Annotated in this window: 50 protein-coding genes (1 of these 50 running past the window's edge); 13 read left to right on the top strand and 37 right to left on the bottom strand. The window is 65.5% G+C overall.

Annotated elements, in window-relative coordinates:
• From dnaE to VFG49_RS13435, 3 genes are all read right to left on the bottom strand, one after another.
• Positions 1-2,687: the 5' portion of a DNA polymerase III subunit alpha gene (gene dnaE / locus VFG49_RS13445; RefSeq protein ID WP_324861302.1), read on the bottom strand. Its footprint begins 871 nt before the window's first position; the window shows 2,687 of its 3,558 coding nt (coding positions 1-2,687); the start codon lies at positions 2,685-2,687; its stop codon lies off the left edge, out of view.
• A gap of 82 nt (positions 2,688-2,769) precedes the next feature.
• A complete protein-coding gene (locus tag VFG49_RS13440) occupies positions 2,770-3,303 on the bottom strand; it encodes a TlpA disulfide reductase family protein (RefSeq protein ID WP_324861301.1) in 534 nt (177 codons plus the stop codon).
• A 40-nt stretch (positions 3,304-3,343) separates the two neighbouring features.
• Entirely contained in the window at positions 3,344-4,822 is a 1,479-nt protein-coding gene (locus VFG49_RS13435) for a GGDEF domain-containing protein (protein ID WP_324861299.1), read from the bottom strand.
• Positions 4,823-5,037: 215 nt separating this feature from the next.
• Between VFG49_RS13435 and VFG49_RS13430 the strand changes: the two genes are divergently transcribed.
• Positions 5,038-6,477 carry an amino acid permease gene (locus tag VFG49_RS13430; protein WP_324861297.1) on the top strand — a complete coding sequence of 480 codons (1,440 nt, stop codon included), beginning with the start codon at positions 5,038-5,040 and terminating at the stop codon, positions 6,475-6,477.
• 51 nt (positions 6,478-6,528) lie between these two features.
• Here VFG49_RS13430 and VFG49_RS13425 read toward each other — a convergent pair whose 3' ends face one another.
• The 13 genes from VFG49_RS13425 to pyrH form a co-directional block, all read right to left on the bottom strand.
• Positions 6,529-6,732 (bottom strand): hypothetical protein, encoded by a 204-nt coding sequence (locus VFG49_RS13425; RefSeq protein ID WP_324861295.1) that lies wholly within the window; start codon positions 6,730-6,732, stop codon positions 6,529-6,531.
• Positions 6,733-7,153: 421 nt separating this feature from the next.
• Positions 7,154-7,801 carry a ribonuclease HII gene (locus VFG49_RS13420; RefSeq protein ID WP_324861293.1) on the bottom strand — a complete coding sequence of 216 codons (648 nt, stop codon included), beginning with the start codon at positions 7,799-7,801 and terminating at the stop codon, positions 7,154-7,156.
• Positions 7,794-9,005, bottom strand: a complete 1,212-nt coding sequence (gene lpxB / locus VFG49_RS13415; RefSeq protein ID WP_324861291.1) for a lipid-A-disaccharide synthase — start codon at positions 9,003-9,005, stop codon at positions 7,794-7,796. Before lpxB ends, VFG49_RS13420 begins: the two co-directional genes overlap by 8 nt.
• A 70-nt stretch (positions 9,006-9,075) precedes the next feature.
• Positions 9,076-9,849: an acyl-ACP--UDP-N-acetylglucosamine O-acyltransferase gene (gene lpxA / locus VFG49_RS13410; RefSeq protein WP_324861289.1), complete on the bottom strand. Its 774-nt coding sequence runs from the start codon at positions 9,847-9,849 to the stop codon at positions 9,076-9,078.
• On the bottom strand, positions 9,846-10,319 hold the full coding sequence (fabZ, locus tag VFG49_RS13405; protein ID WP_324861287.1) for a 3-hydroxyacyl-ACP dehydratase FabZ: 474 nt from the start codon (positions 10,317-10,319) through the stop codon (positions 9,846-9,848). Before fabZ ends, lpxA begins: the two co-directional genes overlap by 4 nt.
• Positions 10,312-11,340 (bottom strand): UDP-3-O-(3-hydroxymyristoyl)glucosamine N-acyltransferase, encoded by a 1,029-nt coding sequence (gene lpxD, locus VFG49_RS13400; protein ID WP_324861286.1) that lies wholly within the window; start codon positions 11,338-11,340, stop codon positions 10,312-10,314. The genes fabZ and lpxD overlap by 8 nt, the downstream gene beginning before the upstream one ends.
• 113 nt (positions 11,341-11,453) lie before the next feature.
• Entirely contained in the window at positions 11,454-13,904 is a 2,451-nt protein-coding gene (bamA, locus tag VFG49_RS13395) for an outer membrane protein assembly factor BamA (protein ID WP_324861284.1), read from the bottom strand.
• Positions 13,905-14,106: 202 nt separating this feature from the next.
• The gene (gene rseP / locus VFG49_RS13390) at positions 14,107-15,453 is read right to left on the bottom strand and encodes an RIP metalloprotease RseP (protein WP_324861282.1); all 1,347 of its coding nucleotides are present in this window, start codon (positions 15,451-15,453) and stop codon (positions 14,107-14,109) included.
• Positions 15,454-15,475: 22 nt separating this feature from the next.
• Positions 15,476-16,672 (bottom strand): 1-deoxy-D-xylulose-5-phosphate reductoisomerase, encoded by a 1,197-nt coding sequence (locus VFG49_RS13385; protein WP_324861280.1) that lies wholly within the window; start codon positions 16,670-16,672, stop codon positions 15,476-15,478.
• On the bottom strand, positions 16,669-17,487 hold the full coding sequence (locus VFG49_RS13380; protein WP_324861278.1) for a phosphatidate cytidylyltransferase: 819 nt from the start codon (positions 17,485-17,487) through the stop codon (positions 16,669-16,671). Before VFG49_RS13380 ends, VFG49_RS13385 begins: the two co-directional genes overlap by 4 nt.
• Positions 17,488-17,498: 11 nt before the next feature.
• Complete coding sequence (gene uppS / locus VFG49_RS13375; RefSeq protein ID WP_324861276.1) at positions 17,499-18,236, bottom strand: polyprenyl diphosphate synthase; 738 nt, start codon at positions 18,234-18,236, stop codon at positions 17,499-17,501.
• Between the two features lie 26 nt (positions 18,237-18,262).
• Positions 18,263-18,820, bottom strand: a complete 558-nt coding sequence (frr, locus tag VFG49_RS13370; protein WP_324861274.1) for a ribosome recycling factor — start codon at positions 18,818-18,820, stop codon at positions 18,263-18,265.
• 249 nt (positions 18,821-19,069) lie between these two features.
• Positions 19,070-19,792, bottom strand: coding sequence for a UMP kinase (pyrH, locus tag VFG49_RS13365; RefSeq protein ID WP_324861272.1), 723 nt, complete (start codon positions 19,790-19,792; stop codon positions 19,070-19,072).
• 121 nt (positions 19,793-19,913) lie between these two features.
• Here pyrH and VFG49_RS13360 point away from each other — a divergent pair, with 121 nt between their 5' ends.
• Positions 19,914-20,510 carry a hypothetical protein gene (locus VFG49_RS13360; protein ID WP_324861270.1) on the top strand — a complete coding sequence of 199 codons (597 nt, stop codon included), beginning with the start codon at positions 19,914-19,916 and terminating at the stop codon, positions 20,508-20,510.
• A 61-nt stretch (positions 20,511-20,571) separates the two neighbouring features.
• On the opposite strand, the gene tsf is transcribed toward VFG49_RS13360, so the two are convergent.
• Positions 20,572-21,450, bottom strand: coding sequence for a translation elongation factor Ts (gene tsf, locus VFG49_RS13355; RefSeq protein WP_324861268.1), 879 nt, complete (start codon positions 21,448-21,450; stop codon positions 20,572-20,574).
• 60 nt (positions 21,451-21,510) lie between these two features.
• Positions 21,511-22,404, bottom strand: coding sequence for a 30S ribosomal protein S2 (rpsB, locus tag VFG49_RS13350; protein WP_324861266.1), 894 nt, complete (start codon positions 22,402-22,404; stop codon positions 21,511-21,513).
• A 333-nt stretch (positions 22,405-22,737) separates the two neighbouring features.
• Here rpsB and map point away from each other — a divergent pair, with 333 nt between their 5' ends.
• The 8 genes from map (at position 22,738) to VFG49_RS13310 (ending at position 32,564) form a co-directional block, all read left to right on the top strand.
• Positions 22,738-23,505 carry a type I methionyl aminopeptidase gene (gene map / locus VFG49_RS13345; protein ID WP_324861264.1) on the top strand — a complete coding sequence of 256 codons (768 nt, stop codon included), beginning with the start codon at positions 22,738-22,740 and terminating at the stop codon, positions 23,503-23,505.
• A gap of 606 nt (positions 23,506-24,111) precedes the next feature.
• Complete coding sequence (gene glnD / locus VFG49_RS13340) at positions 24,112-26,760, top strand: [protein-PII] uridylyltransferase (RefSeq protein WP_324861404.1); 2,649 nt, start codon at positions 24,112-24,114, stop codon at positions 26,758-26,760.
• A 131-nt stretch (positions 26,761-26,891) separates the two neighbouring features.
• Complete coding sequence (dapD, locus tag VFG49_RS13335) at positions 26,892-27,719, top strand: 2,3,4,5-tetrahydropyridine-2,6-dicarboxylate N-succinyltransferase (RefSeq protein WP_324861262.1); 828 nt, start codon at positions 26,892-26,894, stop codon at positions 27,717-27,719.
• Entirely contained in the window at positions 27,716-28,072 is a 357-nt protein-coding gene (locus VFG49_RS13330) for a Spx/MgsR family RNA polymerase-binding regulatory protein (RefSeq protein WP_324861260.1), read from the top strand. Before dapD ends, VFG49_RS13330 begins: the two co-directional genes overlap by 4 nt.
• 16 nt (positions 28,073-28,088) lie before the next feature.
• Complete coding sequence (locus VFG49_RS13325) at positions 28,089-28,583, top strand: DUF2165 domain-containing protein (protein ID WP_324861401.1); 495 nt, start codon at positions 28,089-28,091, stop codon at positions 28,581-28,583.
• A gap of 16 nt (positions 28,584-28,599) precedes the next feature.
• Complete coding sequence (locus tag VFG49_RS13320) at positions 28,600-29,661, top strand: VIT1/CCC1 transporter family protein (RefSeq protein WP_324861258.1); 1,062 nt, start codon at positions 28,600-28,602, stop codon at positions 29,659-29,661.
• Positions 29,662-29,709: 48 nt separating this feature from the next.
• Complete coding sequence (dapE, locus tag VFG49_RS13315; protein WP_324861256.1) at positions 29,710-30,843, top strand: succinyl-diaminopimelate desuccinylase; 1,134 nt, start codon at positions 29,710-29,712, stop codon at positions 30,841-30,843.
• Positions 30,844-30,926: 83 nt separating this feature from the next.
• Positions 30,927-32,564: a M20/M25/M40 family metallo-hydrolase gene (locus tag VFG49_RS13310; RefSeq protein WP_324861254.1), complete on the top strand. Its 1,638-nt coding sequence runs from the start codon at positions 30,927-30,929 to the stop codon at positions 32,562-32,564.
• Positions 32,565-32,643: 79 nt separating this feature from the next.
• On the opposite strand, the gene VFG49_RS13305 is transcribed toward VFG49_RS13310, so the two are convergent.
• The 3 genes from VFG49_RS13305 to VFG49_RS13295 all read right to left on the bottom strand — a co-directional run bounded on the left by VFG49_RS13305 (position 32,644) and on the right by VFG49_RS13295 (position 37,187).
• Positions 32,644-33,768: a hypothetical protein gene (locus tag VFG49_RS13305; RefSeq protein WP_324861252.1), complete on the bottom strand. Its 1,125-nt coding sequence runs from the start codon at positions 33,766-33,768 to the stop codon at positions 32,644-32,646.
• Positions 33,769-33,889: 121 nt separating this feature from the next.
• Positions 33,890-36,307 (bottom strand): penicillin acylase family protein, encoded by a 2,418-nt coding sequence (locus VFG49_RS13300; RefSeq protein ID WP_324861250.1) that lies wholly within the window; start codon positions 36,305-36,307, stop codon positions 33,890-33,892.
• 64 nt (positions 36,308-36,371) lie between these two features.
• Positions 36,372-37,187, bottom strand: a complete 816-nt coding sequence (locus VFG49_RS13295; protein WP_324861248.1) for a phosphodiester glycosidase family protein — start codon at positions 37,185-37,187, stop codon at positions 36,372-36,374.
• Positions 37,188-37,275: 88 nt separating this feature from the next.
• On the opposite strand from VFG49_RS13295, the gene VFG49_RS13290 reads away from it, so the two are divergent.
• The gene (locus VFG49_RS13290; RefSeq protein WP_324861246.1) at positions 37,276-37,764 is read left to right on the top strand and encodes an 8-oxo-dGTP diphosphatase; all 489 of its coding nucleotides are present in this window, start codon (positions 37,276-37,278) and stop codon (positions 37,762-37,764) included.
• Positions 37,761-38,162: an NUDIX domain-containing protein gene (locus VFG49_RS13285; protein WP_324861244.1), complete on the top strand. Its 402-nt coding sequence runs from the start codon at positions 37,761-37,763 to the stop codon at positions 38,160-38,162. Before VFG49_RS13290 ends, VFG49_RS13285 begins: the two co-directional genes overlap by 4 nt.
• A 600-nt stretch (positions 38,163-38,762) precedes the next feature.
• Here the strand turns inward: VFG49_RS13285 and VFG49_RS13280 are convergent.
• The 4 genes from VFG49_RS13280 to VFG49_RS13265 form a co-directional block, all read right to left on the bottom strand.
• A complete protein-coding gene (locus tag VFG49_RS13280; protein ID WP_324861242.1) occupies positions 38,763-40,847 on the bottom strand; it encodes an FUSC family protein in 2,085 nt (694 codons plus the stop codon).
• Between the two features lie 394 nt (positions 40,848-41,241).
• Complete coding sequence (locus VFG49_RS13275; RefSeq protein ID WP_324861240.1) at positions 41,242-41,997, bottom strand: N-acetylmuramoyl-L-alanine amidase; 756 nt, start codon at positions 41,995-41,997, stop codon at positions 41,242-41,244.
• A 118-nt stretch (positions 41,998-42,115) separates the two neighbouring features.
• Positions 42,116-42,679, bottom strand: coding sequence for an elongation factor P-like protein YeiP (gene yeiP, locus VFG49_RS13270; protein ID WP_324861238.1), 564 nt, complete (start codon positions 42,677-42,679; stop codon positions 42,116-42,118).
• 111 nt (positions 42,680-42,790) lie between these two features.
• A complete protein-coding gene (locus tag VFG49_RS13265) occupies positions 42,791-43,552 on the bottom strand; it encodes an SDR family oxidoreductase (protein WP_324861236.1) in 762 nt (253 codons plus the stop codon).
• 274 nt (positions 43,553-43,826) lie between these two features.
• On the opposite strand from VFG49_RS13265, the gene VFG49_RS13260 reads away from it, so the two are divergent.
• Entirely contained in the window at positions 43,827-47,078 is a 3,252-nt protein-coding gene (locus VFG49_RS13260; protein ID WP_324861234.1) for a hypothetical protein, read from the top strand.
• Between the two features lie 23 nt (positions 47,079-47,101).
• Here the strand turns inward: VFG49_RS13260 and VFG49_RS13255 are convergent, their stop codons facing one another.
• From VFG49_RS13255 to VFG49_RS13200, 12 genes are all read right to left on the bottom strand, one after another.
• On the bottom strand, positions 47,102-47,668 hold the full coding sequence (locus VFG49_RS13255; protein WP_324861232.1) for a GNAT family N-acetyltransferase: 567 nt from the start codon (positions 47,666-47,668) through the stop codon (positions 47,102-47,104).
• Positions 47,665-48,132 (bottom strand): GNAT family N-acetyltransferase, encoded by a 468-nt coding sequence (locus tag VFG49_RS13250; protein ID WP_324861230.1) that lies wholly within the window; start codon positions 48,130-48,132, stop codon positions 47,665-47,667. Before VFG49_RS13250 ends, VFG49_RS13255 begins: the two co-directional genes overlap by 4 nt.
• Positions 48,126-48,725, bottom strand: a complete 600-nt coding sequence (locus tag VFG49_RS13245; RefSeq protein ID WP_324861228.1) for a YdeI/OmpD-associated family protein — start codon at positions 48,723-48,725, stop codon at positions 48,126-48,128. Before VFG49_RS13245 ends, VFG49_RS13250 begins: the two co-directional genes overlap by 7 nt.
• A 17-nt stretch (positions 48,726-48,742) precedes the next feature.
• Complete coding sequence (locus tag VFG49_RS13240) at positions 48,743-49,228, bottom strand: GNAT family N-acetyltransferase (RefSeq protein WP_324861226.1); 486 nt, start codon at positions 49,226-49,228, stop codon at positions 48,743-48,745.
• Complete coding sequence (locus tag VFG49_RS13235) at positions 49,225-50,538, bottom strand: metal-dependent hydrolase family protein (RefSeq protein ID WP_324861224.1); 1,314 nt, start codon at positions 50,536-50,538, stop codon at positions 49,225-49,227. Before VFG49_RS13235 ends, VFG49_RS13240 begins: the two co-directional genes overlap by 4 nt.
• A 72-nt stretch (positions 50,539-50,610) precedes the next feature.
• On the bottom strand, positions 50,611-50,985 hold the full coding sequence (locus tag VFG49_RS13230; RefSeq protein WP_324861222.1) for a hypothetical protein: 375 nt from the start codon (positions 50,983-50,985) through the stop codon (positions 50,611-50,613).
• A gap of 43 nt (positions 50,986-51,028) precedes the next feature.
• On the bottom strand, positions 51,029-51,796 hold the full coding sequence (locus VFG49_RS13225; protein WP_324861399.1) for a LytTR family DNA-binding domain-containing protein: 768 nt from the start codon (positions 51,794-51,796) through the stop codon (positions 51,029-51,031).
• Entirely contained in the window at positions 51,787-53,088 is a 1,302-nt protein-coding gene (locus VFG49_RS13220; RefSeq protein ID WP_324861220.1) for a sensor histidine kinase, read from the bottom strand. Before VFG49_RS13220 ends, VFG49_RS13225 begins: the two co-directional genes overlap by 10 nt.
• Positions 53,089-53,187: 99 nt before the next feature.
• Entirely contained in the window at positions 53,188-53,817 is a 630-nt protein-coding gene (locus VFG49_RS13215; RefSeq protein WP_324861218.1) for a GIY-YIG nuclease family protein, read from the bottom strand.
• Positions 53,818-53,893: 76 nt separating this feature from the next.
• Positions 53,894-54,793: a hydroxymethylglutaryl-CoA lyase gene (locus VFG49_RS13210; RefSeq protein WP_324861216.1), complete on the bottom strand. Its 900-nt coding sequence runs from the start codon at positions 54,791-54,793 to the stop codon at positions 53,894-53,896.
• 78 nt (positions 54,794-54,871) lie between these two features.
• Positions 54,872-56,869 (bottom strand): acetyl/propionyl/methylcrotonyl-CoA carboxylase subunit alpha, encoded by a 1,998-nt coding sequence (locus VFG49_RS13205; protein ID WP_324861214.1) that lies wholly within the window; start codon positions 56,867-56,869, stop codon positions 54,872-54,874.
• A gap of 227 nt (positions 56,870-57,096) precedes the next feature.
• Positions 57,097-57,671 (bottom strand): cupin domain-containing protein (locus VFG49_RS13200; protein ID WP_324861212.1); only part of this gene is annotated, 575 nt, incomplete at its 5' end.

Raw genomic sequence — 57,671 nt, 5'->3', positions numbered from 1 at the left:
CGGTTGGGCGCCAGCGCATCGAGCGAACCGGACAGGATCAGCGCTTCCAGCACGCGGCGGTTGAGCTTGGTCGAATCGACGCGGCGGCAGAAATCGGCGAGGTCCTTGTAGTCGCCGCCGCGCGCGTGCTCGTCCGCAATCGCCTCGCACGCGCCCTGGCCCACGCCCTTGATCGCGCCGAGGCCGTAGCGGATGACCTTCGGTTCCACCGCGACGAACATGAACTGCGAGGCGTTCACGTCCGGCGGCAAGACCTTCAGGCCGATCGCCTTGGATTCCTCGATGAAGGTCACCGCCTTGTCGGTGTTGTCCATGTCCGACGAAATCGTCGCGGCCATGAACTCGGCCGGGTAGTGCGCCTTCAGCCATGCAGTCTGGTAGGACACCAATGCATAGGCAGCAGCGTGCGACTTGTTGAAGCCGTAGCCGGCGAATTTTTCCATCAGGTCGAAGATGGAGTCGGCCTTGTCGCCGGTGAGCCCGTCCTTGGCGGCGCCTTCGCGGAACTTGGCGCGTTCCTTCGCCATTTCCTCGAGTTTCTTCTTGCCCATCGCGCGGCGCAGCAGGTCGGCGCCGCCTAGCGAATAGCCGCCCACGATCTGCGCCATCTGCATCACCTGCTCCTGATAGACCATGATGCCGTAGGTCTCTTTCAGGATCGGCTCGACGCGGGGATCGGGATACTCCACCGTCTCGCGACCATGCTTGCGCGCCACGAAGCTGGGGATCAGGTCCATCGGGCCCGGGCGATACAGGGCCACCAGCGCGATGATGTCCTCGAAGCGGTCGGGCCTGGCGTCCTTGAGCATGCGCTGCATGCCAGAGGATTCCAGCTGGAACACCGCCACGGTCTGCGCTTTTTTCAGCAACTCGTATGGCGCCGGATCGTCCAGCGGCAGCGCCGAGATATCCAGCGCTTCCTCGCCGCTCGCCGCGCGGCGAGCGTTGATGGCCTTCACCGCCCAGTCGATGATGGTGAGCGTACGCAGGCCGAGGAAGTCGAACTTCACCAGGCCGACGGCTTCCACGTCGTCCTTGTCGTATTGCGTCACTACACCCGCGCCACCCGGTTCGCAGTAGAGCGGCGCGAATTCGGTGAGCGGCCTGGGACCGATGACGACACCGCCGGCATGCTTGCCGACGCCACGCGTGAGGCTTTCCAGGCTGAGCGCCAGGTCGATCAGCGTGCGCGCCTCCTCGTCCTGCTCATACAGCTCGCAGAATTCCTTGACGATGCGATCGGGCTCTTTCTTGGCCTTCTCCGAGCGGCCCAGCGCGCATTGCAGCGTGAGATCGAGCGGTCGCGCGGGAATGAGCTTGGCGATGCGGTCGACCTGGTTATAACCCATGCCGAGCACGCGACCGGAATCGCGCAGCACGGCCTTCGCCGCCATCGAGCCGTAAGTGATGATCTGGCTGACGTGGTCGCGACCGTATTTGCGTGCGACGTAGTCGATCACCTCGTCGCGGCGATCCATGCAGAAGTCGATGTCGAAGTCGGGCATCGACACGCGTTCGGGGTTGAGGAATCGCTCGAACAGCAAGTCGAACTGGATCGGGTCCAGGTCGGTGATCTTCAATACCCACGCGACCAACGAACCCGCACCCGAACCACGTCCCGGGCCGACCGGGATGCCGTTCTGCTTACCCCAGTTGATGAAGTCCGCCACGATCAGGAAGTAGCCGGGAAAGCCCATCTTGATGATGACGTCCAGCTCGCGTTCCAGGCGTGTTTCGTATTCCTCCTGCGTGCGGCCGGGCGCGACGCCGGCAAACGCCAGTCGCTCCTTCAGGCCTTCGCGGGAAAGCTCTCGGATATAGCTGGCCAGGTCGTGGCCTTCGGGTACCGGGAAATCGGGCAGGTAGTAGGTGCCGAAGTTCAGTTCCAGCGTGCAGCGCTTGGCCAGCTCGAGGGTGTTTTCCAGCGCTTCGGGAACGTCAGCGAACAATGCCACCATTTCCTCGGGCGACTTCAGGTACTGCTGGTTGCTGTAGTCGCGCGAGCGCTTGGGATCGGCCAGCACGCGGCCCTGGTTGATGCACACGCGCGCTTCATGAGACTCGAAGTCTCCCTGCTTGAGGAAGCGCACGTCGTTGCTGGCGATCACCGGCAGATCGAGTTCGGTGGCCAGCCCCAATGCAGCGGCGTTCCAGTTTTCCTCGCCTTCGCGACCGGTGCGGGTGAGTTCCAGGTAGAGCCGATCAGCCATCTGCTGCGCGAACGGGCGCAGCCGTGCCGCCGCCGCGTCGATGCCCTGGTTCACCGCGATGCGGCCGACCTCGCTCTCGCGTCCCATCATGGCGATCAGGCCATGCGTCGCCTGCGGCGTGAGCCACGCCATGTCGACCATCGCGCGACCGCTGTGCTGGCCGTCGCGCCAGGCGCGCGACACCAGGCGCGACAGGTTGAGGTAGCCCTCGTGGTTCTGGCAGAACACGGTGAGACGCCACGGACGCGGATCGTCCGGCGAGCTCACCCACAGGTCCGCGCCCCCGATCGGCTTGATGCCGGCCGCGCTGCAGGCCTTGTAGAACTTCACCAGCGCGAACATGTTGCTGTCGTCGGTCAGCGCCACTGCCGGAATGCCTGCGCGCACGCAGGCGTCGACCAGTCCCTTGATGCGGATGGTCGAGTCGACCAGCGAGTACTCGCTGTGCAGGTGGAGGTGTGCGAAGCGGACGGACATGGCGTGCGCGCAGGATGGAACGCCAGCCTACCGGCGTCGGTCCGACCGGACAAGAATTGACATCAGCCGCAATCCGTCCGGCTCAGGGCGCTGCGGCCGGCGTGGCTGGCGCTGGCTGGCTCAGCAGGCCGTCCACTTCGGCGAGGATCGCATCCAGCATGCTTTCGTCGTAACCCACATGGACCGCGGCGACGCGACCGTCGCGCCCGATCATCACCATGTGCGGAATGCCGTCGACGCCGTAGGGTTTGGCGATGTGCTGGTCCTTGGCGTCGAAGGTCAGGATCACGTCCAGGCTTTTCCAACTGCGGCGGATCTTTTTGAAAGTGTCCAGGTCGTCGTCGTGGCTGACGCCGACCACGGCCAGGTCGTTCGCGCCCTTCATCTTCTGCAGCGCGGCGAGTATCGGCATTTCCTTCATGCAGTAGCCGCACCACGACGCCCAGAAGGTGACGATCACGACCTTGCCGCGCAGGTCGGACACGTGCACGTCGTTGCCGTTGCGGTCACGGCCCAGGTAATCGGGCGGTACGTCGCCGGGGCCGGGGCGTGCCTGGCAAAGGGTGGCAGTCAACAACAGCATCAGGCACAGCGCCAGTCGTGCGTATCGGTGCATGGAAGTTCTCGTGTGGATGAATGAGTGCGCTGTCATTGCGTCAGGCCAGATCACGCGGCGCGGTATCGGCATCGTCGGCGACCTCATAGCGATTGCGGCCCAGGCTCTTGGCACGGTAGAGCGCGCGATCGGCCGCGTCGATCAGGTCGACGGCCTCGGTGCGCATGCCTTTCCGCTGGGTGGCGACGCCGATGCTCACGCTGAGGCGTCCCTGCGGGCTGCCTTCATGCGGAATATGCAGGCGCTCCACTGCCAGGATCAGCCGCTGCGCGATGGCATCGGCGGCATCGTGGCCCGTGTCGGCCAGCACCACGGCGAATTCCTCGCCGCCGTAGCGGGCCACCAAGTCGCCGCTGCGGAACAGGCTGGTGGTCAAGGCCCTTGCCACGCTCACCAGGCAGGCGTCGCCTGCGAGATGGCCATGGCGGTCGTTGAACTGCTTGAAATAATCGATATCGATCATCAGCAGCGAGCAGGGCAGGCGGCCTTCGCAGCTGGATTGCAGCGCCTCGCGCAGGCGCGCATCCATGGTGGTGCGATTGGCGATGCCGGTGAGTGGATCGCGTCCCACCTGGTGCTGCAACGATTCGTTGTCCAACTGCGCGGCGCGCTGCAGATCCAGATGCTGGTGCTGGATGAAGGCGACGCGCAGCCCGTAGAAGATCACCGACGCGGCCGCCACCGCCACGCCCGGCGCAAAGGCCACGCGCGAGACGTTGATGCCCAGCAGCAATACGCCGATGGAAAGCATGATGGGTGCGAAGAAGGCGATCGTTTGCGACGTGCGCATGCTGGGCCGCCAGCGACGCAGTAGCCGCGGCGGACGTCGGACCACCACGAGGGTGAGCGCGACGTACGGCAGGTCGACCATCAGCGTGATCCAGGTCGGCAGGCCCTGGAGTTCGATCCGGTTGTAGATGGCGGCCACCATGGCATTGACCAGCAGGTAGCTGGCCGACGCGAAGAACAGGAAGCGCAGGCGCAGGCCGCGCGCGCCCAGCATGCGCAGGATGGCCATGAAGGCCATCGAAAAATCGATGGCGTCCGCATGCCAGATGATCACGCTTATGTTCCCCGGGGAGTCGCCGGGAATGGCGCGGGTGATCAGCACATAGAGCATCACGCCGACCAGGCACGACATGACCAGGTCGAGCAGCCGAACCGGTGTGGGTTCGCTGCGTCCGTGCGCCCGGACGAGGAGCAGCATCGCCGGGATCATGTAGAGCGCCGAGCAGACCACGCCGATCGCGCTGAGGTAGCCACCCTGGTCCTTGAGCACGGTGGCGAGCACGTTGATGGCCGCCCAGGCCACCTGCAGGCTGGCCGCCACGGCGAGGAGCAACCATGGCATGTGCAAAGGCTTCGGGTCGCGGCCACGGCGCGCCATGACGGCGGCGATGGCCACGCATTGCACGCCCATGGAAGCCAGCGCGGGGCCGATGCCGGCCGCAAGCATCCCGTGGCTGACGAGCGCCACGTGGACAAGCACCATGACCAGCAGTACCCCTGTAAGGCGCACGTTGTCGCTTCCGTCGAGCGGCAATGGAACGGACTGCGTGGGCTTACGCCCCCCCTGTGATTCCATGGTAGCCCCCGTGCATGACCGCCAACAACATGCGGTGGCGTCAGCGGAGACCTGACACCTCTGGCGGTTGCGGGTGGCCGCCGTGGCTGGCATGGTTCAGGACTTTCATGCACGAATGGCGGCCCGACGGGCTTCCGAAGGTACTGTCGATGTCACTTCTTCGCTCGCTATTTGCCGTCAAGCCCGTCGAGGCCTCGCTGTCTTCCAGCGACAACCTGCGGCGCACGCTGGGCCTCAAGGATCTGGTCGTGCTGGGCGTGGGCGCGGTGATCGGCGCCGGCATCTTCGTGATCACGGGCCAGGCGGCAGCCGAGCATGCCGGGCCCGCGTTGACGCTGTCGTTCGTGCTGGCGGGCCTCGCCGCGGCCCTGGCGGCGCTCAGCTATGCGGAATTCGCCGCCATGCTGCCGGTTTCCGGTAGCGCCTATGTGTACGCCTACGCGACCTTCGGCGAGCTGCTGGCCTGGTTCATCGGCTGGAACGTGGTGGCCGAATACTTGCTGGCGGTGTCATCGGTGGCGGTGGGCTGGTCTGGCTATGGCGTGGGGCTGCTGCACAGCATGGGCATCGACGTCCCCTCGGTGCTGGCCAATGCCCCCGTGTCGTTCCGCGACGGCCATTTCGTGGCCACCGGCGCCTGGATCAACCTGCCGGCGCTGCTGGTGGTCGCTGCCATCACCACGCTGCTCTATGTGGGCACGCGCCAGTCGACGCTCTTCGCCAGCGTCGTGGTGGTGCTCAAGGTGTTGGTGGTGATTCTCTTCGTGGTTTTCGGCCTGCAACACGTCGATACGTCGCTGTGGCATCCCTACGTGCCGGCCAACCAGGGCGGCGACCACTACGGGTGGGCGGGCGTCTTCCGCGCCGCCACCAGCGTCTTCTACGCTTACATCGGTTTCGATGCCGTGGCGACGGCAGCGCAGGAAACGCGCAACCCGCAGCAGAACGTGCCGGCCGGCATCCTCATTTCGCTGGCCATCTGCACCGTGCTCTACATCATCGTCGCGGCCGTGCTCACCGGTCTGGTTCCGTACGCGCAGCTGGCGACCGCCGAACCCGTGGCGACGGCCCTCGCGGCGCATCCATCGCTCGCCTGGCTGAAACTGCTTACCCAGGTTGGCGCGGTGGCAGGACTCACCTCGGTCATCCTGGTGATGCACATGGGGCTGGCGCGCATCCTCTACTCGATGGCGGGTGATGGCCTGCTGCCACGCATGTTTGGCGCCGTGCACGACCGCTTCCGCACGCCACACCGCACCACGGTGCTGGTGGGCCTCGTGGGTGGCTTGCTGGCGGCAGTTTTCCCGCTCAGCCTGCTGGGCGACCTGTTGTCGATGGGTACGCTGTTGGCGTTTTCCACCGTGTGCATCGGCGTGCTGGTATTGCGGCGCACGCATCCGCACCTGGCGCGAGGTTTCCGCGTGCCGGCGGCGCCGTTCGTGTGCTCGCTCGGCGTAGTGGTGTGCCTGTTCCTGCTGGCTCAGATGAACGCGGGCAACTGGATGTTGCTGGCCTGCTGGACCACCCTGGGCATGCTGATCTACATCGGTTACGGCTATCGCCACAGCCTCCTGCGCGGCCGCGGCTGAGCCTGCACGACGGCACGCGCAGCTGCGTACCGTCGTCCTGCATGCGCTCACTTAGCCTGAGATGTGGAAACGTCCATCTCCGGCCGAATTGTCGATGTAGTGATCCAGCCACCGGACCGAAAACGGGTGGCGGTCGTAGTCGACGTGGGCGTCGGCTGCCGACATGGGTTCCGGTGCGGGGCGCGGCGGTGTTGCCTCTACGGGGCCAGTATCCGGCGATGTGATGACGTCGCGCGGGCGGTTGGGAAGCGTCATGACACGACTCCTGCGTTGCACGTTGCGTTTCAAGGCCGCATGGCGGTAAGGGAGGCCACGCGGGTAGACCCGGCGTCCCTGCCTCGATGACATCCACCTTGCCAACCGCGTGCGTCTCGGGCCGGCGTGGGCTCGCTTGCTGAAGCGAGCCCGGTGGTGGCTTCCTTCATCTATTCGGATGCGGCGGCGGGCGAAAAGGTTGCCTCGGCGAAAGCTTGCTGTCGCGCGAAGGGCGATACAGGCCATCGAATCCTGACTCCGCAGGCGCCGTATCGCAGGTCACGGCTCCAGCGAAGTCAAAGCTAGTCTAGTCCCGTTGCATGCGCATGACGTGGGCCATAGGACATGCTGTCAGCGCCCGCAGTTGGCCTTCTTGATGCTTGGGATGAAGCGCTTGAATGGACGTCCAAACGGCGTGCGGTCAGAACAGCACGCCCTGGTCCACCAGCAATTTCACCGGCGCAAAGCTGCGCCGATGCTGGGGGCACGGCCCCAGGCGCTTGAGCGCGTCCAGGTGCGCGGGCGTCGCATAGCCCTTGTGGACGGCGAATCCATAGCCGGGATGAAGGCGATCAAGTTCGACCATCCAGCGGTCGCGCGTGACCTTGGCGAGGATCGAGGCGGCGCTGATCGCCGGTTCCAGTGCATCGCCACCGACGATGGCGCGTCCCGCGCAGGGCAACTCGCGGGGCAGCGCGTTGCCGTCGATCCACGCCTCGTGCGCCGACGGCGTCAGGCCCGACAGCGCGCGGCACATGCCGGTCATGGTGGCCTGGAAAATGTTGATGCGGTCGATCTCGTCCGCCGTCACCAGCACCACGCAATGCGCAAGCGCCCGATCGACAATCTTTTCGTAGAGCGCTTCGCGCCTGGCGTGCGTGAGTTTCTTGGAGTCGTCCAGTCCGCGTATGCGCGGGCGGCTCGGGTCGAGAATGACGGCGGCGACTGCCACGGGACCGGCGAGCGGACCGCGCCCCGCCTCGTCCACGCCGGCGACGAGACGCACCAGCGTGGCCACCTCGGGTTCGGCGACGGTGCTGACGGCGGCAACGGACTTCACGCTAGGCATGCTGGCGTTCCATCAGCTCTGCGACCGCCTCGGCGGCGAGGTCACCCGCATGGCCTTCCAGGTCACCGCGCAGCGCGTGATGCAGTTGCTCGAACACCGAGACGATGGCGCCGCGGCGCTCGCTGTCCTGGAATAACGCAAGCGTGGCTGCGGCCAGCTTCTCCGGCGTGAAATCGTCCTGCATCAACTCGGGCACCAGTACCACGTCGTCGCCCATGCCGCCGGCTCGCGCCAGGATGTTGGGCAGCGAATAGACGTCCGTCTTGAGCATGTTGAGCGCACGGGCGATGCGATAGCTCACGGGGGATACGCGGTAACCCACCACCATTGGGCGCTTGGCCAGCATGGCCTCGAGCGCTGCCGTGCCTGAGGCAAGCAGTACCACGTCGGCTGCGAGCATGGCTTCGTGCGCGTGGCCGTCCAGCAGCAGTGGCGCGTCATCGCCTGCGTTGTCGCCGAGCATCAGTTTCAGAGTGGCGTGCACGCGCTCATTGGCGGCCGGGATGATGACGCGCAGGCCTGGCATGCTCGCCGCAACGCGCTTGGCGGCGTCAACAAAGCCACGTCCGAGCTGCTTGATTTCCGAGGGCCGGCTGCCGGGCAGCACGGCGAGCACCGGCACATTCTGCGCAAGCTGGAGGAAGTCGCGCGCGCCGGCGCGGTCGGACACCATGGCGAAGCGGTCCGCCAGCGGGTGGCCAACGAAGCGGGCATCGACGCCATGCCTTGCATAGATGGCAGGCTCCATCGGGAAGAGGCACAGCACGCGGTCGGCGCTGCGGCCGATCTTCTCCGCCCGCTTTTCGCGCCATGCCCACACCGACGGGCTGACGTAATGCGCCGTGCGGACGCCGGCGTCGCGCAGGCGTTGTTCCACACCGAGATTGAAGTCAGGCGCGTCGATGCCGACGACGACAGCAGGCTTCGCCTTGACCAGGCGAGCCACGAGCTCCTTGCGCAATCGCAGCAGGCGCGGCAGGTGCGAAACGACCTCGGCGAAGCCGAACAGCGAAAGCTCCTTGATGTCGTACCAGGATTCAAACCCCTGGGCCTGCATGCGCGTGCCCCCGATGCCCACGAAGCGGGCGTCGGGATAGCGGCGGCGCAGCGCCACGATGAGATCGGCGCCGAGCTGGTCGCCGGAATCTTCGCCGGCAATCAAGGCGATCAGAGGTGCGTGCGATGTCGCTCCGACGTTGGGCATGTCGTTACATCAGCCCCCGGAGCCAGAGACAGCGCGCGGGTTTGGTTGGTTGATATGTGCGCAGCGCATATCAACGCGCGAGCGAGCGCTCGCTGCGATCCAGGAAGTCGAGCATCGCGCGCACGTCCTCGCTGTCCGCTGCCTGCGTCACCAGTTGCTCGCGTGCATCGGACAGGGTGAGTCCGGCCATGTACAGCGTGCGATAGGCGCGCTTGATCGCCGAGATGCGCGTGGCATCGAAGCCGCGGCGCTTGAGGCCTTCGCTGTTGATGCCGCGCGGGCGCCCGCGTTGCTCGTTGGCCATCATCACGAACGGCGGCACGTCCGAACCCAGCAGGCAGCCCATGCCGATGAAGGCATGCGCGCCGACCTTGCAGAACTGGTGCGCACCGGAGAACCCGGCCATCACCACCCAGTCGCCCACTTCGACGTGGCCGGCGAGGGCGGAATAGTTGGAGAACACCGTGTTGTTGCCGATCTGGCAGTCGTGCGCGACGTGCACGTAGGCCAGCAGCCAGTTGTCATTGCCGATGCGCGTGACACCACCACCATCGCCGGTGCCGCGGTTGATGGTGACGAACTCGCGGATCTGGTTGCGGTCGCCGATGACCAATTCGGTGCGCTCGCCAGCGAACTTCTTGTCCTGCGGCGCGCCGCCGAGCGAGGCAAACTGGCTGATGCGATTGTCGCTGCCAATGCGCGTGGGACCCTCGATCACCACGTGCGGTCCGATCACCGTGCCTTCGCCGACATGCACGTCGGCGCCGATCACGCTGTAGGCGCCGATGCTGACGTTGTTGGCGATGACGGCGGAGGGATCGATCTGCGCAGTGGGATGGATCATTTCTCGGACCTCGCGGCGCACATCAGCTCGCAGCTCGCCACTTCCTTGTCGCCGACCATGGTGCGCGCCTCGAACAGGCCCATGCTGCGAAGCAGGCGCTTGAGCGTTACTTCCAGGCGCAGCTGGTCGCCCGGCACCACCGGCGCATTGAAGCGCGCGTTGTCCACCTTGGCGAGATAGAACAGCGGGCTGCCCGTGTTGCCTTTCAGGCGGCTGGAAATCTGCGTGAGCAGGCCGGCGGCCTGGGCCATGGCTTCCACGATCAGCACGCCCGGCATTACCGGATGGCCCGGAAAGTGGCCCTGGAAGAACGGCTCGTTGATGGTCACGTTCTTGATGGCCACCACGCTCTTGTCGGGCACCAGTTCGATCACGCGGTCGACCAGCAGGAACGGATAGCGGTGGGGCAGCAGCTGCTGGATATGTTCCACAGTCACGGGAAGGTGGAAGGGCACGGTGAGCTCACTCATTGTTGCGGTCCTTCTCAAGCGCCGAAAGTCGGCGCGCGTATTCATCAAGATGCTTGAAACGCGCCGCATTGCGGCGCCACAGTCGGTTTTCCTGCAAGGGAACGCCCGAGGAATATTCACCGGGTTCGCGTATGGAGTGCGTGACCAGGCTCTTGGCGGTAATGGTAACCCGGTCGGCGAGCTCCAGATGGCCCAGCACGCCCGCGTTGCCGCCGATCATGCAGTAGCGGCCGATCCTGGCGCTGCCGGCCACCGCGGCGCAGCCCGCAAGCGCGGTATGTGCGCCGATGAAGACGTTGTGGGCGATCTGGATCTGGTTGTCCAGGCGCACGTCCTCTTCCAGCACGGTGTCGTCCAGCGCGCCACGGTCGATCGTGGTGTTGGCGCCGATTTCGCAATCGTCGCCGATGCGCACACCGCCTAGCTGGGGCAGCTTGATCCAGTGATCGCGGTCGAAAGCGAGGCCAAAGCCGTCCGAACCGATCACGGCACCCGGATGCACCAGCACGCGCTTGCCCAGCGTCACGCGAATGACCAAGGTCACCCGGGCCACCAGGCGTGATTGCGCGCCCACCACGCATTCCGGACCGATGATGCAGTGCGGGCCCAGGATCGCGCCTTCCTCCACGACGGCGCAGTCCTCGATCACGCAACCCGGACCGATGCTGGCGGTTGCTGCCACGCGCGCACTCGCGGATACGACGGCGCTCGGATGGATGCCTGCCGGTGCTGCCGAAAGTCGCTCGAACAGCGCGGCGATCTTGGCGTAGGCGACGTAGGGATCGCGTGCCACCAGCGCAGGAACGGGACTGTCGGCGACGTTCTCTTCGCGCATCACCACGACGCCCGCGCGCGTGCCAGCCAGTTGCGAGGCGTACTTGCTGTTGGAAAGAAAGCTCAGCTGGCTGGGGCCAGCGCCCGCGAGCGTGCCCACGCCATCAATGATGCGACTGCCATCACCGTGAAAGGTGAGATCGAACCGTCCGGCCAGCTCGGAAACAGTGGTTTGGAAAACACTCATGCTTGGCTCCCTGCAGTCGGGGCATTGTAGAGGCAGGCGCCGCAGGGCGCATGAAAAAAGAAGGCGCGGACAGGCCGCGCCTTCTTTCCTGGACCTTCCGGGCGGCTATGCCGTTAGAACTGGCTGCCGAAGGTGAACTGGATGCGCTCCTCGTAGTGACCATCGTCCGCCTGGGTGCGCAGCGGCACCGCGAAGTTGATGATCAGCGGGCCGATCGGCGCCTGCCAGTGCAGCGAGACACCCGTCGAGACACGCAGCGTCTTGGCGCTGAAGCTCTGGTAGTCCTGATAGGCGTTGCCGACGTCCACGAACCACGACACGCGTGCCGTGTTGATGTCCTTGAGGAAGGGCAGCGGCAGGTACAGCTCGGCCGTGCCCAGCACCTTGAATGCACCACCGATCGGCTGTGCGTAGGAGTAGTAGCCGCCGGTACAGGTGCCGTTCTTGTTCGGCTGGATCGGCGAGCCGTCAGCGTTGGTGCCCGTACACACGCGAGGACCGAGCGTGTTGTCCTGGAAGCCACGGACGTCGCGCACACCACCGGAGTAGTAGTTTTCCCAGAACGGGAAGGTGACCGGGTCGCCCTTCTGGAAGCTGGTGCCGCCGTCATAGTCGAAGGTCTGGCCATAAGCCTTGCCGTAACCGACCTGGCCGTCCACGTACAACACGAAGCCCTTGCCGATCGGCCAGTAGTGGTTCGCCTCACCGAAGATCTTGTAGTACTGCACGGTGGAACCGGGCAGTGCGATATCGGTGGACAGCGACAGCAGGCCGCCGCGCGTGGGCGCCCAGTAACCGTTGCGGGTGTCGTGCGTCCAGCCCAGCGTGGCATCCCAGGTATGGATGGTCTGGTGGCCCAGCGCGTTCTGGTAGTCGATCATGATCTGCGGTGAGTAGCTCACCGTAGTGACCGCGTTGTTGTTGAGCGTATCGATGTACTGGTACGCGAGGTTGATCTTGTTGCTGCTCAGGCCCAGTCCGGTACGGACGGTGTCCGTTTCCGAGATCGGGAAGCTGAGGAAGGTCGAGAACGACTTCATCGAACTTTCATAGTTCACGAAGTCGCTGTTGGTGTCGCCGTAGTTGCTCTTGGTGTAACCGGCGTTGTAGCCGATACCCACGCCGCTATCCGTAAGGTACGGATTGAAGTAGCTGGCGTTGATGGAGGTGGAGTAGTCGCTGCGCGACGCGCCCACGGTGAAGCTGTCACCGGTGCCGAGGAAGTTGTTCTGCGACACCGACGCGGACAAGATGATGCCCGAGTACTGCGAGTAACCCACGCCGAACATCAGGCTGCCGGCGGACTGTTCTTCCACCTTCGCGGTCAGGTCGACCTGGTCCTCGGTGCCGGGCACCAGGGCCTTGTCGATGTTGACCGTCTTGAAGTAGCCCAGGCGCTGCAGGCGGATCTTGGAGCGGTCGATCGCCGGCTGCGAGAACCAGCTGCCTTCCAGCTGGCGCATTTCGCGGCGCATCACGTCGTCTTCCGTGCGGGTGTTGCCCTGGAAGATCACGCGGCGCACGTACACGCGCTTGCCCGGCTCCACGTAGAGCGTCAGGTCGACGGTGCGCTTGTCCTTGTCCAGCTTCGGCACAGGCGTCACCTTGGCGAACGCGTAGCCGATGCTGGCGAGGATGCTCTTGATCGAGTTGGTGCTGGCTTCGATCGCCTTGCGATTGAAGGTGTCGCCCTTGTGCACGTACACCAGCTGCTTGAGCGAGTCCTCCGGAAGGATCAGCTCACCAAGCAGGTGCACGTCGGAGACGGTGTAGATGTCGCCTTCCTTCACGCTGGCGGCGATGTACATCGTGCGCTTGTCGGGCGCGATGGTCACCTGCGAGGAGTCGACGCCGAAGTCGGCGTAGCCGCGGTCCATGTAGTAGGACTGCAGCTTCTCCAGGTCGCCCGAGAGCTTCTCGCGCGAGTACTGGTCGTCCTTGGAATACCAGGACATCCAGTTGGTCGTGTCCGACTCGAAACCCTTGCGGATTTCCTTGTCGGTAAACGCCTTATTGCCGACGATGTTGATTTCCTTGATCTTGGCAACCTTGCCTTCGCGGATTTCGATATCGATCGCGACGCGGTTGCGGTCAAGGTTGGTCACGTGCGGCTCGACCGACACGTTGTACTTGCCGCGGTTGTAGTACTGGCGCACCAGTTCCTGCTGCACGCGGTCAAGCGACAGGCGATCGAAGGTCTCGCCTTCCGACAGGCCGATTTCCTTGAGGCCCTTGCGCAGATCATCTTCCTTGATGTCCTTGTTGCCGCGCAGGGTCAGCTTGGCGATGGACGGACGCTCCACCACCTTGATGACCATGATGTTGCCTTCGCGCTCGACTTCGACGTCGCTGAAGAACTTGGTCTGGTAAAGGGCGCGGATCGCGCGTTGGGCGCCATCGTTGGTAAGGCGGTCACCCTTGTTGATCGGCAGGTAGTTGAGCACCGTGCCGGTGGAAATGCGGCTGAGCCCGTCGATACGGATATCGGAAACGACAAACGGCTCAAAGGCGAGTGCGTTGGCGGTCAGTGAGGCAAGCAAGATCAGGGCGGCGATACGCTTCATCGTCGATTCCGTTGTTTTTATTTCGATGAGGCGGCCTGGACCGCCCCGATCAATGCGTGAAGCCAGGACAAGCCCAGCCTTGAAAAGGTACTTGCATCATCCCCGGATGCGTCGGGTAAACCATCGCCATGTCCCCGCGGCCTGCGCCGCAAATACACCTCGACCCCGCACGTCGCGCGACTTCCTGCAAAGTCGGCGCGCGTCACGAGGGAAGGAAGCGATGGATGTCGTTGTAGAAAGCCAGGCCCATTAACGTGAACAGCAAGACCATGCCGACATACTGACCGGCCATCATCGTGCGTTCGCTGACGGGACTGCCCTTGACCAACTCAATAAGGTAATACAGCAGCCAACCTCCGTCCAAGACGGGGATGGGCATGAGGTTGAGCACGGCGAGGCTGAGCGACACCAGCGCCAGGAACTCGATGAACCAGGCAGGGCCCATGCTGGCCGAGGCATTCGCCACCTGGGCGATGCCGATCACGCCGGACAGGTTCTTGGTGGAGGCCTGGCCACTGATCATCTTGCCGATCATGTTGAAGATCGACGCGGTGCGTTCCCAACTGGTCGAAAACGAGGCCTGGATGGCCTTGAGCGGGCCGTAATGGACCAGCGCCTGTTCCGGCTGCGGAGGACGAATGCCGATCTGCCACTGCACCTGATGGCCTTCGATGGATTTCCGCACCGCTGTCACCGAAAGCGTGATCGGCTGGCCGGCGCGCTCGATGGCGATGGTCAGCGTGGGCGACTTGGCCGCCTCGTTCTTGACCAGTTCGGCGAAGGCGTCGAAATCGCTGACTGGCTTGCCGTTAACCCCGACCAGGCGGTCGCCGCCGCGCATGCCCGCGGCCTGCGCGGGATCGCCCGCGGTGACCGTGGCCGCAATCGGCGGTGGCGGGGCAAGCTTCAGGCCCAGCTTGTCGAGGTACTGATCGATGCCCTGGCCCGCGGGAAGCTCCTGCAGCGGCAGCACGACATGGCGTTCGGTGCCGTCGGTGCCGCGCACGTCCATCGGCAGCGGCTCGCGACCGAGCATGGCGTTGGCCACCGCGTCCAGCGAATCGCTCCAGGTGGCCACTGGCTTGCCGTCGATGCGCAGCACACGATCGCCCGGATGGATGCCGGCCTGGGCGGCCATGCTCTGCGGTGCGGCGGTGACCAGGGGGGCCACGTCCGGCTTGCCCAGCATGAACATCAGCCAGAACGCGAACAGGGTGAAGATGAGATTGAACGCCGGACCGGCCGCCACGATCGCGATGCGCTGCCAAACGGGCTTGCCGGTGAACTCCTGGCCCGCAAGCGCGGGATCGACCTCACCTTCGCGGGCGTCCAGCATTTTCACGTAGCCGCCCAGCGGGATCATCGCCACCTGGTATTCGGTGCCGTCCTTGCCGATGCGCTTCCAGACCGCCTTGCCAAAGCCGACGGAGAAACGCAGCACCTTGACGCCGCACTTTCGTGCGACCCAGTAGTGGCCAAATTCGTGAAAGGTCACCAGCACGCCAAGCGTGACGAGCAACCAAAACACTGAGCCGAGGAGAGAATTCATCTGTGAGAGCTTATCAGGCTTGTCAGCACGCGTTACGAAGAATACGGCGGGCGGCTTGGCGGGCTGCCCGGTCGCGTTCATTCAGGGTCTGCACATCGACCACGGCTTGCGCCGGCAGTTCCGTAAGCACGCTCTCGACGAGGTCCGCGATGCCCAGGAATGGCAGTCCTCCGGCCAGGAATGCCTCAACGGCTACCTCATTGGCAGCATTGAGGATGGCAGGCGCATCGCCACCTGCGCGCAGCGCCTGGAATGCCAGGGCCAGGCAGCGGAATGTGGCGAGATCGGGCTGTTCGAACGCCAGCGGCGCGCAAGCTGCGAGATCCAGCGGCGAGACGCCCGCTTCCACGCGCGCCGGCCACGCCAGGGCGTGGGCGATGGCCGTGCGCATGTCCGGGTTGCCCAGTTGCGCAAGCACTGAGCCGTCGACGTATTCCACCAGCGAATGCACGAGGCTCTGCGGATGAACGAGGACCTCGATGGCATCCGGGCTGGCGCCAAACAGGTGGTGCGCCTCGATCACCTCGAGACCTTTGTTCATCAACGTAGCCGAATCGACCGAAATCTTGCGGCCCATTATCCAGTTCGGGTGCTTGCATGCCTGTTCCGGCGTCACGCCCGCCAGCTCCGCGCGGCTGCGGCCCCGGAACGGACCGCCAGAGGCGGTGAGTATCAGCCGGCGCACGCCGCTGGAAGCCAGGTTGGGGCGGCCGCCCGGCAGGCACTGGAAGATCGCGTTGTGCTCTGAATCCACCGGGACCAGTTCGCCGCCGCCGGCCGCGAGGGCCTCCAGCAGCAACGGGCCGGCCATCACGATGGATTCCTTGTTGGCCAGCAGCAGGCGCTTGCCGGTCCGCGCAGCGGCCAGCGTGGAATCGAGCCCCGCCGCGCCAACGATGGCCGCCACCACGGTGTCGCACAGCGAGCCGGAGACGGCGTGGGTGATCGCCTCGTGGCCGCTGGCTATGTCACAACGAACGCCCGCGGCGAGCAGTCGACGGGCGAGTTCACCCTCGAGCGTCGGATCGGCGATCACCGCCAGGTCGGGACGATGGCGGATGCACAGATCCGCCAGCGCCGCCACATTGCTGTGCGCGGTAAGCACGCTGGCACGGAAGCGATCCGGATGCCTCGCGATGACGTCGAGCGTGCTGCCGCCAATGGACCCGGTAGCCCCGAGCACGGCGACGCGACGTGGCAATGCCGTACTGCTGTTCATAGGCCCAGCAGCAATTTGCCGACGGCGAAGACGGGGAGGGCGGCAAACACGCTGTCGAGACGATCAAGCAGGCCGCCGTGGCCCGGAAACAGGTTGCCCGAGTCCTTCACCGCGGCATGGCGCTTCATGAGGCTTTCCAGCAGGTCGCCCACGATGGAAGCCACCACGGTTAGCAGCGAGAGCACCAACAGGCCCACCAGGCGGCCACCTTCGATACCCAGCAGCAGGCCGCCAACCACGGCCACGAGTGCACCGGCCGCGAAGGCACCATAGACGCCCGCCCAGGTCTTGCCGGGGCTGATGGTGGGAGCGAGCTTGCGGCGGCCAAACTGGCGTCCGCTGAAATAGGCACCGATGTCGGCGGCCCAGACGATGAACAAGGCCAGCAGGGTCCACCAGTGGCCGTGTTCACCCGAGCCATGGATCGACACGGCCGCCACCCAGGCCGGCACGATGACCAGCAGGCCCGCGCCCAGCTTGAAGAAGAGGTTCTCCCGCGTGGGCGCGGCGGCAAACGCGAAATGGCGCAGCCATTGACCCGCCAGCACCCACCACACCACGCCGATCGCCATCACCGACGTCCACCAGGCAGTGCCGCGTGCGCACCAGCACAGGGCGAACAGCAGGGCGGTCAGCACCAGCAGCGCGATGCGCGGCGGCGTCGGCTTGAGGCCCGACAGGCGCGTCCATTCCCACATGGCCGCAAGAAACGCGACCACGACCACCGGCGCAAACACCCAGGTGGGGGCGAGCAGGATCAGCCCGATCACCAGGGGAGCCAGCACCAGGGCGGTGAGGGTGCGCTGTAGCAGCATGCGGTTCCTTGTTATCCCTTGCGGGCGACTTGGTCGCCGGTCTTGCCGAAACGGCGTTCCCGGCGGGCGTAGTCCTCGATCGCCTGTTTGAGGCAGGTTTCGTCGAAGTCGGGCCACAGGGTATCGGTGAAATGCAGTTCAGCGTAAGCCAGCTGCCACAGCAGGAAGTTACTTACCCGGCATTCGCCGCCGGTGCGGATGAACAGGTCGAGCGGCGGCAGCTCGGCAAGGCACATCCAGTGTCCCAGCAGCTTTTCGTCGATTTCCTCGGCGCGAAGCTCGCCGCGTGCCACGGATTCGGCTGCCTTGCGTGCGGCCTGCACGATGTCCCAGCGGCCGCCGTAGTTCACGGCGATGTTCAACTGGAGGGCTTCGTTGCCCGCCGTGCGGTTCATGGCGCCCAGCATGCGCTGGCGCAGGCCAACCTCGAAGGCGCTGAGGTCACCCACGAAACGCAGTCGCACGCCGTTGGAATGCAGTTCGTCCACTTCTCTGTCGAGAGCGCGGACGAACAGCTCCATCAGTGCACCGACTTCGTCTTCTGGGCGCTTCCAGTTCTCGCTGGAGAACGCGAAGAGAGTGAGCACCTTGACGCCTTGGCGCAGGCAGGCCTCGACCACGCTGCGTACGGCCTTGCGGCCTGCGTTGTGGCCGAACGTGCGTGGCCGGTGGCGGAGTTTTGCCCAGCGGCCATTGCCATCCATCACGATGGCAATGTGGCGCGGTATTCGCGCGGAATCGCTGGTCATAAGGACAGGCTCTCGACCGATGGCGCTCAGAGCGCCATCAGCTCCTCTTCCTTGTTCTTCACGACGGCATCGACGTCCTTCACGAAGCGATCGGTGAGCTTCTGGATCTCGTCTTCGGCCTTGCGCTCGTCGTCTTCGGTGATCAGCTTTTCCTTGAGCTGATCCTTCACCTGCTGCATGGCATCGCGGCGCACGTTGCGGATGGCGATCTTGGCTTCCTCGCCTTCATGCGCCACGTGCTTGGCCAGCTCGCGGCGACGCTCCTCGGTGAGCGGCGGCATGTTGAGGCGGATCACGGTGCCGGCGGTGGTCGGCGTGATGCCGACGTCGGAGGCCATGATGGCCTTTTCGATCGGAGCAACCAGGCTCTTCTCGAAGGGGGTGATCAGGATCGAGCGGGAATCGCCCAGCGCGACGGTGGCCACCTGGTTCAGCGGCATGTCGGAGCCGTAGTACGGCACCTTGATGCCATCGACCAGCGCGGTGCTGGCGCGGCCCGTACGCAGACGCGTCAGCGTGTGCTTGAGGGAGTCGATGCTCTTGCCCATGCGGGTCTGGGCATCGTTCTTGATGTCGTTGAGCATGGGTACACCCCTTGAACCGTGCAAGCCGTCGAGTATAGCAGGGGGCCGCAGGGCGTTGGGTTATCGAGGGAGAGGGGCGGGTAGCGGGGACGCTGAAACCCAGCCCAAAGGAACGACAGGAGCAGCAGCGGCGCTTCTTGCGCACCGCTCGACTAGCCGCGGCAGCCGGTTTTGGCGTTGACGCTACCCATCGCCCAATTCAGGACTAACCCACGAAGCGCCGCCATCGCTGGCGTTGCCCGCAAGCACTCAGTTGTCGCAGACGATGGTGCCGATCGATTCGCCCGCCATGATCCGCATGAGGTTGCCCGCCACGGTCATGTCGTAGATGCGCAGCGGCATGCCGTGGTCGCGGCACAGCGCAATGGCCGCAGTGTCCATCACGGCCAGCTTGCGTTCGATCACCTGGTCGTAGGTGAGCGTGTCGTAGCGGGTGGCATCGGCATGGCGGGCCGGATCGGCGGTATAGACGCCGTCGACCTTGGTGGCTTTCAGCAGCAGGTCGGCACCCACTTCCACCGCGCGCAGCGCCGCAGCGGAGTCGGTGGTGAAGAACGGGTTGCCGGTGCCGGCTGCGAACAGCACGATGCGGCCCTTTTCGATGTGCCGGATCGCGCGGCGACGGATGAAGTCCTCGGCCACGTCGTGGATCTGGATGGCGCTCATCACGCGGGCGTAGCCGCCACGGCGCTCGATGGCGTCCTGCATGGCCAGGGCGTTCATTACGGTGGCCAGCATGCCCATGTGGTCGCCAGTGACGCGATCCATGCCTGCAGCCGCAAGGCCGGCGCCGCGGAAGATGTTGCCGCCGCCGATGACCACGCCGATCTGGATGCCGGCCTTCTGTACTTCGATGATTTCGTCGGCGAGGCGGCCGATCACCTTGGGATCGATGCCGTAGTCGGCTTCGCCCATCAGTGCTTCACCGGAGAGTTTGAGCAGGATGCGACGAAACTTAAGAGGTGCGCTCATGGGGTCTCCGGATTGTGTGATGCAAACCGCCGCATTGTAGCGAGAGCGACGCATGCCTGTAAGACTTCCGCGGCCTTGCAGTTAGCATCGGGTGTATTTCCATGGGGCAGGGAGGCTGGGCATGGGCTGGCGCACGCATTACTTCGGCACCGAGAATCCGACGCGGGGGCACCGTATCGCGATCCACAGCATCATCGCGGTACTGACGCTGGTGGCCTATGGGTACTGGAACGACTTCATTCCGGAGGAGCGGTGGTCCTGGTGGGGCCTGTATGCGTCAGCCGTCGCCGCCGCCATGCTGACCGGATGGCTGATGTGGCTGGGCATCAGTCGACGCAACCCGGGATTTACGGGCAATGTGGTGGCGCTCGCGGCGCTCGCGGCGCTCTCGCCGCTGATGTTTGTAGCCTTGGGCGGCTTTCTGTGGATGGCGCTGGTGCACGGCGTGGCCGGTGCGTACACGAGATTGCTTGGGACGAGGGAGGTGGAGGTTGCCACGGTCCGTCTGGAGTACAGGTACGGACGCGAGTGCCATTACCAGGCCAGGGGGCGGCGGTTGGACTACGCGCTGCCCGGCCATCTATGCGTCCGTTCGTTGTACTACGATTCGCTTCCCGGGCATCTGGTCGACGTGGAGCTTCACGGCCAGCGCAGCGTGTTCGGATTCAACGTCTCGGGCGTGCGCCACCGCGCCGATCTCGGTGCGGGCAGCCGTTGAGCGGGCAACAAAAAAAGCCGCGGTTTCCCGCGGCTTTTTTGGCATTGCATGAAGCGGGTGCTTAGACCTGCATCGCCTTGGCGACTTCGGCCAGGTAGTCTTCCTGCACCTTCTCGATGCCTTCGCCAACAGCCAGGCGAACCACGGCCACGACGTCCGCGCCTTCCTTCTTCAGCGCGTCGCCGACGGTGACGTTGGTGTCCAGCACGTACGGCTGGCCGACCAGGGTCACTTCCGAGACGATCTTGTTGATCTTGCCGGAGATGATCTTTTCCAGGATGTCGGCCGGCTTGGCCTTGTCCTTCTCGGTCATCTGGCTAAGCGCGATTTCCTTTTCCTTCGCGATGAACTCGGCCGGGACGTGCTCCGGCTTGACGTGCGGCGGGTTCATGGCCGCCACGTGCATGGCGATGCCCTTGGCCAGCTCTTCCGAGCCGCCCTTGAGTGCCACGATCACGCCGATCTTGCCGCCGTGCGAGTAGGTGGCCAGCGGGCCATCATTCGCGATGCGGGCAACGCGGCGCACTTCGATCTTCTCGCCGATGGTGGCGGTCTGGGTCTTGGCGGCGGACTCGACGTTGTCGGCGCCCGGGAAAGCGGCGGCCTTGGCGGCGTCGATGTCGGCAGCGCCGGAAGCCAGCACGGCCTCGGCGACTTCGTTGGTGAACTGCACGAAGTTCGGCGCCTTGGCGACGAAGTCGGTCTCGCTGTTCACTTCGACCAGCACGGCCTGGCCGTTGGCCTGGGCGGTGGCGACGCGGCCTTCGGCGGCCACGCGGTCAGCCTTCTTGTCGGCCTTGGCCAGGCCGGTCTTGCGCAGGTATTCGATCGCGGCGTCGATGTCGCCGTTGTTCTCGACCAGCGCCTTCTTGCAATCCATCATGCCGGCGCCGGAGCGCTCGCGCAGTTCGCTAACCAGTTTTGCGGAAATAGCAGTCATCTGGGTTCCTCAAAAGCTTTGATGCGCCCCGACCCCCTTGCGGGCCGGGGCAAGTAAGGCTTACTCGCCGTCCGACGGGGTCTCGTCGTTGCGGCCGCCGCGGCCACCGCGACCACCGTCACGACGCGGCGCGCCAGCACCCTTCTTGGCCGGGCCGCGATTGTTGCGGTCGTCACGGCGCGGGGCAGCCTTGCGCTCTTCCCTGGCAACCGGGTTGCCTTCCTCGTCGAGCTCGACGAACTCGTTGGCGTCGCCCTGGGCAGCAGCCGGAGCGGCAGCCTTGCCTTCGAGGATGGCGTCAGCGGCGGCGCGGGCGTACAGCTGGATGGCGCGGATGGCGTCGTCGTTGCCCGGGATGGCGTAATCGACCAGTTCCGGGTTGTAGTTGGTGTCGACCACGGCGATGACCGGGATGCCGAGCTTCTTGGCTTCCTGCACGGCGATGTCTTCATGACCGATGTCGATGATGAAGAGGGCGTCCGGCAGGCGGTTCATGTCCTTGATGCCGCCCAGCGAGTTCACGAGCTTGTCGCGCTCACGGCGGCGGGCCAGCACTTCGTGCTTGACCAGCTTCTCGAAGCTGCCGTCGGTCTCGGCGGCTTCCAGCTCCTTGAGGCGGGCCACGGACTGCTTGACGGTGCGGAAGTTGGTCAGCATGCCACCGAGCCAGCGGGCGGTGACGAACGGCATGCCGGCGCGTGCGGCTTCTTCGGCCAGCGGCTCGCGGGCCGAGCGCTTGGTGCCGACGAACAGCACGGTGCCGCGCTTCTGCGCGATGCCCGACAGGAAGTTCATCGCGTCGGTGAAGAGCGGCAGGGTCTTCTCGAGGTTGATGATGTGGATCTTGCCGCGGGCGCCAAAGATGTACGGGGCCATCTTCGGATTCCAGTAACGGGTCTGGTGACCGAAATGGACGCCAGCTTCGAGCATCTGGCGCATGGTGACTTGAGCCATGGTGTAACTCCGATTTTCAAGGGTCGGTTGACGACCCGGGGGTTGGGACCTCCACGCATCCCCGACTTCGACCCCGGCAACCCGTATGATGTGGAGGGTTGGCCAAGGCACCCCGAAGGCGGTGCCGATGCGTGTGTGGCGTTTGAGTGTCCAATCAAGGACTTGTGGGGCTTGTACCGCAACGCGGTTACAATCTCCCTCGCTTTGCGACTACCGCTTGTGCGTGTGAAAACGGACAGGTCGGGTCAGCAAAACTTCGAAATTGTAGCCGGTACGCCGGCAGCGCGGCAAGTTGCTGGATTTTTAGGCAATTGCCGCCATGTGAGTAGAACTATGGCAGTCACCCTGAAAACCCCTGAAGACATCCAGTCCATGCGCGAGGCCGGCAAACTGGCCGCCGAAGTGCTGGCCATGCTCAAAGAGCACGTGAAGCCCGGCGTTACCACCGAGGACCTGGACCGGCTGGCCTACGAGCACATCACCAAGGTGCAGAAGGCCATTCCCGCCAATGTGGGCTACAACGGCTTCCCCAAGACGCTGTGTACATCGGTCAACCATGTCATCTGCCATGGCATTCCGACCCCGGCCAAAGTGCTCAAGGATGGCGACATCATCAACCTCGATGTCACCGTGATCCGCGACGGCTGGCATGGCGATACCAGTCGCATGTACTTCGTCGGCACCCCGTCGGTGCTGGCCAAGCGCCTGGTGGATACCACCTACGAGGCGATGATGCGCGGCATCGAGTCGGTGCGTCCTGGCGCCACCCTGGGCGATGTCGGCGCGGCGATCCAGAAGCACGCGGAAGCCGCCGGCTTCTCGGTGGTGCGCGAGTATTGCGGCCACGGCATCGGCAAGGTCTACCACGACGAGCCGCAGGTGCTTCACTACGGCCGCTCCGGCACGGGCCTGGAGCTGAAGAAGGGCATGACCTTCACGGTCGAGCCGATGATCAATGCCGGCAAGCCGCAGACCAAGCAATTGCCGGATGGCTGGACGGTGGTCACGAAGGACCATTCGTTGTCGGCGCAGTGGGAGCACACCATCGCAGTGACCGATGACGGGTTTGAGATTTTGACGCCTTGGCCGGACGCGGCGTGAGGTGGATGAGAAAGGGTCGCTTCGGCGGCCCTTTTTTTGGCCTGTCGCAGGGACTGATGTCGCGCCATTCCATTGTAGGAGCGCACCCTGTGCGCGATGGCCTTTCGCCTCAGTCCTTCCTACCGTCATTCCTGCATAGGCAGGACAAGCGCGAAGCGCGCAGAACGCCCGTAGGGCGGCCCCGAAGGGGCGAGCGTAGCGATCATCCAGTGACCTTGCTCTTAGTTCTTTGATTTTGCGCTACGGCCAGCGTGCCGCCTACGACCGAAGGAAGTCCCCGTGGGACGCAGCGGGCGTTTCGACGTCCTGCCGGCGACGCGCAAGTTAGTCCCGCGGGACCGCCGAGTTACTTTTCTCTTGCTGCTCCAAAGAACGTAACCACCGAGATGGCAATGTCACGGTGGAGAGGGTGAGGGGCTTGCGTGGCACCCACGGTCTTTTTGGCGGGCTCGCTGAAGCGCTGCCCGAAGGCCGTCGGTGAAAAAGTCTTGCGTGGACCACGAATGGAGCGCTCGCCACCCCATTCCAGCGAATTCGCAAATCCATGACTGCTTCTCCGCGCCATGCATGGCAGACTTGCTGCATTGCCACACGCGTCTGCTGACCATGCCTGTCGCCCCGATCGTGCTGCCTCCCTTGCCACGCCTGCCAACGGCGGTGCCGCGTTCGGGCGTGTCGAGTGATGCTCGTCGGGCATTGCGTCAATTGCTGGGCGATGTGGATCGCGCGCTTGCCACGGCGTTCCGTGATGGCGCGGATGCCAGCGCCCTGGCACATCGGCGCAGCGAGTCGGTGCAGCGCATCGTGGTCCATGTGTGGGTGGCTTGCCTGGGCGAAGTCAGCGATGCCGCACTGTTTGCCGTGGGTGGCTTTGGCCGCGGTCTGCTGTTTCCGCATTCCGATGTCGATCTGCTCGCGCTGGTCGGTCCTTCCGAGCCGGCGCGATTGCGCGCTTTGGAGCAATGCTTCGCCACGTTTTGGGACATCGGCCTGAAGGTCGGCCACGCGGTGCGCGATCTCCCGCAATGCCGGGCGCTCGCCGGGCAGGACGCCAGCGTGTTTACCAGTCTGCTCGATGCACGGCGGCTGGTCGGCGATGCCGCCATGGAGGAAGGACTTAACGCGATCGTCAACGATCCGGCATTGTGGCCTCCGGCGCAGTATCTGGCCGTGCGTTTGTCCGAGCGCGACGCGCGCCACGCGCGCTTCAACGACACGGCGTACAACCTGGAGCCCAACCTGAAGGATGGTCCGGGCGGATTGCGCACGCTCGATGCGCTGCGCTGGCTGGGCCGGCGGCTGGCGCATGCGGATGATTTCGACGACATGGTTGCCGAGGGGCTGCTCGATCCGGCGGAGAAGGACACGCTGGAACAGTCGGAAGTCACTCTGCGTCGCTATCGGTTCGCGCTGCATTTGGAAGCCGGGCGCGCGGAGGAGCGACTGCTGTTCGACTACCAGCGCGCGCTGGCGGCCAGCCTGGGTTTCCAGGACGAGCACGAAAAGAACCTCGGCGTCGAGCAATTCATGCAGGGCTACTACCGCGCGGCCAGCCAGGTGGAGCGCCTGGGCGTGCAGATTGTCGAACGCTTCGAGGAGATGCTGGAGCCGCCGACGGATCCGCAGCCCGTGGGTGAGGACTTCATTCGCTACGGCCGACGCATCGCCGTGCGCGATCCGGATCTCTTCATGCGCCGTCCCGCAGCCTTGGTCGAGGCATTCATCGCACGCTTGGGCGAGCCTGGCATCACCGGATTTACTGCGGAAACGATGCGTCGCATGCATCAGGCATCCGCCGTGCTTGAGCGTGCGCTTGCCGATGATCCGGAGGTGCTGGCGGCTTTCCTGCGCTTGCTCCGCCTCGGTGCGCCGGCCGTGGAGGCGATGTGGCGCATGAATCGCCACGGCCTGCTGGCGGCCATCTTGCCGGCCTTCGGCAAGGTCTTCGGGCGCATGCAGTACGACCTGTTCCATGTCTACACCGTGGACGAGCACACGCTGCGCGTGCTGCGCAACGTGGCGCGTTTTGCCGATCCTTCCGCCGCATCGGAATTTCCCATCGCCTGCGAGATCTGGCCGACGCTGCCCAAGCCCGAATTGTTGCTGCTTGCCGCGTTGTTCCACGATATCGCCAAGGGGCGTGGCGGCGATCATTCGGTGCTGGGCGAGGAGGAGGCCATCGCCTTCGGGAGCCGGCTGGGCCTGCCCGAGGAAGATACCCAGTTGGTGGCGTGGCTGGTGCGCTGGCACCTGTTGATGAGCACCACGGCGCAGCGCCAGGACATCACGGATCCCGATGTGGTCCAGCGTTTTTCCGAGGTCGTGGGCAGTGGCGAGCGCCTGGATCTTCTGTACCTGCTGACCATCGCCGACATCATCGGCACCAGCCCCAAGTTGTGGAACGGCTGGAAGGACCGACTGCTCGCGGACCTCTATACGTCCACGCGCTACGCCTTGCGCAGTGAGGAAGACCTGCCGTCGGATGCCGCGGCACGCGTGCAGGGTTGCAAGGAGCAGGCGCTGGCCAGGCTGGAGGCGGACGGCTATATGGCCGATGCGAGCGCGCGCGTGTGGCGTGCCTTTCCCGAGCAGAGTTTCCTGCGCCACCATCCCGAGCAGATCGCCTGGCAGACAGCTGCCATCCTGGACGCCAAAGGCGCGACGCCACTGGTGGCGGTGCATCCGCAATCCGTGCGCGGCACGACGGAATTGTTCGTCTACACACCTGATCGCGATGGCCTGTTCGCCGCCGTGGCCATCATGCTCGACCGCTTGCACTTCTCCGTGATGGAGGCGCGCATCCTCAGTTCCTCCACCGGCATGGCGCTGGATACCTTCCTGCTGCTGGAATCGGACTCGCAGCAGCCCGCATCGGCGGAGCGCGCCGAAGAACTGAAACAGCGCCTGCACCGTGCCTTGTCACAACCCGGGCACGTACACCAGCCGTCGCGACGCAGCATGTCGCGCCACCTCAAGCACTTCCAGGCCGCGCCAAAAATCGCCTTCAGCACGGTGGGTGGCCGCACGCGGCTTGCGCTGGTGTGCAGCGATCGGCCCGGACTGCTGGCCGCGGTGGCGCAGGTGATGTTCGAGTCGGGTGTGCGCGTCCACGATGCGCGTATCGCCACGTTCGGCGAGCGCGTGGAGGATTTCTTCCTGGTCACCGATCGCCACGATGCTCCGTTGAGCATCGATCAGCAGGACAGGTTGCTGCACGCGTTGCTGGACCGCCTGGGGACGAGCCGCGCCGCGTGATCGGTCACCCGCTGGATTCAGGCTAAGGCCGCGTGAAGTCGTGCCATTTCTCGCCTGGTGCAGCGCAGTGCGTTACGGCGACCCCGCCGCTGCGTTAGCATTCGCGGGTATTCATCCAGTCTGCGAAACCCATGCAAAGCATCGAGTCCCTCATCGAGGACGCCTTCGAGCGTCGCAACGAACTGACCCAAGCGGAAGTGGAGACGCATCTGCGTCCCGCAGTCGAGCAGGTCATCAATCTGCTGGAAACCGGCGAGCGTCGCGTAGCCGAGCCTGATGGCAACGGCGGCTGGACGGTGAACCAGTGGATCAAGAAAGCGGTGCTGCTGTATTTCCGCATCAACGGTAACCGCGTCGTCGACGGTGGCCCCGCACTGGCTTTCGACAAGGTGCCGCTGCGTTTCGCGCATGGCAACGATGCGGAGCTGGAAGGCCTGGGCGCACGCGTGGTGCCGGGTGCGCTGGTGCGCCGTGGCGCGCACGTGGCGAAAGACGCGGTGCTGATGCCGAGCTACGTGAACATCGGCGCATACGTGGGCGCGGGCACCATGGTCGACACCTGGGCCACGGTGGGCTCGTGCGCGCAGATCGGCGCAGGCGTGCATCTTTCCGGCGGCGTGGGCATTGGCGGCGTGCTGGAACCGTTGCAGGCCAACCCGACCATCATCGAAGACAACTGCTTCGTCGGCGCGCGTTCGGAAGTGGTCGAAGGCGTGATCGTGGAGAAAGGCAGCGTGATCGGCATGGGCGTGTTCCTGGGCCAGTCCACGCGCATCTACAACCGCGCCACCGGCGAGGTCAGTTACGGCCGCGTGCCTGCAGGCAGCGTGGTCGTCGCCGGTAGCCTGCCGTCGAAGGACGGCACGCACAGCCTGTACGCCGCGATCATCGTCAAGCAGGTGGACGAGAAGACGCGCAGCAAGACCGGCATCAACGAGCTGCTCCGGAGCGCTGAATGAGCGCCACTCTCTACGGGCTCACCACCTGCGATACCTGCCGCAAGGCGCGCAATTGGCTCGACCGTTTCGAGGTGCCGTACACCTTCGTCGATTACCGCGCCAATTCCGTACCGGCAGCCACGTTGAAGACGTGGGCGCAGCAACTCGGCGGTTGGGAGAAGCTGGTCAACAAGTCCTCGACCACGTGGCGCAGCCTGCTGCCGCAGCGCAAGAACCCGGGCAGCGACCCGGAGTGGACCCTGTTGCTGAAGGAATATCCGGCGCTGGTGCGCCGTCCGGTGGTGCTGCAGGACGATGGTTCGGTGAGCGTCGGCTTTACCGACAACGGCTTCAAGAAGTTGTTCGGGCGTTGAGGCTGCGCGCCCCGTGATGGTGCGTCTGTCCCGGATCCTGCTGATGGCGGCCATCGCGCTGTGGCTCGCGCTGGTCGCCTTCGGCAATCTCACCGATTACGACAGCAACTGGCCGTTCGTGCAGCATGTGCTGGCAATGGATACCATTTTTCCGGGCGCGGGCATCCATTACCGCGCCATCCACGCGCCTTGGCTGCAACGCACGGCGTACGCACTGATCATTGCCACCGAAATGTTGGCCGCGGTGCTGTGCGGGCTCGGCGCGTGGCGGCTGTGGAGCGAGAGGGCCGCCAGTGGCGCGGCATTCCACCGGGCCAAGCGCGTGAGCGTGCTTGGCCTTACCGTGGGCGTGGTGCTGTGGCTGGGCGGCTTCATCGCCGTCGGCGGCGAATGGTTCGGCATGTGGATGTCCACGCAATGGAACGGATTGGAAAGCGCATTCCGTTTCGTGGTGGTGTTGCTGTTTGCGCTGGTCTGCCTGGGGCAGCGCGACGGCGAGCTGGACGAATGAGTCACGTGGAGGCGGCATGACCACTCATCGCGCGCAGCGCTATCGCATCAACCTGCGCATCGAGCGCGACAACGCGGCGCTTTACGGCCGGCTGGCGGAAGTGACCGGCAACGAACGATTGGCGCGCGCTTACCGGCGCATTGCCGAGATCGAGCACACGAACGCCGGCTTCTGGGAGGCGCGCCTGCGCGAAGCAGGTCATGAGGTTCCGCCGCTGCGCGTGAGCTTGCGGGTCAAGGCGTTGGGTTGGCTGGCATCGCGCTTCGGCACCGAATTCGTGATGCCCACCGTGGTGCGCATGGAACATGCGGATCACGTGTCGACACCGGTGGATCGCCAGGGCCAGCGCAACCACTTCGCCGACGACACGCTGCCGATGCCGCACGGCCGGCACGGCGCGCAGAGCGGCAACACGCTGCGCGCCGCCGTGCTCGGTGCCAACGATGGCCTGGTCTCCAACAGCAGCCTGGTGATGGGCATGGCCGGCGCGGCCACCGGCGATCACGCCATTTTGCTGGCGGGTCTTGCCGGGCTCGTTGCCGGTGCCTGTTCGATGGCGCTGGGCGAATGGCTGTCGGTGAACAGTTCGCGCGAGTTCTACCAGGCGCAGATCACCGAGCGAGCCGAACGCCTGGCCGTGGCGCCCGAGGATGGCATGCAGTATCTCGCCCGGACGTATCGCGAAAAGGGGCTGGAGCCGCAGGCCGCCGACGCGCTGGCACGCCACCTGCTGACCACGCCGCGTGCTGCGCTGGACACCATGGTGCGCGAAGACCTTGGCGTGGACCCGGGCGATCTCGGCGGTTCGGCGTGGAGCGCATCGATTTCCTCGTTCTGCCTGTTCGCCTTCGGCGCGCTGTTTCCGGTGGCGCCGTACTTCGTGACGGGTGGCTCCCAGGCGATCGTCGCCAGCATCGGGTCCACCTTCATCGGCCTGACCCTGATTGCGCTGGGTACCTCGCTGTTCACCGGACGCAGCTTGTGGTTCTCCATCGCGCGCCAGGTAGGCATCACGCTGGCGGCCAGTGCCATCACCTATCTGGTCGGCCATTTGCTGGGCACCGCCATCGCAGGCTGACCGTGGCTGTGCTTGCTATGCTGACCGCCCCGTTCCTGTCCTGCCGCCATGTCCGACGTACTCGATCTCGCCATTGACCTGATCCGCCGCCGCTCGGTGACGCCCGACGATGCGGGATGCCAGTCCCACCTGGCGGAGCGCCTTTCGCGTGCGGGTTTCAAGTGCGCATCGTTGCGCTACGGCGAGGTAGACAACCTCTGGGCGACGCACGGCTCGGGCGGCCCGACCCTGATCTTCCTCGGCCATACCGACGTGGTGCCGACAGGACCTGTCGACGTATGGCAGAGCGATCCGTTCGAACCCACCCTTCGCGATGGACGTCTATACGGCCGTGGCGCCGCTGACATGAAAGGCTCGGTGGCAGCCATGGTGGTGGCGCTGGAGCAGTTTGTGGCCGAGCACCCCGATCATCGCGGACGCGTCGGCCTGTTGCTGACCAGCGACGAGGAAGGTCCGGACAATCTCGATGGCGTGCGTCGCGTGGCGCAGCATTTCCGCGACACGGGCGAGCGCATCGACTGGTGCGTGGTGGGCGAACCCTCCTCGAAGGAGCGCCTTGGCGACCTGATTCGCGTCGGGCGCCGTGGCTCGCTTTCCGGCACGTTGACGGTGCGTGGCGTGCAGGGGCACGTGGCGTATCCGGAAAAGGCGCTGAACCCGATCCATGCGTTTGCGCCGGCGCTGGCCGAACTGGCGGCGCAGCGATGGGACGAGGGCAACCAGGATTTTCCGCCCACCTCGTTCCAGGTCTCCAACCTCAACGCGGGGACCGGCGCCAACAATGTCATCCCGGGCACGCTCACCGCGCTGATCAATTTCCGCTACAGCACGGCCAGTCGCGCCGAAGACCTGCGCGCGCGCACGGAGGTCATCCTTGCCCGGCATGGCCTTGACTGGCACATCGACTGGTCGCTGTCGGGCGAGCCATTCCTTACGCCTCCGGGTGGCGCGGTGCGCGAGGCGGTCATCGCCGCGTGCCGCGAGCTGTGCGGCATCTCGCCGGAAGAAAGCACCGGTGGTGGCACATCCGATGGCCGCTTCATCGCGCCCCTGGGCGTGGAGGTCGTCGAGCTCGGTCCGGTCAATGCCACCATCCACAAGGTGGATGAGTGCGTGTCCGTGGACGATCTTGAGCAGTTGCCATCGCTGTATCAGGCCATCTGCAAAAAGCTACTGGCCTGACGGCAGGTTTGCCCCCGCGCGTGAAGGCGTGGCAACCTCGGGCGTGCACCAGACACCATGAAGTCCGCCCGACGGGAGCCCCCATGTCTCGTACGTTGCTCGCCACCGCGCTTGCCGCGGTTGTTTCCCTGAGTGCCTTCGCCGCGACGCCGTCACGTGAGCAGGCCGGCCTGGCGCAGATTCGCGAAGCGGACCTGCGCGCCGACATCGGTTTTCTCGCTTCCGATCCGCTCGAAGGGCGCTTGTCGCTGCAACCCGGCGATGACGTTGCCGTGCAATGGATCGCCTCGGAATTCGCCAAGGCGGGGCTCAAGCCGGCGGCCACCGATGCCCAGGGCAAGCCCACCTTCCTGCAGGCGGTGCCGCTGGTGGAATATCGCCCGGACGCAAAGGCCACGCGCTTGACGCTGAAGCTGCAGGGCAAGAGCGTGGAATGGAAGGATCCCGAAGTGGCCGGCTCGTTCTCGCAGGACGTCGATGTCGATGCGCCACTGGTGTTTGCGGGCTACGGCATCACCGCACCGGAGCTTGGCTATGACGACTATGCCGGCCTCGACGCCAAGGGCAAGGTCGTGGTGGTGTTCGACCACGAGCCGCAGGAAAAGATTGCAAACTCCACGTTCAATGGCACCGGCAATACGCGTTACGCCACCACCTACGTGAAGGTGCTCAACGCACAGGAGCACGGCGCCGTTGCCGTGCTGGTGGCGCCCGAACCGTCGCACAACCATCCATCGGCGCAGGAAATCCGCACGCGCATCGGCCACCACGCCGAGCATGCCGACAACCCCATTCCGGCCCAGGCGCTTGCCGACAACCCTCTGCATATTCCCAGCATGGTGATTTCCGCGGCGGTCTCCGCTCAGCTGCTGGCACCGACAAGCAACACGCCGGCCGCGCTGCAAAATGCCATCGATCAGGACTTGAAGCCGCGCTCGCAGGCGCTCGCCGAATCGAGCGTGAGCCTGCACCTGAAAAACAGCTCGCGGCGTGAAGCCACCACGTGGAACGTGGTGGGCATGGTGGAAGGCAGCGACCCGAAGCTATTGGCGGAAACCATCATCATCAGCGGGCATCACGATCATGACGGCGAAAGCGGCGGCAAGATCTGGCATGGCGCGGACGACAACGCCTCGGGCACGGTAGGCGTGGTGACGCTGGCACGCGCCTTCGCCGCCAATCCGGCCAAGCCCCGGCGTTCGGTGCTGTTTGCGGTATTCGCCGCCGAAGAGCGTGGGTTGCTCGGCGCGTATTACCTCGCGGCGCATCCGCTGCGTCCGCTCGACACCACGCGCGCCATGATCAACTTCGACATGATCGGCCGCGACGAGCAGCCCAGCCAGCAGACCGACGGCCTCATCGACGTGCCAGCCGATACCACCAATCGCCTCAATCTGATCGGCGCGGCCTACAGTCCCGATTACCAGCGCACGGTGGCGAAGCAGAACGAGCAGGTCGGCCTGGTGCTGGACGATCGCTTCGACCACGAGTACGCGCTGAACGTGTTCTTCCGCTCCGACCAGTTCCCGTTCGTGCTGCACAACGTGCCGGCTTTCTGGTGGTTCACCGGCTTCCATCCGGACTATCACCACCCCAGCGACACGGCGGACAAGATCGACTATCCGAAGATGGCGAAGATTCTGAAGCTCGCTTATCTCAGCGCCTGGCAGTTCGCCGACGAGGCAACACCGCCGCGGTTCGTGGCGCATCCGGGGCGCTAAGAATCTCCGAGTTGCTTGGGCGTTCCCGTGCAGGGGAACCATACGCATGGTTCTCCTGCACGAGCGGTTACGGCGCTGATCACGAGCCCGTGAGATAGGGACCGATCATTGGCTTGTCGTCACCCAGGACCGACATGACATCGCCATTGGGCTGGAGATAGTCCAGCCGCCGGGGTGTTTCGCTGGACGCCGTCGATGTGCCATCGGTGGACGCCACGCCGACATTGTCGTGCTGCCCGCTGAAAGTCAGCGCCAGCATCCTGCCGACCTCCAGGCCACCATCGCGCAAGGCCTGGCGAAGGGCGGCAGCGTCATGGTCGCCCCATCGCCTTGCATATTCGTAGCCCAGTTGGTTGCGGCTCCACTTCGCAGTCCTGGCTTCGGCCAGGTTCTTCTTGTGTTGTTCCTGCTTGGCGACCACGGCGCGACGCTGCTTGATCGCAACGGTGTCGTAGAGCCCCTGTTTGTTGAGCCGGTCGATTTCGGCGTTGATGGCAGCCTGGTCCCAGCGTGCATTTTCGTCGGCAATCATGCGCTCGGTGTCGGCGGGCACCTTGTCGGGGACATGCAACGCCGCGGATTGGAAGACCAGCACATTGTGGAAGGCTGGTTTGCGCCGCCAGCGGTCGGAGGTGTCGCCCGGGGCCTGCCGGAACAGTTCGACGTCGGCCACCACCACTACATGCGAGAAGTCCGTGCTCAATGCATAGCGGGCGTGCAATACCAGCCACGCCTTCATGTCCGGTGACGGCGCAAGTTCCTTGTCGTCAGACACGACGTGCGTGCTGCCTCCGCTGAGCCAGGCAACGTTTCCGCTCGACTCCAGTATCGCCTGCTGCAACTGCTGCTCCAGGCCCATGCTCCTGGTGGCTTCGCGCAAGCCCGCAATATGCGTTTCGGCGAAGTTGTGGCTGTCGGCTTTTGCCGTGGCGGAGACAATCGCCATGCCCAACGCATTGCCCACAGAGGTGACGCCGATCGCTTTCCAGCTCATGGGCTGGGTGGTTGTCGCGCTTGGAGGCAGCGGCCCTTCCACGCCCGCGTAGAGCGCTTCGATCGTGGGCTGGTTCATCGCGAGAAACAGCGGTGTCTGCTGAAGCTCAGCGACATACGTCGAATTGGCGACGTCGGCAGCGTGAGTGGGCGAGGACAGTGTGATGGCGCCAGCAGCGCACAGGCCTGCCAGCAATCTTCGGTGATGCATCTGGAATTCCCCCGATTATGGGAGGGGACGCAAACGCTCGCATTCGGCATGCAGGTCCGGCGCTGGCGACGTCCCCCCGGCGTCACCAGCGCTTGTTGCGAAAACCGTGATGCCTACGCTGTCATCGTTCCGGCAACAGCGTAAGCGTGTGCTGGTCCGGACCCGGCAGCAGCGGCGTCGGGCGGCCGTTGACCCAGTCTTCCTCGCCGGCGCCGTGATACGGCGACAGCGGATGGCCGCTCTGGCCGCCAGGCATGTGCAGGATGCTTTGGGCTTCGTGCCCGGGCATGGCGTCGATGCGCTCGGAAGAGCCGAAGCCGGGTGACACCACGCGCGGCATGTTGTGATCGCCGGCCACGGGTTCGTCGGGCATGTCGAGGAAGCGCCCGATGAAGGACGGCAGGGCACGCGACAGCGGATTGCGGATGGCAGTGCGGTTGTATTCGCCCCAGGTGCGCGCCGCCAGCCCGCCGGGCTGCTTGCCCAGCTCGTCGACCACCTGGTGCGCGGCTGCGTTGAGCAGGGCGTTCCAGTTGTCGTACTTCGGATCGAGCAGGTGATCGGGGCGATCGCGCAGCAAGGCCCACACGGCGGCTTCGGCGTCGATCATGCCGGGCCACGCGAAATCATCGTGCTTGGCCTTCACCTGTGCGACGAACGGCGCGAGCACGGCTTCCTTCACCTTGTCGCGGAATTCGCGCACCAGGCGATAGTCCACGCTTTCGGGCGCGGCGCGGCCTGTCCAGGTGGCGGTGAGCTGGCGCAGTTGTTCCAGTTCCGGATCGCTGGTGCCGGCCAGGGTGTCCTGTAGCAGGCGCTGCCAACGCGTGAGCAGCACGGCGCGATTGTCCAGTTGGACGTCCAGCATGTTGCCGGCCGTGAAGCTGTTGCGTGCGCGCAGGTCGTCGCGGATCTGCTGCGCACGCGCGCCGAGGTCGTGCCCACCGTTGCCAAGCAGTTCCAGCTCGGCGCCGTCCACCGTGCGGTTGTTGGCCGTCCACAGGCGGCCATCGGCCGGATCCTCGACACGCGGATACTGCGCGGCATCGGCACAGCCGAGCCAACCGGTGTCGGGCGTCGACCAATCCGCCGGCAGTTGCGGGTCGAAACCCTTGCGCAGCGGAATGCAGTTGCCGGTGACGGTCCAGCCGATGTGGCCGGCACTGTCGCCGGCCAGCAGGTTCTGCGGCGGCATGCCCATGGTGGCGGCGAGGTCCAGCGCGGCGTGCGCGCTGGTGGCATGTTCAAGCTGCATCACGCCGAGGTTGTAGCCGCGGGCGCGATCGCCGACCCAGGCCAGCGCCAGCGGCGTGCCGTCGATGTCCTTGCCCATGATCGGGCCCCAGCGCGTCACTTCCACCTTCAGCGTGTGGCTGGGTGCGTCCTTGATGCGGATGACTTCGTCGTGCATCTCGATGCTGGCCCAGCCCTCGGGCACCTTGTAGCGGCTGGCGTCGTTCGGATCGCGCTGCACGCGTACCCAGTCCAGCCAGTCGCCGTAGCTGTTGGTGAAGCCCCATGCCACCTGGCCGTTGGAGCCGACCACCAGCGCCGGCGTGCCCGGCAGGGTGACGCCGTTGGCGTCGCGCTGGCCGTTGGGCGCGGTGGGGTCGGCGTAGCGCAGGCGCGCGCGGAACCAGATGTTGGGTACGCGCAGACCCAGGTGCATGTCGTTGGAAACGATGGCCGCGCCGCTTTCGGTCAGGCTGCCGGCCACGGCGAAGTTGTTGCTGCCCGGACGCTCCGCATCGAGCGCGGGAAGCAGGGCGGCGGTGAGCGCGGTGTTGTCGGTGCTCGTCACCGGTTGCTGCTGGCGCAGGTTGTAGTCACCCGCCGCCGGAATCACTGGCGGACGCGAGAGGTCGCCCTTGAGCGGCGCCTCCCAGTCCGGATCGGGCGACAGCAGGAAGTTGGCCACCGAGGCGGGCAACGCGGAGCGCAGCTCGGCGATGTGCAGCTCGCGGTCGTTGCGGCCGTCGCCGTTGAGGTCCAGGTACATCGCGGCGATCACCAGGAAGCCATCTTCCGGACGCCATGCCTGGGGCTTGGTGCCGAGCAGCAGGTATTCCCAGGGCTTCACGTGCAGGTCGGCAAGGCCGGCGTTGACGCCCTTGGCGTACAGGTCCAGCGTGTGCTTCTGTTCCGGCGGCAGCGCGGCATAGGCCGCTTCGGCCACGCTGCGCAATCGATGGCGGCGATGGTTGAGGTCGGTATCCAGCGCCTTGGCGCCCACCAGTTCCGACAGTTCGCCCGCGGGCAGGCGGCGCATCAGGTCCATGGCGAAGAAGCGCTCCTGGCCGTGCTCATAGCCCAGGGCGTAGGTGACGTCATCACGGGTCTTGCCCGTGATGGTGGTGGTGCCCAGCGCATCGCGCGTGATGGACACGGCGTCGCTTAGCCCGGCCAGGCGTGCTTCGCCGTCGAGGCGCGCACGGCTGCCGGCCAGCAGGAACCAGCCTGCGGCGAACAGGACGACGATCAGCACGAGCAGGGTGCCCAGCAGATAACGAAGCCAGCGGAAGCGTCGGGGTTGAGTCATGGCGCGTGCAGTTCGGTCCGGATGATGGGTTGAAAGAAACGGGCCGGCACGCGGGTGCCGGCTTTCAGGGCGTCGGTTGGGCAAACACCGCGAAGATGCCGGCGTAAGGCTTGACCATGAACGTGGGGGCACCGGCGTAGCCTTCGCCGTCCACGTAGAACTGCGAGATGGTGCCGTCCAGGTACAGCGCATCGTGGCAGCCCAGCTGTTCCTTGAACAGACGGGCGAACGTATGGAAGTTGACCGGCGCTTCGCTTACGGCGAACACCACCTGGTGCGAGGTCCTTGCGCACACGCCGCTGCGCCACTTGAGGCTGTTGGAATCGTCGATGAACTGGTCGTTGAGCTTGCCGTCGATCACCAGCATCGGGCCGGACTGGCTGGCCCATTGCACGGGCCTGGCTTCGGCCTTGAAGGCCGCGCTGGTGCGCACCGCGGCGTGACCGTCCGGGTAGACCGCGAACACCCCGTTGGGCAGCAGCGAGAAATTGCCCGACGCGGGATTGCCATGGGCCAGGTTGAGCGGCACCACCGTGCGGCCGTTCTCCACGTAAAGGCCCAGCGGTGCGTACTGGCGGTCGTAGATGCCCGCGTTGGCGGCAAACAGCATCCGGCGCCCGTGCGACAGGCCCCACTGGCGCAGCGAATTGATGGTGCCGAACGGCTCGCCGCTTTCCGGTTCCTTCCAGTGCAGGCTAAGCGACTCGCGCTTGAGGTCGATGCTCACCACGCGGAAGTTCTGGTTTTCGAACACGATCTCCCGCCCGTCCACGGCGCGTGCCTGCTGGTCGCAGCCGGTCAGGCCAGCCAACAGCGCGAGCGTTGGCAGCAGGACCCAGGCGAAGTGGCGGGGCGGACGTCGTACGCGGGACGTAGGCATGCCCCCGATGGTCGCCGGGCAGACGCGATCGACGCAAGTCCGGGCACCGCATGTTTTAGACTTGACGTTTTCCCCGGTAGCGCCACCCATGCTCTACACACCCATCGTCGCCACGCTCGGTTACGTGCTTTCGCCCGATCGGAAACAGGTGCTGATGATCCATCGCAACGCCCGTCCTGATGACATGCACCTGGGCAAATACAACGGCCTGGGCGGCAAGATGGAGCCGGGCGAGGACATCGCCGCGTGCATGCGCCGCGAGATAGCCGAGGAAGCCGGCATCACCTGCGAGTCCATGTCGTTGCGCGGCACCCTCAACTGGCCCGGTTTCGGCAAGCACGGCGAAGACTGGCTGGGCTTCATCTTCGTGATCGACCGCTTCAGCGGCACGCCGCATGAGGGCAATCACGAAGGCACCCTGGAATGGGTGCCGCTGGATCGCCTGATGGACCTGCCGATGTGGGAAGGCGACCGCCACTTCCTGCCGCTGGTGTTCGACAACGATCCGCGTCCGTTCCACGGCGTCATGCCGTACAAGGACGGACGCATGCAGTCCTGGGCGTTTTCGCGGTTGTGAGCGGCTTGATCCGCATCGTCGCCGCCGTGATCCGCGACCCGCAGGGCCGGGTGCTGATGGTGCGCAAGCATGGCGCTGCGGTGCTGCAGCAGCCCGGAGGAAAACGCGATGCGGAAGACCGCGACGACCTGCACACACTCGAGCGCGAGCTGCGCGAAGAACTCGGTTGCGTGATGCATCGCGAGGGCGCGCGCTGGCTGGGACGCTTCAGCGCACCTGCCGCCAACGAGACGGGTTTCGTCGTGGAGGCGGAAGTCTACGAAGTGCACGCCGATGGGCCGTTCATGGCACAGGCGGAGATCGAGGAAGTGCGATGGGTTGATCCGGCGGCGCTGGATGGGCTGGCCATCGCGAGGTTGAGCAGGGAGCAGATTTTGCCGGTATTGGTGGGCGAATAGACGCTTGCCGTCTGGTGAAAGCGCTTGCCTCTTTTCCGCGAGATCATCTTTCGGTGCGTGGCCCCGAGCGTCACTTCAACTGTCGGCCGATAAGTCGACAGGTGAGGTCGCTCACAGGGTGCGCTCCCACAGAATTGCATTGAGTCGCGAGGGCTTCACACGACGATGAGCCGCGTAGCGGCTCGAGCATGTATCGGGCCCCTATGGCCCGAGCGGTCGGGAGGCGGAATAGCCCGAAGGGTGGCCGGCATGGATGCCGGCCAGTGGATCGTCAGGGCAGGACGCCCTGTCGATCCCCCCGTCTCCCGGCCGCGCCCCCGTAGGGGCGGGACATCGGGGGCGCTTTTCTCTTGGCATTGCCACCTTCACGGTGGTGACTTCTCTTTGGCGAGACAAAGAGAAGTTACCCGCTCGCCGGCAGGCGAGTGGAAGCCCGCGGCAGGCGAGCACGTTTACGAAATGATCAGATGAGCCGTGAAGGTCTTCGTCGACAGAATTGGCCTCATCACGGCTCGCACGAAGTTCACTGGTTGCGCACTCGCGACTCCAGCAACCGCTCCCTCGTACAGCGGCCGCACGCGCCAAGTAGCGAAGACCAAATCACGCCGTCGCCGCGGACCTGTTCCGATTGCGCCCGGTGATATGCGCCAGCGTATTCACGTTGTCCACCAACCGATCACTGATGCGCGCGAGCAAATCGGCCGCCTGGCGATCCTCGGCCATGTTGAGCAACGCGGCGTACGTGCGTTGCAGGCCGCGCAGGTCGGGCAGGGCTTCGGGTACGCGTTGCGTGCGCAAGGCGGAGGCTACTTCGTGCAGGGCGGTGGATGCATGGTCGACGAAGGCGCACATCTCGGCCGTTTCCGGCAGGCTGTCGTGATCGTCGATGAGTGCCTCCAGCGTCATCGCCGTGCGCGCCAGGCGGTTGCCGTTGGCGAACAACGCGGCAGCCAGTTCCAGCAGCGCGTGCGGCGTGCCCGGTTCGGCACGCATGCGATCGAGCGATGCCTGTGCGTTGCTGCGCGCGGTGCGTGCCGCGGTCCGTGTTTCGCGGCGCACGTCCGCACGTTCGGGGTGCGCGAGTGCATGCAGGTAGTCGGCGTAGGCATCCAGCATGTCCGACAGCGCGGCGCGGGCGCGACCGCGTTCCCATGTAGGCCACAGAAAATAGGCCAGCAGCGCCATGCCGCTGCCAAGCGCGGTGTTGATCACGCGATCCAGCACCGCGTCGCTGGAATTGACGCCCTCGAAGGAAAGCAGGATCACCACGGTGCCGGTGAGCGCTGCCACGGCAATGCCGTAATGCGCGGTGGCGAGATAGCGAAACGCCATGCAGAGCACCGCCATCAGCGCCAGGTGCGCCCACACTTCATGCGGCGCGAAATGCAGCAGCGCCGTGGTAAGCACGAGACCAAGCACGGTGCCGACCACGCGCAGCAGTCCGAAGTTGAAAGTGGCGGCAAAGTCGGGGCGCAGCACGATGGCGGCGGTCATCGGCAGCCAGTAGCCGTGGGGCAACGCCAGTTCGCGCGCGACGAACAGCGTGGCCGTAAGCGTGATCGCGCTGCGTACCGCGTGGCGGAAGGCCACCGAATGTGGCGTCAGGTTGGCGCGCAGCGTGGCGCGCGTGGAACTGCTGCGCAATGCGGCGGGCAGCGGCGTTTCGTCCGCTGCAGCCCGCAGTTCGCCGCGGCTGCCGGCCCAGTTGGCGTTGCGCACGGCAGCGGCCAGCTGGCCCGACAAGGCGTGGATGTGCGTGGCCAGCCCGTCGGCCTGGCCGCCGTCGCCGAGCAAGGCGTTTTCGCTGGCCTGCAGCGTCTGCAACGCGCGTTCGGCCTGTTGCGGTGGCTCGCCCGCTTCCAGTGCGTCGGCAATGGCGGCGAGCACGCGCGCGGCGTCGCCGCGGAACATGGCGTGGATGGATGCGTTGGCGCGCAGCTCGGCCATCGCGGTGAGTTCGAGGCGGATGCGCTCGGCCAGTTCCAGCAGCACACCGAAGGCTTCCATCGCGCGACCGCGCGCATGGTGACGGCCCAGCAGCGTGTGCTGCAGCGTGGTCATTGCATCCGTCAACGCGGGTACGTCGGCATCGTCGTGCGCCTGCTGCCGTGCCAGCGCGGAGAGACCGCGGTACACGTCGGCCAGGGCGTGGCGCTCGGGGCGATAGCGCTGCAGGGGCCATGCGGCGACCGAGAACATGGTCAGCAGCAGGCCGCCGGCGAAGATCAGGCTGGCCGCGCCGATGGCTTCCGGCAAGGGCCTTGGCGTGGCGGCCGTCACCACCAGCAGGATCATGCTGGTCATGCCCACGCGGGTCATGTCGGTGCCGAATACCACCAGCAGGCCGCCGCAAAAGCCGAACGCCGCCGTGGCGATCAGGATGGGAATGAGCTGGTCGCCGATGAGGAATCCCAGCAGCGAAGCGAGGCCGGCGGCGAGCGAGGCGAGCAGCAGCCGCGCCATGCGTTGCCGATACGGCCCCGGCTGATCGGAGAACATCGTGTCCAGCGCGCCGGCACCGATGCCGAGCCCGATGCCCGGATGGCCGCTGGCGACGCCGATGGCGAGCGGCAGGATTACCGCGGCGGTGTTGCGGAACACGACACGGGCGGGCACGTCGGGCCGCTTGGCGGTCAGCAGGCTGTCGACCACCGTGGCGCGCAGGGAGTAACCGCTGGAAGACATGACGCGTCGTTCGCTCCTAAACGAGGTGGTCATTCTGCCTCAGGGTGCCTGAAACGAATGCGACGACGGCGAGATGATTTGGCTTTTGGGTGGCGACCTTTGGGTAGCTACGACGTGGCCGGCTTCAGCACGTTGTAGGTGCGGTGCTCACAGGGTGCGCCCCCACAAGGAAAAGGTCGAAAGGGCGGCGCTTGTGTGCCCTGTGTGGGAGCCCACCCTGTGGGCGACCATGGCGTGGCGGCTTCACCGCGCTGTAGGCTTTTCGCGCACTGGGTGCGCCCCTGCAACGCACGAAAGGATGGGCGCTTGCGAGCTATGTAGGAGCCCACCCAGTGGGCGACCGCGGCGTGGCGGCGTCACTGCGCTGTAGGCTTTTCGCGCACTGGGTGCGCTCCTACAAGGGAGGCGTGGCCAGCTGGCGGGAGAGGGTGTACAGCACGCGCAGGTCCTGCGGGTCGAGGGTGTCGCCTTCCATGCCGCGGAAGTGATGGTGGAAGGAGTGCACGGTCGCGGTGCGATTGTCCAGCGAATAGCCGATCAGGCCCAGCGCCATCCACGGATCGAAGCCCGGCGGAGGATCGACCAGGTCTCCGCGTGGCCACAGGCCGAAGCCGGCTTCGGCCAGCTGTTGCCACGGGAAGAGCGGGCCCGGATCGTCCTTGCGCCCGGGTGCGAGGTCTTCATGACCAATGATCTGCGTGCGAGGAATATGCAGGCGATCGGTGAGATCCGTCAGCAGGCGCAGCAGGCTGGCGATCTGCGTCGGGGTGAACGGCGAGTGGCCGTCATTGTCCAGCTCGATGCCGATGGAGGCGGAGTTGACGTCGGTGATCGTGCCCCAGCGCCCCGCACCGGCGTGCCACGCGCGCTTGTCGTCGGCGACAAGCTGGTAGACGCGGCCGTCGTTGCCGACGAGGTAGTGCGAACTCACCGGGCCGCCGCTGTTGGCGGTGCGAAGCGTGTGCAAGGCCTGCTCCGCGGAGTTCTCGTCAGTGAAATGCACGACGATCAGTACCGGCCGTCGCGTATCGAAATTGGGCGAGGGTTCCCATTGGGCGATGGGGTTGCGTACCGGCGCGGGCGCGCACGCGCTCAGCAGGGCCAGCAGGAAGCAGGGCAGGAGCGTGCGCCGGGAGAGTTTCGTCAGCATGGCGGTCACATCGCGATGGGGTACAGCGAAGCTGCCGCAGCGTTGCGCCAAGGTCAAGCCGCAAACGAAAACGGCGCCCGGAATCCGGACGCCGTTTTCGTGCATGCAGCGGGGCAGGTCAGGCGCGGCCGGCGAACTCACCGGTCAGCGTATTTACCCACACCTTTTCTTCGTTGGTGATGTACTCGGGCACCTGGATCTCGATGCCGGTGTTGAGCTTGGCTGGCTTGGTGCGCTTGGTGGCGCTGGCGCCCTTCAGTTCCGGCGCGGTGTCCACCACGGTCAGCGTCACGCTGGTGGGAACCTGCAGGCCCACCGGCGCATCATCGATCAGCTGCACGTAATAGCCCTCGACATCTTCAACGATGTAGCCGGCGTTGTCGCCCACCAGTTCCGGCGAGAGCAGGTACTGGGTGTAGTCCTCCTTGTCCATGAACACGAAGACCTCTCCGTCCATGTACGAGAAGTTCGCCTCGCGGCGCACCAGGTCCATTTCCTTGAGATCGTCGTCGGCGCGCAGGCTCAGGTCGAACTTGCGGCCACCGGGGATCGAATACATGGTGAAGCGGAAGGTGACGTTGCCGCCACGCGCGGTGGGCGAGCTGCGCTCGATATCGCGCACCTGGTAGACGGTGCCTTCGTGTTCGACCACGTTGCCTTTCTTGACGTCGGAAGCTTTCATAAGAACCAGGAGTGAGTGAATAGACCAGGAGTGAGTGAAGAAGCGAGGAGTGAGAGAGCAAGGGGCGGGAAGTGCAACTCTCACTCCTCGCTCTTCGTCACTATTTTCTCGTTACTTGGGTTGCAACCGCACGGCGCCATCCAGGCGGATGGTTTCGCCGTTGATGTAGCGGTTGCCGAGAATGAAGGCTACGGTGCTGGCGAATTCGTCCGGCTTGCCCAGGCGCGACGGGAACGGAATCGAAGCCGACAACGACTCCTGCACCTGCGGCGGCATGCCGTCGACCATCGGGGTCCAGAAGATGCCCGGTGCGATGGTGGCCACGCGGATGCCGAAGCGCGACAGCTCGCGCGCCATCGGCAGCGTCATGCCGACCACGCCGCCCTTGGAGGCCGAATACGCGGCCTGGCCGATCTGGCCCTCGAAGGCTGCGACCGATGCGGTATTGATGATCACGCCGCGCTCGCCGTCTTCGCCTGCTTCGTTGTTCTGCATCAGCGCGGCAGCCGCCTTGGCGACGTTGAAGCTGCCCACCAGGTTCACCATCACGGTGGTGGCGAAGGTGTTGAGCGGCATCGGGCCGTCCTTGCCCAGCATGCGACCCGCGCCCAGGATGCCGGCGCAGTTCATCACCACGTTGAGGCCACCCATGGCTTCGCGCGCGGAGGCGACGTTGGCGCTCACGCCCTCTTCGGAGGTGACGTCGGTGCGGTAGAAATGGCCGCCCAGCGCCTTGGCCGCTTCCTGGCCCTTCTCTTCGTTCACATCGAACAACGCGACCTTGCCGCCGTTGGCGACGAGATGCTGCGCCACCGCGTGGCCGAGACCGGAGGCGCCGCCGGTGATGATCGCCTTGACCTGATTGAGCTGCATGGGGAAGTCCGTAAAGCGGTTGAAAACGCCAATGGTAGCCCAGCAGGCCCGACCCGGTTCGCCGGAAGGCGCCTGGGGACGGTTAAGCGCCGGGGCGGCCGTAATGGATAAGTCGGGCGGCGCAAGGGGCCCCGTCGGGCGGCCGGCCTATCACCGGTAGCCATACTTAGAGCTTTTGTCGGTGGCGTTTATATCGATTTTCAGGGCTCTTTCTGCGTCAACGGGTAGTACAACTCCAAGGGTTGGTCACGGGCGCCGCCCGAGGAAGGCTGCCATGGAGCTTGGGGACGATCAGCGGCGAGGCGGCGGGGCAGCGCGGGCCGGTGGCTCGCCTGCTTCGCCGCTGCTGCCGATGTGGTTCGCATGGGTAGTCGCATGCCTGTTGTCGTGCGTGGGCCAGGTCGCCGCGGCCGCTCCCGCTGCCGGTGCGGATAGCGCCTATTTCATGACGACGTCGCAGCTGGCCGATCCATTGAGGCCGTTCGCGCATTTGCCCAAGGGCGCGTCGGTGAAAGTGAAGGCAGCCGTCATCGCGCTGCCCGATCCGCTGGAGACGCGCCTGGGTCGCGCCTTCGATGTCGAGCTCAGTGCCGTGATCAGCGCGTTCCAGGCCAATGGCTATGCGCTGGACGGCTTTGCGCTGGCATGGGCGCCGCGCGATCCGGACAAGGATGGCGGCTATCCGGCGATCCAGGACCCCGCGCGCGAATGGCCGGGCGTGCTGCTGTTTCGCCGTGACAACTGGCGCAACTGCCATGCAACCTCCGGCGCGCAGGCATTCTGCGGTTCGACCTACTACGCCTTGTTCGTGGTCGGCGAAACGCCCACCTCGGGCGTGCATCCGGATGCGTTCCGCGTGGCCGCGCGCTGCGCCATGCTGGTGGACGGCATGCGAAGCACGGCCTCGACGACGGCGGATATCGCTTCGGTCGACTGCCACGACGAAGAAACCAGGACGAGCGAGGCGGCCAATCCGGGCGCACCGGACGACATGGATGCACGGCTGGCCGGGATCGGATGCGATCGCCAGCTGGACATCATCGGCCCGTCCTTCTCCGGTTCCATGGAATCGATGGCTGCCGCGTTGGGCAACGTAGCGAAGGCGGCGGCCACGTCACCGTGTATCGGGTCCGGGCCGAAACAACTGCGGATACGGCTCGTATCGCCTTCCGCCAGCGTAAGCAACAACGAAGAGATCAAGTACCACGACTATCTCGCCGCGGCCGACTCGCCCACGTTCAAGGTGGCATTCCTATACCGCCCGCTGGCGTACAGCGTTTCCGACCAGATGGATACCGTGATGGCGTATCTCGAGCCGCGCCTGGGTGCCGACGGCACCGTGGTCGTGCTCAGCGAGGAATCGAGTTTCGGCGAGGGTGCCCGCGACGACCTCACCAGCAATCGCCTCGGTGAACAGAACGCCATCTGCACGCGCCGCAACGAAGCGGCCCAGGGCGAACCGCATTGCTGGGGCCATCTGGTCAGCGTGCAGTTTCCGCCGAACATCGCCGCGATTCGCGCCGAGCACGTGAAGCTCAAGCAAGGCGAGGACGCACAGCGCAAGCAGTTCCTGCCCGAGCGCCTGCTGGAACTGGACCTCACCGGCGTGGACAAGGGCACCGACCAGCCGCCCACTTACCAGCCCAGCCTCAGCTCGCGCTCGGACGAACTCATGCTGTACCAGACGTTCGATGCGCTGAAGAAATACGTGCGTCCCGCCGCAGTGATCGTCATTGCCACTGATGTGCGCGACCGCCTGTTTTTGCTCAGCGAAATCCGCGACCTGTTGCCGGGCTCGCTGCCCATCGTGCTGGAGCAGGACAACCTGCTTGCGCATCCCGACTATCGCGACATCAGCCGCGGCAGCATCACCATGCCCGCCGGCCAGAGCCTGGTTTGCCTCAACACGTACAACGATCCGATTCCTTGTCCGCAGGGCGAGGGCACGAAAGGATTTGCAGCGGCCGGCAAGGACACGTGGGAATGCCCGCTGATGCCGCGGCATTTTGCGTTCGCCACCGATTACGCGGCCAATACCTTCCGTGCCGCGACGCGCCTGGCCAAGCTGCAGGACCTGCCCGCCGACCAGCAGCATGCCTTCACCGATCCGGACAGTGCCTGGATGGCACCACCGATGCTGGTGGCGACGCTCGCCGGGTTCCAGTACGCGGACATCCAGAGCAAACGCCCCGTGTCCGCCACGGCGCCGAACGCATGCAAGGTGACGCCGGCGCAGGGCAAGCAGGACATCCTGATCGTCGCGGACACGCGCATCCAGCTGCAGGAGCCTGTCTATCTGGGGATGATGCTGTTCTTCACCGTGATGCTGGCCGTGGCTTGCTGGCTGACCTGGAACGGGCGCGACATTTCGCTGGTGTCGTTCCCCGTATGTCGCCATGCGCTGCGCTGGATGCGCGTGACGCCCAGCACCACCGGATCGGCCCGCCACACCTCGTCGGGGTGGCTGTTCGCTTGGCTGCTATTCGCGCTGGCGGGGCTGGCGATCGCGGGTGGCAAAGTCATCACGATGTTGCCGCCGCCGTCCTATGGCGACACCAACCTTGCGCACGGTCGGGACCTGTGGGCGTTGATCGCCCTGTGCCTGGGCTATGCCTGCTTCGTGGCGTTCGCAGCGTTGCGCGTGCTCGACTGGAACGCACACTGCCTCATGCTGGCCCAGGCCTTGGAAGAAAATTCGCGCTTTGGCACGCGACTGCGCCAGCTGGGGCATTGGCATGCCGCGGCGGGCGCACTGATCCTGTTGATCTGCTTGCCGCTGAGCGTCAACGACATGAGTCCGACCAGCACGGAACACCCGTGGATCTCCGAGCTCAGCGGCGTCCTTGCGCTGTGTGGCAGCGCGTTCTTCCTCGTGTTGCTGGCCGAAACCTTCGACCGTTGGCGTCGCACGACCCTGGAACTGGCGAAGGTGATACCGCTCGTGCGCGAGAAGACCGGCCTTGCCGACTGGCCCACGCCGTGCCTCCTCGACGAGAGGCCGCGCAGTCCGTTCAATATCGTCATGCGCAGCGACAACTACGACGCGTGGCGCCGGCAGCCACTGTCGGCATGGACGGCACAGACGCGAAGCCTGCTCGACCGTACCTGGCCCTTCGGTGCCGAAGGCCCGCCGTTCGATACATGGCAGGCCCAACTGGTGGCCGAGATGAAGCTGGCGGCTGCAGCCGTGCGCACATGTGCATGGTGCGCCGTGCTTGGCGCTACTTTGGCGCTGATGCTGATGCAGGTGTATCCGCCGGTTTATCCGCGGCTGCAGACCACCGCCGCCACCATCCTGCTGGCCCTGTCCTTCGCGGCGATCGTTTACGCCGTACTGCAGCTGGAAAAGGATGCCTTGCTGGGCCGGATGTTCACCGACGACAAGGATCACCTCACGCTTGGCGGTGCACTGACCGCGCTATGGCCCAAACTGCTCGCGTTCGGCTCGATCCTCGTGATGGTGTTCCTGCCCAGCGCGTGGGATTGGCTGGGCGGGATGGTGAAGGCCGTCAACACGCTGCACTGAGCCGTCGCGGGTGGCGACGTGTGCTACTGCGCGAGCAGCTCGCGGAAGGCGTGCGAGTTGGCGAGCGCAGGGAAGGTCATCACGGGGCGCGGCGGATTTTCGGGCGGCTGCAGCTCCTTCTGCCACACGCCCACGTCCCACCATTGGCCCAGCTTGTAACCACTGCTGCGCCACACGCCGGCAGTCGTGAAGCCCATGGATTCATGCATCGCCACGCTGCCTTCGCCGGGCATGGTGATGACGCCCACGGCCTGGTTGATGCCCTGCAGCCGCATCGCATCGAGCAGCACGCCGTACAGGCGGCGCGCGATGCCGCGTCGGCGTGCGTCGGAGTGGACATAGATCGAGGTCTCGGCGATCCAATCATAGGCGGCGCGCTCGCGGAAGCGGCTCGCATAGGCATAGGCCAGCAAGCGGCCGTCATCCTCCCAGACCAGCCACGGATAGTGCTGCAGTCGCGTGGTGATGCGCTGGCGCATCGCCTCCGTGCCGGGTAGTTCGGTCTCGAAGGTTTCCACGCCGGAAAGCACGGATGGCGTGTAGATGTCATGGACGGCCGCTGCGTCGTCGGCGCGGGCAATGCGGATCATGCGAGGCACTTCTCCATGCAGATGCTGCGAGGGTTGGCGCGGTGTTCGCCGAAGGGCGCGCAGCGGCGATAACCGGCACGTTCGTAAAGTTCCACGGCTTCGGTCTGCGCGGTGCCGGTTTCGAGTCGTATGGTGGTGCGCCCGCTGCGCGCGATTTCCTTTTCGAGTGCCTCCAGCAGCTGCTTGCCCAAGCCCAGTCCGCGGCACGCAGGCAGCACGTACATGCGCTTCACTTCCACGTAGTCCGCATGCCGCACGCAGGCGCCGCAGGCGACGGGCGTGCCATCGACGCGTGCGGTGAGAAAGGTGACGTTCGGTTGGCGCAGCTCTTCCACCGACAGCGGCTGGATATTCCCTGTGGGGTAAAGCTCCGCGAGATAGCCGTCCAGTTGCAACAGCAGGGGAGCGACATCGGCGGCAGCAGGATCATCCACCTCGAAATGCAGCACGGGTGGCGTCAGCATGATTCGTACTTCCAGTTGCGCCGCTTGCCTTCCGCCAGCCACTCCAGTGTGGAGGCCAGGCGCTTCTGTCGCGTGGTTTCGGTCTTGGCCTCGGTGATCCATTCGACGTACTCGCGCTGTGCGCTGGGCGGGAAGCCCTCGAAAATCTTGCGCGCGGCGGCATGCTTGCGCTGGGTAAGTGCTGCGGCGAGATCATCCGGCACGCTGAGCGGAGTCTTGGGCTTGGCGACGCGCCTGGGCTTGGCGCCGCCGTCGGACAGCGACATGCCCTTGCGCACGAGCGCTATCAGGGTCTTTTTCGGCGGCAGCTCTTTCAGCGAGGTGATTTTGCCGAACTGGCCCATGCCACCGGCGCGTTCTTCGCCGACCACTTCCTTGTGCAGCCAGAAGCCGAAGCTACAGTGCTGCTTGAATGCCGCCATGTTGCACAGGAGCGCGCCCTGGTAGCTGAAGAACGGCATGCTCCATTTGATGCCTTCCTCCACCTCGGGGCAGGCTTCGTGGATCACCCCGCGCAGGTGCTCGAGGATGGGCTGGGCGAAGGGCGCCGCCTTGGCGATATAGACGTCGATACGCGGATCATGGCTGCCCATGGCGTGGGTTCTCTCGATTACAACTCGCGGATGAAGAACTGGTCGCAGCTGAAATGGCCGGTGCCGCCCATCGGCGCGGACAAGGTGGTGAAGCCATGCCGACGATACAACGATTGCGCCGCATCCATGCCCGTCAGCGTCTCCAGGTAGCAGCGACGGAAGCCGTAGGTCCGCGCAGCATCCAGGCAACGCAGCATCATGGCGCTGCCCGCACCGATGCCGCGGGCTTCGGGCAGGAAATACATCTTGCGCAGCTCGCAGACCTCCGGGTCGCCGCCTTCCAGCGGCGCCACGCCGCCACCGCCCAGCACCACGCCGTTGCGCTCCACCACGAAGTAGGCACTGCGCGGGCGCGCATACGCTTCGCACATGCCGTCCACTTCCGCATCGTGGATGGCAAAGCCCGGACCGTCGGCGCCGAATTCCGGCATCACGGTGCGGATGACGTGCGCGATGGCGGCGTTGTCGCGTGGTTCGATGGGGCGGATCAGGAAGTCGGTCATGGCGTTGCCTGCGGTGCGCGATAGACGACGCCGTCCTTCATCACGAAAACGGTGTGCTGGAGGTCGTCGATATGCGCGCTGGGGTCGCCCGTGAAGGCGGCAAGATCAGCGCGCAGGCCGGGCGCAATGCGGCCGAACTTCTGTTGTTGGCGAAGGATGCGCGCGGCGACATCGGTGGCCGCGTGCAGCGCCTGCGGTGCGCTCATGCCATCGCGCACCATGTTGGCCGGCTCGCGCCAGTTGTCGCCATGGGTAAACACGCCCACGTCGCTACCGTTGCCGATGGTCACGCCTACCTTCATCGCCGTGCGGAAGGCACGCTCCGCCTCGCGCATGCGCGCGGTGGGCTCGCTCTGGCCGGGTACATAGTGTTCGAAATACTGCGCCGTTGCTTCAACCGCGGTCAGCGTGGGCTCGTAGGCGACGCCATGCTGCTTGAGCAGCTTGAATGTCGATTCGCTGGCGCCATAGCCGTGCTCGATGCTGTCCACGCCCGCTTCCACCGCCAGGCGCACGCCCTCATCGCTGGACGCATGCGCCGCCACCGGGCGGCCGGAGAGGTGCGCCGTATCGACGATCGCCTTCATCTCTGCCAGCGACAGCGTCGGCTGCGTGCTGCCGTCGACGCCGACGCGATAGTCCGCATAAAGCTTGATCCAGTCCGCGCCGCGGCCGGCCTGTTCACGCGTCGCGCGGATGGCTTCGTCCACGCCACTGACCTCCTGCGCACCGCTGGGCAGGTCCATGTCGGGGCGGAATCCCCGGGGCCCGGGCCCGTAGCTGGCAGTGGCGACGATGGCGCGCGTGGCGACGAACAGGCGCGGCCCCGGAATGATGCCTTCATCGATGGCGCGCTTGATCGACACGTCCGCAAAACCGGCGCCTTCAGTGCCCAGGTCGCGCAGCGTGGTGAAACCGGCCATGAGCGTGGCGCGCGCATGCGCGGCAGCTTCCAGCGTGCGGTAATCCTGCGGTTCCTTCAGCACCTGGTCGTTCCACAACGTTTCGTTGTACGGGTGCAGCAGCACGTGGGAGTGCAGGTCGATGAGGCCGGGCATGAGCGTCGCACCGGGCAGCGCGATGCGCTGGGCACCTGCAGGGGCGTTGATGCTGTCGAGCGGACCGACCGCCGCAATGGCGCCATCGTGCACCAGCACGGCCCAGCCGGCGTGTGCCGCATCGCCATCAGCCGTCCAGACGCGATCGGGAACCAGCAGGCTGTCGCCATGCGGTGCCGCCGCTGCGGATGCCACCGCCACCAGCAGGGCGGACAACGCGCCCAGCCAACCTTTCCAACGAAACCGCCGCATCATCCGCCTCCCCACGCATCGAAGGCTCGATTCTAGCCAGGGACGGCAGGCGTGGGCGAGGCGACTTCCTTCCTATCGCGCGGCGTACGTGATGGCTGCCGCCAGTTGCGCGCAGTCGCCGTCAGGCTTGGTGGTGGGCGTGACGCAACTCTGGAAGCCCTGCGGCAGCGACGTGAAGCTCATGGTGTCGCCTTCGTGCACGGCGAACATCTTGGGCGGCATGGCGCACGCGGCACTGGCCGGCGCGCAGTCATTGGCGAGCACCGTGTAGTGGCAATCGCCGCTCTGGCTGCTGATGCAGCGGAACGTGGCGAGCTGGCCCACGGCGTGCACCTTGCTGAAGATGACGTCCTGGCCGTTGACGATGGTGTGCACGACGACGGTGCGACCCTGCTCGCATCCGGCGAGACAGGGCAACAGGAAAAGTAATGCGACAAACTTGTTCATGATCACCTCTTGCACGTGCGTGGCGCGGCATGTCCGCAGGGGTTTACATGTTCCGGAACAGCGCCATGAAGGGTTGGCTTACCACGAGGGTCTCGGGGCGCTGCTTCAACCGCAGCGTTCCCTTGCCGGTGTCGTCGCGGACGATGGAGGCGACCGCGCGGAGATTGACGATGGTCGAACGGTGGATCTGCTTGAACGTACCCGGATCGAGCATGGCGGCCAGTTCGCGGATCGGCGTGCGCAGCAGCGTCTCGCCGTCGGCGGTCATCGCCACGGTGTACTTGTTGTCGGCGCGGAAATAGGCCACGTCGTCCACCATGATCAACCGCGTTTCGCGGCCGTTGCTGGCCGTGATCCAGGTGAGGGGCGGCTTGCCCGCGCCACCGCCGACAGTGAGGTCGCGCAGCAATGCGGCCAGTGCCGCCGCATCCGGTGGCGTCGTGGCGTGTGCCTTGATGCGTTGCACCGTGGCCGCCAGCCGCTCGGAGGTGATCGGCTTGAGCAGGTAATCGATCGCGCCGCGTTCGAAGGCATCCACCGCGTACTGGTCGTAGGCCGTGGTGAACACCACCTGCGTGCCGGGGCTCGCTTCCGCTGCCGCGGCCGCCACTTCCAGTCCGCTCAGGCCCGGCATGCGAATATCGAGGAAGGCGATGTCCGGCCGATGCTGGTCGATGGCTTCCAGCGCGCTGGCGCCGTCCTCGCATTCGGCAACGATCTCCAGCTCCGGCCAGGCCGTGGCCAGCGATTCGCGCAGCGCGGTGCGCAGCAGCACTTCGTCTTCGGCGATGATGGCGGTGGTCACGGCGATGTCTCCGCGTTGTCCTTGGCGACGCGCACCGGCACGACGATGGTGCTGGCCACGCCCTCCGGCGCATTGCTCACCACCGACAGCGACGCTTCGGGGCCGTAGATCAGGCGTAGCCGTTCGCGCACGTTCTTCAGACCGATGCCCGTGCCGCCGCTGGCGCCGGTGAAACCCAGGCCGTCATCGGCCACGGTGATCGCGACGGTGCCATCATCGCGGCGGGCTCGGATCCACACCGTGCCGCCGCCGGGCTTGCGCTCCAGGCCATGCTTGATGGCGTTCTCCACCAGGGTCTGCAGCATCATCGGCGGCAGGGTGATGGGACGCAGCGCATCGGCCACGTCGATCTCCAGCGACAGGCGCGGACCCATGCGCAGCTTCATGATCTCCAGGTAAGCGCGCGTGCGTTCGAGCTCGTCGCCCACGGTCGACAGTGCGTCCTCGGTGAGCGGCAGCGAGTGGCGCAGGTAGTGGATGAGGTGGCCCAGCATATGGTCGGCCTGCGCCGGATCGGTGCGCGTGAGGTACTGCGCGCTGGCCAGCGTGTTGTAGAGAAAGTGCGGCTCCACCTGGGCGTGCAGCAGGTTCAGGCGGGCGACGGTGCGCTCCTTCTCGCTTTCCGACTGAGCAGCGCGGGCCTTTTCGTGCCGGCGCTTTTCGGCCACGCGACGGGTGATGGCGCGGGTGATCGCCTCGGCGTTTTCCAGGTTGGTGCCGTCATCCACGCGGAACCAGTCGCTCCACGCGCCAGCCTCCGGCTCGCAGATCAGCGTGACGCTGCTGCTGCCGTCGCCCGGCGTCACCGTGGCGAAGATCTGGTTGCGCAGATGGCCGAACCAGGTGCCGGGATCCAGACGTCCAAACGAACGGTGGCCATAAGTGACCGGTCGCTGCACCTTGGCGCGGACCTGCAGGCTGTCACGGGCGCTTTCCACTTCTTCGCTGCGTGGAAGTTCGCGGATGGCCGCGTCGAGCAGATCGAACGATTCGTCGGCATCGAAGGGGATTTCCACGCGGCGCCGCTGGCGGTTGCCCAGCGTGTCTTCATCGATGCGGCCTGCCACCAGCCGCACGCGGCGCAGGTGCGATACCGCGCCGGTGATCACCATCAACAGGGCGATGAAGATCAGCAGTACGACGGTGCCGGCCACGTCGTGATGACGAAACGGCGGGCTGTCCGCGAGCACGAGAGCCACGAACAGCAGCACGAGGAACCAGGCTACGACCAGTCGTGCGACGAACATCAGGCTCTTGAACACGGCGCGATCCTGCGGAGTGGGAACGGAGCGGAGCATACCCAGCCTTTTCGTTGGCGGGAGCGCCCCGGCGATGAAACGGGGATACAGGCGACGAAAGGAGGAAACGCCGGGACGAAATCCGGCCCGGCGGCGGCGCTAGCGGCTGTAAAGCCCGCGGTGGGCGCCATACCGATACCACTGGGCGACGGATTCGGGCAGCAGGTCCGCCAGGGGCAGACCCATGCTTTCGCACAGCGCCAGCGTGTCCAGCAACGCCTGTTCCATCGGACCGGGACCTACCAGGCCGGCGTGTTCGCGTTCCAGCATGGCCTCGGCCAGCATCCGCTCGCTCCAGCTGTAAAGCGCGTCGGCCCGGCGGGACAGCTCGGCGGCGAGCCAGGGACGCAAGGGTTCGTGCAACAACAGGCCTTCGTCCTGTGCGAGTTGCCGGGCTAGCGGGATAGCTTCGGCACCGACGCCGCGATACCACTCGGTGTGGCCGGCCGCCGACGCGGGCACCACCAGCGGCGCCGGTGCGCGATGTTCGGGCCAGTGCGTGAGCAGCAGGCGCTCGATGCGACGTGCCTGCGCGACGCGATCCACTTCCACCAGCAAGCCGCGCCCGAGATCGAATAATTCGAAGAAGCGCCGGTTCAGCGTGCGGAAGCGTTCCATGGGCTCGCGTGTAAAACCGATCTTCAACAGGTCCTCGTCGCGGCAGGGCAGCACGTACACATAGGCGCGGCCACGCGACGCGAATCGAGGTTCGACGAAGTCTTCATCCATGGCGATGCACGAGGCCAGCAGGCGCGGCGAAAAAGCAGAGGTTGTGCCTCGTTCGTCTCATCGCCGGGGACGCAAACTAGGCGGCCGTGCGGGCGCGGGTCACGCGGCTCGCGGTTTCCTTGTGCAGCTGCGCAGCGAGCCAGGCGCCGGTGGCGACGAGGATGTCCAGGTCGATGCCGGTCTGCATTCCCATGCCGTGCAGCATGTAGACGACATCCTCGCTGGCGACGTTGCCCGTCGCGCCCTTGGCGTAAGGGCAGCCGCCCGTACCGGACACGGCGCTGTCGACCACGCGCACGCCTTCCTCCAGGCATGCGAGGATGTTGGCGAGCGCCTGTCCATACGTGTCGTGGAAATGCACGGCGAGCGCCTCGATGGGCACTTCCTGCGCCACTGCATGCAGCATCGCGCGCGCCTTCGACGGTGTGCCGACGCCGATGGTGTCGCCAAGCGAGACTTCATGGCAGCCCAGTTCGTGCAGGCGACGAGCGACACGCACCACATCGCTCAGCGGCACGTCGCCCTGGTAGGGACACCCGAGCACGGTGGAGACATAGCCGCGCACCTTCACGCCCTCTTCCTTCGCGCGGGCGAGCACGGGCATGAAGCGCTCGATCGACTCGTCGATGGAGGCGTTGATGTTCTTGCGGTTGAACGCTTCGGACGCGGCGGTAAAGACGGCCACTTCGGTGACGCCCACTGCGCGGGCGCGTTCGTAACCCTGCTCATTGGGCACCAGCACCGGATAACCCACACCCGGCACCTTGCGGATGCCCTGGTAGACCTCGGCGGCATCGGCCATCTGCGGCACCCACTTGGGGCTGACGAAGCTCGTCGCCTCGATCGACTGCAGGCCAGTGCCGGAAAGGCGATCGATCAAGGCGATCTTCACGTCAGTCGGCAGCAGGGTCTTTTCATTCTGCAGGCCGTCGCGCGCGCCGACTTCGACAATGCGTACATGGTTGCTGGTGTTCATGATCGGAGCATAGCTCGTTGGTGGTGCTGACAATGTTGAGAATGCGTGGGCGGAGCGGTTTCTCCAACGGCGCAAAGCTCAATCCGCGAACCGCACCAGTACCGCATCAGCCTCGACGAAATCGCCTTGCGCCGCGCTGATGCTGGCGATGGTGCCGGCGCGCGGTGCCTTGAGCGCCAGTTCCATCTTCATCGCTTCCATCACCAGCAGCTCCTGGCCTTCTTCCACGACATCGCCCGCGTTGGCTTTCACCAGCACGATGCGGCCGGGCATCGGCGCCGTGATCTGGTTGCCGCCGCCAGTTTCCTTGGACTGCCACGCGAAAGCCGGTGCGCGTTCGAATGCATGGCGGTTGCCATCGGCATCGTGCACGGTGATGCGCGATGCATCGACGCGCAGGGGAACGCGTAGCGACTCGCCATCGAAGCGCGCGCTGAGCGTCGCCTTATCGCGCCGCGCACCGCGGACCTCGGCACGGTCCTCGCCGTGGCGAAGGCGATAGTCGCCATCGTGGCCGTAGGCTTCGACTTCATGGCGCTGGCCGTGCAGCGACAACGCCACGATGCGCTTGCCCGCATGGCCGATGCGCCATGCGTCAGCGCGTGCCCAGGGCGAATGGGGATCCGTGCCGTTGCCGGAGCTGGCGACGACGGCCTGCTCCTCATCCATCATCGCAGCCACCGCGGCGGCGAACAGCACGTTCGCTGCGGGTGTGGCGTCGCCGGCCAGGAATTCCGGCAGATGGCGATCGAGATAGCCGGTATCGATGCGCCCCCCGACCACCACCGGGTGGCGCGACAACCGTTCGAGAAAGGCGATATTGGATTTCGGGCCGACGATTTCGCTGGCCAGCAACGCATCGCGCAGGCGTTGCAGGGCCTGCGGGCGATCCTGGTCCCACACGATCAGCTTGGCGATCATCGGATCGTAGAAGATCGTCACCGTGTCGCCTTCGATCACGCCGCCGTCGATGCGTACATGGCGCGACGGCGCGGGAAGGCGAAGCTTCAACAATTTGCCGGAGCCGGGCAGGAAGTTCTGGTCGGGATCTTCGGCGTACAGGCGCACTTCGATGGCATGCCCGCGCGCGTGGATCTGCTCCTGCGCCAGCGGAAGCGTTTCCCCGGCAGCAATGCGCAGTTGCCATTCGACCAGGTCCAGCCCCAGTGTTTCCTCGGTGACCGGATGTTCCACCTGCAGGCGCGTGTTCATCTCCATGAAGAAGAACTCGCCATCCTGTCCCACGATGAATTCCACCGTGCCGGCGCCGACATAGTCCACCGCCTTGGCGGCGGCCACCGCGGCGGCGCCCATCGCGGCGCGACGTGCGTCGTCGAGGAAGGGCGAGGGCGTTTCCTCCAGCACTTTCTGGTAACGGCGCTGCGCCGAGCACTCGCGTTCGTTGAGGTGGATGACGTTGCCGTGGCTGTCCCCGAATACCTGGAATTCGATGTGGCGCGGATGGTCCACATAGCGTTCGAGGATCACGCGGGTGTCGCCGAAGGCGCTTGCGGCTTCGCGCTGCGCGGAGGCGAGTGCTTCGGCAAATTCCTTCTCGCCGCGCACGATGCGCATGCCCTTGCCGCCGCCGCCCGCGGCCGCCTTGATCATCAGCGGGAAGCCGGTGCGGCGCGCCTGTTCGGCGAGCACATCGGCCGACTGGTCTTCGCCGTGATAGCCCGGCACCAGCGGCACGTCGTGTTTTTCCATCAGCGCCTTGGCGGCGGCCTTGGAACCCATCGCATCGATGCTTTCCGGTCGCGGGCCGATGAACGCGATGCCTGCGTCGGTACATGCACGCGCAAATGCGGTGTTCTCGGAAAGAAAACCGTAACCGGGGTGGATGGCCTGGGCGCTGCTCTTGCGCGCCACGTCGAGGATGGCATCGCCGCGCAAGTAGGACTCGGTGGGACGCGGCCCGCCGATGGGCCATGCCTCGTCCGCCAGGCGCACGTGCTGCGCATTGGCATCGGCCTCGGAATACACCGCGATGGTGTGGATACCCAGGCGCCGGCAGGTACGGATCACGCGGCAGGCGATCTCGCCGCGGTTGGCAATGAGTACGCGCTGGAACATGCGGCTTCCGGGTCGGTGGGAAGCTGTCAAAACTAGCAGATTGCTGCGTCCGAGCCGATGCGCGGCGCAGCATGACAGGCATGTCTTTCCTGTGGGGGCGCACCCTGTGCGCGACTGGGCGAAGCATGGTGCTGCGGTGCCGTCGCGAGGACCGGTCGCCGGGGTGCCAATGGTTGTCGCGGTCGCGCACAGGGTGCGCCCCACAAAGGAAGAGGGACGAAGGCGCGCTACTCGCCTTCCCAGTACCCCACGGTGAGTTCCGCCTTGCTCACATGGCGGAAGCCTTGCGGTTTGCCGTCGGCGGCCGGCGGGTATTCGGCCATGACGCCGAACTTGCCGGTGTCGGGGTATTCGCAGATCTCGGGCGATTGCCTGGTGCTGACGGCGAGGTAACGCATCTCGGTGTCGCCGGTGTTGATGATCTGGTGGGCCGCCTCAGGGCCACCCGGCGGGCAGGCGATGACGTCGCCCGCGCGGATGGCGTGGCGTTCCTCGCCGATGCGCACTTCGCCGTTGCCTTCGAGGATGAAGAACATTTCCTCGTTCACGCGATGGCAATGCAGGGGAAACGCACGCTTGCCCGGCGGTACGGCGGTGATGTTGTAGCCAAGTTTCTGTGCGCCGATCTGCGCCGAGAAGCGCCCCATGTGCGCTTCGTAGCGCTCGGCTGTTTCGCCGGTCGGTCCCATGCCGGGCGGAAAGGGCTGCAGTTGGACGTCAGCGATGTTGATGATCGGACGTGGCATGGCGGATGTCCTCAAGAAGATGGCCCACGTATTTCCCAATGCGTCGAACGCGCCGG

Source organism: Dyella sp., from assembly GCF_035685885.1.
Lineage (GTDB): Bacteria > Pseudomonadota > Gammaproteobacteria > Xanthomonadales > Rhodanobacteraceae > Dyella.
This window is presented reverse-complemented; position numbering and strand designations above follow the sequence as displayed.

Bases quoted from the DNA above. Each gene is read 5' to 3' on its own strand.
- VFG49_RS13440 (WP_324861301.1), bottom strand. From the start codon at position 3,303: ATGCACCGATACGCACGACTGGCGCTGTGCCTGATGCTGTTGTTGACT.
- VFG49_RS13430 (WP_324861297.1), top strand. From the start codon at position 5,038: ATGTCACTTCTTCGCTCGCTATTTGCCGTCAAGCCCGTCGAGGCCTCG.
- VFG49_RS13425 (WP_324861295.1), bottom strand. From the start codon at position 6,732: ATGACGCTTCCCAACCGCCCGCGCGACGTCATCACATCGCCGGATACT.
- VFG49_RS13420 (WP_324861293.1), bottom strand. From the start codon at position 7,801: ATGCCTAGCGTGAAGTCCGTTGCCGCCGTCAGCACCGTCGCCGAACCC.
- lpxB (WP_324861291.1), bottom strand. From the start codon at position 9,005: ATGCCCAACGTCGGAGCGACATCGCACGCACCTCTGATCGCCTTGATT.
- lpxA (WP_324861289.1), bottom strand. From the start codon at position 9,849: ATGATCCATCCCACTGCGCAGATCGATCCCTCCGCCGTCATCGCCAAC.
- fabZ (WP_324861287.1), bottom strand. From the start codon at position 10,319: ATGAGTGAGCTCACCGTGCCCTTCCACCTTCCCGTGACTGTGGAACAT.
- lpxD (WP_324861286.1), bottom strand. From the start codon at position 11,340: ATGAGTGTTTTCCAAACCACTGTTTCCGAGCTGGCCGGACGGTTCGAT.
- bamA (WP_324861284.1), bottom strand. From the start codon at position 13,904: ATGAAGCGTATCGCCGCCCTGATCTTGCTTGCCTCACTGACCGCCAAC.
- rseP (WP_324861282.1), bottom strand. From the start codon at position 15,453: ATGAATTCTCTCCTCGGCTCAGTGTTTTGGTTGCTCGTCACGCTTGGC.
- VFG49_RS13385 (WP_324861280.1), bottom strand. From the start codon at position 16,672: ATGAACAGCAGTACGGCATTGCCACGTCGCGTCGCCGTGCTCGGGGCT.
- VFG49_RS13380 (WP_324861278.1), bottom strand. From the start codon at position 17,487: ATGCTGCTACAGCGCACCCTCACCGCCCTGGTGCTGGCTCCCCTGGTG.
- uppS (WP_324861276.1), bottom strand. From the start codon at position 18,236: ATGACCAGCGATTCCGCGCGAATACCGCGCCACATTGCCATCGTGATG.
- frr (WP_324861274.1), bottom strand. From the start codon at position 18,820: ATGCTCAACGACATCAAGAACGATGCCCAGACCCGCATGGGCAAGAGC.
- pyrH (WP_324861272.1), bottom strand. From the start codon at position 19,792: ATGAGCGCACCTCTTAAGTTTCGTCGCATCCTGCTCAAACTCTCCGGT.
- VFG49_RS13360 (WP_324861270.1), top strand. From the start codon at position 19,914: ATGGGCTGGCGCACGCATTACTTCGGCACCGAGAATCCGACGCGGGGG.
- tsf (WP_324861268.1), bottom strand. From the start codon at position 21,450: ATGACTGCTATTTCCGCAAAACTGGTTAGCGAACTGCGCGAGCGCTCC.
- rpsB (WP_324861266.1), bottom strand. From the start codon at position 22,404: ATGGCTCAAGTCACCATGCGCCAGATGCTCGAAGCTGGCGTCCATTTC.
- map (WP_324861264.1), top strand. From the start codon at position 22,738: ATGGCAGTCACCCTGAAAACCCCTGAAGACATCCAGTCCATGCGCGAG.
- glnD (WP_324861404.1), top strand. From the start codon at position 24,112: ATGCCTGTCGCCCCGATCGTGCTGCCTCCCTTGCCACGCCTGCCAACG.
- dapD (WP_324861262.1), top strand. From the start codon at position 26,892: ATGCAAAGCATCGAGTCCCTCATCGAGGACGCCTTCGAGCGTCGCAAC.
- VFG49_RS13330 (WP_324861260.1), top strand. From the start codon at position 27,716: ATGAGCGCCACTCTCTACGGGCTCACCACCTGCGATACCTGCCGCAAG.
- VFG49_RS13325 (WP_324861401.1), top strand. From the start codon at position 28,089: ATGGTGCGTCTGTCCCGGATCCTGCTGATGGCGGCCATCGCGCTGTGG.
- VFG49_RS13320 (WP_324861258.1), top strand. From the start codon at position 28,600: ATGACCACTCATCGCGCGCAGCGCTATCGCATCAACCTGCGCATCGAG.
- dapE (WP_324861256.1), top strand. From the start codon at position 29,710: ATGTCCGACGTACTCGATCTCGCCATTGACCTGATCCGCCGCCGCTCG.
- VFG49_RS13310 (WP_324861254.1), top strand. From the start codon at position 30,927: ATGTCTCGTACGTTGCTCGCCACCGCGCTTGCCGCGGTTGTTTCCCTG.
- VFG49_RS13305 (WP_324861252.1), bottom strand. From the start codon at position 33,768: ATGCATCACCGAAGATTGCTGGCAGGCCTGTGCGCTGCTGGCGCCATC.
- VFG49_RS13300 (WP_324861250.1), bottom strand. From the start codon at position 36,307: ATGACTCAACCCCGACGCTTCCGCTGGCTTCGTTATCTGCTGGGCACC.
- VFG49_RS13295 (WP_324861248.1), bottom strand. From the start codon at position 37,187: ATGCCTACGTCCCGCGTACGACGTCCGCCCCGCCACTTCGCCTGGGTC.
- VFG49_RS13290 (WP_324861246.1), top strand. From the start codon at position 37,276: ATGCTCTACACACCCATCGTCGCCACGCTCGGTTACGTGCTTTCGCCC.
- VFG49_RS13280 (WP_324861242.1), bottom strand. From the start codon at position 40,847: ATGTCTTCCAGCGGTTACTCCCTGCGCGCCACGGTGGTCGACAGCCTG.
- VFG49_RS13275 (WP_324861240.1), bottom strand. From the start codon at position 41,997: ATGCTGACGAAACTCTCCCGGCGCACGCTCCTGCCCTGCTTCCTGCTG.
- yeiP (WP_324861238.1), bottom strand. From the start codon at position 42,679: ATGAAAGCTTCCGACGTCAAGAAAGGCAACGTGGTCGAACACGAAGGC.
- VFG49_RS13265 (WP_324861236.1), bottom strand. From the start codon at position 43,552: ATGCAGCTCAATCAGGTCAAGGCGATCATCACCGGCGGCGCCTCCGGT.
- VFG49_RS13260 (WP_324861234.1), top strand. From the start codon at position 43,827: ATGGAGCTTGGGGACGATCAGCGGCGAGGCGGCGGGGCAGCGCGGGCC.
- VFG49_RS13255 (WP_324861232.1), bottom strand. From the start codon at position 47,668: ATGATCCGCATTGCCCGCGCCGACGACGCAGCGGCCGTCCATGACATC.
- VFG49_RS13250 (WP_324861230.1), bottom strand. From the start codon at position 48,132: ATGCTGACGCCACCCGTGCTGCATTTCGAGGTGGATGATCCTGCTGCC.
- VFG49_RS13245 (WP_324861228.1), bottom strand. From the start codon at position 48,725: ATGGGCAGCCATGATCCGCGTATCGACGTCTATATCGCCAAGGCGGCG.
- VFG49_RS13240 (WP_324861226.1), bottom strand. From the start codon at position 49,228: ATGACCGACTTCCTGATCCGCCCCATCGAACCACGCGACAACGCCGCC.
- VFG49_RS13235 (WP_324861224.1), bottom strand. From the start codon at position 50,538: ATGCGGCGGTTTCGTTGGAAAGGTTGGCTGGGCGCGTTGTCCGCCCTG.
- VFG49_RS13230 (WP_324861222.1), bottom strand. From the start codon at position 50,985: ATGAACAAGTTTGTCGCATTACTTTTCCTGTTGCCCTGTCTCGCCGGA.
- VFG49_RS13220 (WP_324861220.1), bottom strand. From the start codon at position 53,088: ATGCTCCGCTCCGTTCCCACTCCGCAGGATCGCGCCGTGTTCAAGAGC.
- VFG49_RS13215 (WP_324861218.1), bottom strand. From the start codon at position 53,817: ATGGATGAAGACTTCGTCGAACCTCGATTCGCGTCGCGTGGCCGCGCC.
- VFG49_RS13210 (WP_324861216.1), bottom strand. From the start codon at position 54,793: ATGAACACCAGCAACCATGTACGCATTGTCGAAGTCGGCGCGCGCGAC.
- VFG49_RS13205 (WP_324861214.1), bottom strand. From the start codon at position 56,869: ATGTTCCAGCGCGTACTCATTGCCAACCGCGGCGAGATCGCCTGCCGC.